The organism is Kineosporia babensis (assembly GCF_021129305.1).
In the GTDB taxonomy this organism is placed as follows: domain Bacteria; phylum Actinomycetota; class Actinomycetes; order Actinomycetales; family Kineosporiaceae; genus Kineosporia; species Kineosporia babensis.
Map to the genome: position 1 here is coordinate 113,559 of NZ_JAJOMB010000014.1, position 54,102 is coordinate 167,660.

At 68.4% G+C, this 54,102-nt stretch carries 59 protein-coding genes, 3 pseudogenes and 1 riboswitch (1 of these 63 cut by a window edge); of the genes and pseudogenes, 36 read left to right on the forward strand and 26 right to left on the reverse strand.

Features of this window, described 5'->3' with window-relative positions; genetic code table 11:
• The 9 genes in view from LR394_RS24180 to LR394_RS24220 are tightly spaced (at most 31 nt apart) and all read left to right on the forward strand, a layout consistent with a single transcriptional unit that may run on beyond the window.
• Positions 1-53, forward strand: partial view of an SDR family NAD(P)-dependent oxidoreductase gene (locus LR394_RS24180; protein ID WP_231446190.1) — the end only. Its footprint begins 805 nt before the window's first position; only the last 53 of its 858 coding nucleotides appear in the window; the start codon falls outside the window, past its left edge; it ends in the stop codon at positions 51-53.
• A complete protein-coding gene (locus LR394_RS24185) occupies positions 50-244 on the forward strand; it encodes a ferredoxin (protein ID WP_231446191.1) in 195 nt (64 codons plus the stop codon). The genes LR394_RS24180 and LR394_RS24185 overlap by 4 nt, the downstream gene beginning before the upstream one ends.
• A complete protein-coding gene (locus tag LR394_RS24190; RefSeq protein ID WP_231446193.1) occupies positions 241-1,155 on the forward strand; it encodes a PDR/VanB family oxidoreductase in 915 nt (304 codons plus the stop codon). Before LR394_RS24185 ends, LR394_RS24190 begins: the two co-directional genes overlap by 4 nt.
• A 13-nt stretch (positions 1,156-1,168) precedes the next feature.
• Entirely contained in the window at positions 1,169-2,341 is a 1,173-nt protein-coding gene (locus LR394_RS24195; protein ID WP_231446194.1) for an aromatic ring-hydroxylating oxygenase subunit alpha, read from the forward strand.
• The gene (locus LR394_RS24200; protein ID WP_231446195.1) at positions 2,338-3,168 is read left to right on the forward strand and encodes a hypothetical protein; all 831 of its coding nucleotides are present in this window, start codon (positions 2,338-2,340) and stop codon (positions 3,166-3,168) included. Before LR394_RS24195 ends, LR394_RS24200 begins: the two co-directional genes overlap by 4 nt.
• Entirely contained in the window at positions 3,165-3,869 is a 705-nt protein-coding gene (locus LR394_RS24205) for a Zn-ribbon domain-containing OB-fold protein (protein WP_231446196.1), read from the forward strand. Before LR394_RS24200 ends, LR394_RS24205 begins: the two co-directional genes overlap by 4 nt.
• Positions 3,866-5,035: a thiolase C-terminal domain-containing protein gene (locus LR394_RS24210; protein WP_231446197.1), complete on the forward strand. Its 1,170-nt coding sequence runs from the start codon at positions 3,866-3,868 to the stop codon at positions 5,033-5,035. The genes LR394_RS24205 and LR394_RS24210 overlap by 4 nt, the downstream gene beginning before the upstream one ends.
• A 31-nt stretch (positions 5,036-5,066) precedes the next feature.
• Positions 5,067-6,581 carry a class I adenylate-forming enzyme family protein gene (locus LR394_RS24215; RefSeq protein WP_231446198.1) on the forward strand — a complete coding sequence of 505 codons (1,515 nt, stop codon included), beginning with the start codon at positions 5,067-5,069 and terminating at the stop codon, positions 6,579-6,581.
• Positions 6,582-6,600: 19 nt separating this feature from the next.
• A complete protein-coding gene (locus tag LR394_RS24220; RefSeq protein WP_231446200.1) occupies positions 6,601-7,752 on the forward strand; it encodes an acyl-CoA dehydrogenase family protein in 1,152 nt (383 codons plus the stop codon).
• Here LR394_RS24220 and LR394_RS24225 read toward each other — a convergent pair.
• The 3 genes from LR394_RS24225 to LR394_RS24235 form a co-directional block, all read right to left on the reverse strand.
• Positions 7,739-8,983, reverse strand: a complete 1,245-nt coding sequence (locus tag LR394_RS24225) for an MFS transporter (protein ID WP_231446201.1) — start codon at positions 8,981-8,983, stop codon at positions 7,739-7,741. The genes LR394_RS24220 and LR394_RS24225 overlap by 14 nt on opposite strands.
• A 63-nt stretch (positions 8,984-9,046) precedes the next feature.
• The gene (locus LR394_RS24230) at positions 9,047-11,227 is read right to left on the reverse strand and encodes a molybdopterin-dependent oxidoreductase (RefSeq protein WP_231446202.1); all 2,181 of its coding nucleotides are present in this window, start codon (positions 11,225-11,227) and stop codon (positions 9,047-9,049) included.
• A gap of 17 nt (positions 11,228-11,244) precedes the next feature.
• Positions 11,245-12,312 (reverse strand): CaiB/BaiF CoA transferase family protein, encoded by a 1,068-nt coding sequence (locus tag LR394_RS24235; protein WP_269329680.1) that lies wholly within the window; start codon positions 12,310-12,312, stop codon positions 11,245-11,247.
• Between the two features lie 42 nt (positions 12,313-12,354).
• Here LR394_RS24235 and LR394_RS24240 point away from each other — a divergent pair, with 42 nt between their 5' ends.
• Genes LR394_RS24240 through LR394_RS24255 form a run of 4 tightly spaced genes read left to right on the forward strand, consistent with a single transcriptional unit; the run spans position 12,355 to position 16,102 of the window.
• Positions 12,355-13,248 (forward strand): LysR family transcriptional regulator, encoded by an 894-nt coding sequence (locus LR394_RS24240; RefSeq protein ID WP_231446203.1) that lies wholly within the window; start codon positions 12,355-12,357, stop codon positions 13,246-13,248.
• 47 nt (positions 13,249-13,295) lie between these two features.
• Positions 13,296-14,429: a thiolase family protein gene (locus tag LR394_RS24245; RefSeq protein WP_231446204.1), complete on the forward strand. Its 1,134-nt coding sequence runs from the start codon at positions 13,296-13,298 to the stop codon at positions 14,427-14,429.
• A gap of 12 nt (positions 14,430-14,441) precedes the next feature.
• Positions 14,442-15,203 (forward strand): 3-hydroxyacyl-CoA dehydrogenase, encoded by a 762-nt coding sequence (locus LR394_RS24250; RefSeq protein WP_231446205.1) that lies wholly within the window; start codon positions 14,442-14,444, stop codon positions 15,201-15,203.
• A gap of 5 nt (positions 15,204-15,208) precedes the next feature.
• Positions 15,209-16,102: an alpha/beta fold hydrolase gene (locus LR394_RS24255; RefSeq protein WP_407937119.1), complete on the forward strand. Its 894-nt coding sequence runs from the start codon at positions 15,209-15,211 to the stop codon at positions 16,100-16,102.
• Here LR394_RS24255 and LR394_RS24260 read toward each other — a convergent pair.
• Both LR394_RS24260 and LR394_RS24265 read right to left on the reverse strand, forming a co-directional pair.
• Positions 16,071-16,844: an SDR family NAD(P)-dependent oxidoreductase gene (locus LR394_RS24260; protein WP_231446207.1), complete on the reverse strand. Its 774-nt coding sequence runs from the start codon at positions 16,842-16,844 to the stop codon at positions 16,071-16,073. The two genes, LR394_RS24255 and LR394_RS24260, sit on opposite strands and share 32 nt — an antisense overlap.
• Entirely contained in the window at positions 16,841-18,013 is a 1,173-nt protein-coding gene (locus tag LR394_RS24265) for an acyl-CoA dehydrogenase family protein (RefSeq protein ID WP_231446209.1), read from the reverse strand. Before LR394_RS24265 ends, LR394_RS24260 begins: the two co-directional genes overlap by 4 nt.
• A 52-nt stretch (positions 18,014-18,065) precedes the next feature.
• Between LR394_RS24265 and LR394_RS24270 the strand changes: the two genes are divergently transcribed.
• The 3 genes from LR394_RS24270 to LR394_RS24280 all read left to right on the forward strand — a co-directional run bounded on the left by LR394_RS24270 (position 18,066) and on the right by LR394_RS24280 (position 21,433).
• A complete protein-coding gene (locus LR394_RS24270; protein WP_231446210.1) occupies positions 18,066-18,686 on the forward strand; it encodes a TetR/AcrR family transcriptional regulator in 621 nt (206 codons plus the stop codon).
• Positions 18,687-18,726: 40 nt separating this feature from the next.
• Positions 18,727-19,731, forward strand: coding sequence for a phosphotransferase family protein (locus LR394_RS24275; protein ID WP_231446211.1), 1,005 nt, complete (start codon positions 18,727-18,729; stop codon positions 19,729-19,731).
• A gap of 244 nt (positions 19,732-19,975) precedes the next feature.
• On the forward strand, positions 19,976-21,433 hold the full coding sequence (locus LR394_RS24280; RefSeq protein ID WP_231446212.1) for an MFS transporter: 1,458 nt from the start codon (positions 19,976-19,978) through the stop codon (positions 21,431-21,433).
• A gap of 73 nt (positions 21,434-21,506) precedes the next feature.
• Here the strand turns inward: LR394_RS24280 and LR394_RS24285 are convergent, their stop codons facing one another.
• Together LR394_RS24285 and LR394_RS24290 are read right to left on the reverse strand one after the other, a co-directional pair.
• Positions 21,507-22,262, reverse strand: coding sequence for an SDR family NAD(P)-dependent oxidoreductase (locus LR394_RS24285; RefSeq protein ID WP_231446215.1), 756 nt, complete (start codon positions 22,260-22,262; stop codon positions 21,507-21,509).
• A 36-nt stretch (positions 22,263-22,298) separates the two neighbouring features.
• Positions 22,299-22,625, reverse strand: a complete 327-nt coding sequence (locus tag LR394_RS24290; protein ID WP_231446217.1) for an SAV_915 family protein — start codon at positions 22,623-22,625, stop codon at positions 22,299-22,301.
• 447 nt (positions 22,626-23,072) lie between these two features.
• Between LR394_RS24290 and LR394_RS24295 the strand changes: the two are divergent.
• Positions 23,073-23,326: pseudogene (locus tag LR394_RS24295) on the forward strand (DDE-type integrase/transposase/recombinase); the annotation flags it as partial.
• A gap of 139 nt (positions 23,327-23,465) precedes the next feature.
• Here LR394_RS24295 and LR394_RS24300 read toward each other — a convergent pair.
• Together LR394_RS24300 and LR394_RS43720 are read right to left on the reverse strand one after the other, a co-directional pair.
• Positions 23,466-23,882, reverse strand: coding sequence for a nuclear transport factor 2 family protein (locus LR394_RS24300; protein ID WP_231446219.1), 417 nt, complete (start codon positions 23,880-23,882; stop codon positions 23,466-23,468).
• 129 nt (positions 23,883-24,011) lie between these two features.
• The gene (locus LR394_RS43720) at positions 24,012-24,443 is read right to left on the reverse strand and encodes an Rrf2 family transcriptional regulator (RefSeq protein ID WP_407937120.1); all 432 of its coding nucleotides are present in this window, start codon (positions 24,441-24,443) and stop codon (positions 24,012-24,014) included.
• A 402-nt stretch (positions 24,444-24,845) separates the two neighbouring features.
• Here LR394_RS43720 and LR394_RS24310 point away from each other — a divergent pair, with 402 nt between their 5' ends.
• The 3 genes and pseudogenes from LR394_RS24310 to LR394_RS24315 all read left to right on the forward strand — a co-directional run bounded on the left by LR394_RS24310 (position 24,846) and on the right by LR394_RS24315 (position 25,470).
• Positions 24,846-25,013 carry a hypothetical protein gene (locus tag LR394_RS24310; RefSeq protein WP_231446225.1) on the forward strand — a complete coding sequence of 56 codons (168 nt, stop codon included), beginning with the start codon at positions 24,846-24,848 and terminating at the stop codon, positions 25,011-25,013.
• 62 nt (positions 25,014-25,075) lie between these two features.
• Positions 25,076-25,171: pseudogene (locus LR394_RS43725) on the forward strand (patatin-like phospholipase family protein); the annotation flags it as partial.
• Between the two features lie 122 nt (positions 25,172-25,293).
• The gene (locus LR394_RS24315; protein ID WP_231446226.1) at positions 25,294-25,470 is read left to right on the forward strand and encodes a hypothetical protein; all 177 of its coding nucleotides are present in this window, start codon (positions 25,294-25,296) and stop codon (positions 25,468-25,470) included.
• An 84-nt stretch (positions 25,471-25,554) separates the two neighbouring features.
• On the opposite strand, the gene LR394_RS24320 is transcribed toward LR394_RS24315, so the two are convergent.
• Positions 25,555-26,793 carry an FAD-dependent monooxygenase gene (locus LR394_RS24320; protein WP_231446228.1) on the reverse strand — a complete coding sequence of 413 codons (1,239 nt, stop codon included), beginning with the start codon at positions 26,791-26,793 and terminating at the stop codon, positions 25,555-25,557.
• A 142-nt stretch (positions 26,794-26,935) separates the two neighbouring features.
• Between LR394_RS24320 and LR394_RS24325 the strand changes: the two genes are divergently transcribed.
• Complete coding sequence (locus LR394_RS24325; RefSeq protein ID WP_231446230.1) at positions 26,936-27,547, forward strand: TetR/AcrR family transcriptional regulator C-terminal domain-containing protein; 612 nt, start codon at positions 26,936-26,938, stop codon at positions 27,545-27,547.
• A gap of 253 nt (positions 27,548-27,800) precedes the next feature.
• Here LR394_RS24325 and LR394_RS24330 read toward each other — a convergent pair whose 3' ends face one another.
• From LR394_RS24330 to LR394_RS24340, 4 genes are all read right to left on the reverse strand, one after another.
• Positions 27,801-28,178, reverse strand: a complete 378-nt coding sequence (locus LR394_RS24330) for a hypothetical protein (RefSeq protein WP_231446232.1) — start codon at positions 28,176-28,178, stop codon at positions 27,801-27,803.
• Positions 28,133-28,516, reverse strand: coding sequence for an HNH endonuclease (locus LR394_RS43730; RefSeq protein ID WP_407937114.1), 384 nt, complete (start codon positions 28,514-28,516; stop codon positions 28,133-28,135). Before LR394_RS43730 ends, LR394_RS24330 begins: the two co-directional genes overlap by 46 nt.
• Complete coding sequence (locus LR394_RS24335; protein WP_231446235.1) at positions 28,513-29,559, reverse strand: AAA family ATPase; 1,047 nt, start codon at positions 29,557-29,559, stop codon at positions 28,513-28,515. The genes LR394_RS43730 and LR394_RS24335 overlap by 4 nt, the downstream gene beginning before the upstream one ends.
• Before the next feature lie 87 nt (positions 29,560-29,646).
• Positions 29,647-29,805, reverse strand: a complete 159-nt coding sequence (locus LR394_RS24340) for an AAA family ATPase (protein WP_231446237.1) — start codon at positions 29,803-29,805, stop codon at positions 29,647-29,649.
• Positions 29,806-30,124: 319 nt separating this feature from the next.
• On the opposite strand from LR394_RS24340, the gene LR394_RS24345 reads away from it, so the two are divergent.
• The 3 genes from LR394_RS24345 (at position 30,125) to LR394_RS24355 (ending at position 32,383) form a co-directional block, all read left to right on the forward strand.
• Positions 30,125-30,652 (forward strand): class I SAM-dependent methyltransferase, encoded by a 528-nt coding sequence (locus LR394_RS24345; RefSeq protein ID WP_231446239.1) that lies wholly within the window; start codon positions 30,125-30,127, stop codon positions 30,650-30,652.
• A gap of 364 nt (positions 30,653-31,016) precedes the next feature.
• Positions 31,017-31,946 (forward strand): helix-turn-helix domain-containing protein, encoded by a 930-nt coding sequence (locus tag LR394_RS24350; protein ID WP_231446241.1) that lies wholly within the window; start codon positions 31,017-31,019, stop codon positions 31,944-31,946.
• Positions 31,947-32,161: 215 nt separating this feature from the next.
• Positions 32,162-32,383 (forward strand): DUF397 domain-containing protein, encoded by a 222-nt coding sequence (locus LR394_RS24355; protein ID WP_269329681.1) that lies wholly within the window; start codon positions 32,162-32,164, stop codon positions 32,381-32,383.
• A gap of 36 nt (positions 32,384-32,419) precedes the next feature.
• Here LR394_RS24355 and LR394_RS24360 read toward each other — a convergent pair whose 3' ends face one another.
• The 3 genes from LR394_RS24360 to LR394_RS24370 all read right to left on the reverse strand — a co-directional run bounded on the left by LR394_RS24360 (position 32,420) and on the right by LR394_RS24370 (position 35,180).
• Positions 32,420-32,992: a hypothetical protein gene (locus tag LR394_RS24360; RefSeq protein WP_231446245.1), complete on the reverse strand. Its 573-nt coding sequence runs from the start codon at positions 32,990-32,992 to the stop codon at positions 32,420-32,422.
• 604 nt (positions 32,993-33,596) lie between these two features.
• A complete protein-coding gene (speB, locus tag LR394_RS24365) occupies positions 33,597-34,595 on the reverse strand; it encodes an agmatinase (protein WP_231446247.1) in 999 nt (332 codons plus the stop codon).
• Positions 34,596-34,718: 123 nt separating this feature from the next.
• Positions 34,719-35,180: a GNAT family N-acetyltransferase gene (locus LR394_RS24370; protein WP_231446248.1), complete on the reverse strand. Its 462-nt coding sequence runs from the start codon at positions 35,178-35,180 to the stop codon at positions 34,719-34,721.
• Positions 35,181-35,284: 104 nt separating this feature from the next.
• Here LR394_RS24370 and LR394_RS24375 point away from each other — a divergent pair, with 104 nt between their 5' ends.
• The 3 genes from LR394_RS24375 to LR394_RS24385 are packed head-to-tail and all read left to right on the forward strand — an operon-like array spanning position 35,285 to position 36,375.
• On the forward strand, positions 35,285-35,650 hold the full coding sequence (locus tag LR394_RS24375) for a glyoxalase superfamily protein (protein WP_231446250.1): 366 nt from the start codon (positions 35,285-35,287) through the stop codon (positions 35,648-35,650).
• Positions 35,643-35,957: an ArsR/SmtB family transcription factor gene (locus LR394_RS24380; protein ID WP_231446254.1), complete on the forward strand. Its 315-nt coding sequence runs from the start codon at positions 35,643-35,645 to the stop codon at positions 35,955-35,957. Before LR394_RS24375 ends, LR394_RS24380 begins: the two co-directional genes overlap by 8 nt.
• Entirely contained in the window at positions 35,950-36,375 is a 426-nt protein-coding gene (locus tag LR394_RS24385; RefSeq protein ID WP_231446255.1) for an SRPBCC family protein, read from the forward strand. Before LR394_RS24380 ends, LR394_RS24385 begins: the two co-directional genes overlap by 8 nt.
• A 3-nt stretch (positions 36,376-36,378) precedes the next feature.
• Here the strand turns inward: LR394_RS24385 and LR394_RS24390 are convergent, their stop codons facing one another.
• Positions 36,379-37,083 (reverse strand): MerR family transcriptional regulator, encoded by a 705-nt coding sequence (locus tag LR394_RS24390; protein WP_231446257.1) that lies wholly within the window; start codon positions 37,081-37,083, stop codon positions 36,379-36,381.
• Between the two features lie 76 nt (positions 37,084-37,159).
• Positions 37,160-37,528 carry a helix-turn-helix domain-containing protein gene (locus tag LR394_RS24395; RefSeq protein ID WP_231446262.1) on the reverse strand — a complete coding sequence of 123 codons (369 nt, stop codon included), beginning with the start codon at positions 37,526-37,528 and terminating at the stop codon, positions 37,160-37,162.
• Positions 37,529-37,750: 222 nt separating this feature from the next.
• Here LR394_RS24395 and LR394_RS24400 point away from each other — a divergent pair, with 222 nt between their 5' ends.
• Complete coding sequence (locus LR394_RS24400; RefSeq protein WP_231446263.1) at positions 37,751-39,802, forward strand: HelD family protein; 2,052 nt, start codon at positions 37,751-37,753, stop codon at positions 39,800-39,802.
• Positions 39,803-39,820: 18 nt separating this feature from the next.
• Positions 39,821-41,293, forward strand: coding sequence for an MFS transporter (locus tag LR394_RS24405; RefSeq protein WP_231446265.1), 1,473 nt, complete (start codon positions 39,821-39,823; stop codon positions 41,291-41,293).
• A 46-nt stretch (positions 41,294-41,339) separates the two neighbouring features.
• Here the strand turns inward: LR394_RS24405 and LR394_RS24410 are convergent, their stop codons facing one another.
• The 3 genes from LR394_RS24410 to LR394_RS24420 all read right to left on the reverse strand — a co-directional run bounded on the left by LR394_RS24410 (position 41,340) and on the right by LR394_RS24420 (position 44,247).
• The gene (locus LR394_RS24410) at positions 41,340-42,239 is read right to left on the reverse strand and encodes a CAP domain-containing protein (RefSeq protein WP_231446267.1); all 900 of its coding nucleotides are present in this window, start codon (positions 42,237-42,239) and stop codon (positions 41,340-41,342) included.
• A 201-nt stretch (positions 42,240-42,440) separates the two neighbouring features.
• Entirely contained in the window at positions 42,441-43,541 is a 1,101-nt protein-coding gene (locus LR394_RS24415) for a class II histone deacetylase (protein ID WP_231446269.1), read from the reverse strand.
• A gap of 25 nt (positions 43,542-43,566) precedes the next feature.
• Positions 43,567-44,247 carry a hemerythrin domain-containing protein gene (locus tag LR394_RS24420; RefSeq protein WP_231446271.1) on the reverse strand — a complete coding sequence of 227 codons (681 nt, stop codon included), beginning with the start codon at positions 44,245-44,247 and terminating at the stop codon, positions 43,567-43,569.
• A 214-nt stretch (positions 44,248-44,461) separates the two neighbouring features.
• Between LR394_RS24420 and LR394_RS24425 the strand changes: the two genes are divergently transcribed.
• From LR394_RS24425 to LR394_RS43735, 3 genes and pseudogenes are all read left to right on the forward strand, one after another.
• The gene (locus LR394_RS24425) at positions 44,462-45,592 is read left to right on the forward strand and encodes an epoxide hydrolase family protein (RefSeq protein WP_231446274.1); all 1,131 of its coding nucleotides are present in this window, start codon (positions 44,462-44,464) and stop codon (positions 45,590-45,592) included.
• Positions 45,593-45,703: 111 nt separating this feature from the next.
• Positions 45,704-45,841, forward strand: coding sequence for a hypothetical protein (locus LR394_RS24430; protein ID WP_231446276.1), 138 nt, complete (start codon positions 45,704-45,706; stop codon positions 45,839-45,841).
• 23 nt (positions 45,842-45,864) lie between these two features.
• Positions 45,865-46,338, forward strand: a pseudogene (locus tag LR394_RS43735) (alpha/beta fold hydrolase); the annotation flags it as partial.
• Here LR394_RS43735 and LR394_RS24435 read toward each other — a convergent pair.
• Positions 46,278-47,069: an enoyl-CoA hydratase-related protein gene (locus tag LR394_RS24435; RefSeq protein WP_231446278.1), complete on the reverse strand. Its 792-nt coding sequence runs from the start codon at positions 47,067-47,069 to the stop codon at positions 46,278-46,280. The pseudogene LR394_RS43735 and the gene LR394_RS24435 sit on opposite strands and share 61 nt — an antisense overlap.
• Before the next feature lie 256 nt (positions 47,070-47,325).
• Between LR394_RS24435 and LR394_RS24440 the strand changes: the two genes are divergently transcribed.
• A complete protein-coding gene (locus tag LR394_RS24440; protein WP_231446279.1) occupies positions 47,326-48,231 on the forward strand; it encodes a hypothetical protein in 906 nt (301 codons plus the stop codon).
• A gap of 183 nt (positions 48,232-48,414) precedes the next feature.
• Here LR394_RS24440 and LR394_RS24445 read toward each other — a convergent pair whose 3' ends face one another.
• Positions 48,415-49,284, reverse strand: a complete 870-nt coding sequence (locus tag LR394_RS24445) for a mycofactocin-coupled SDR family oxidoreductase (RefSeq protein WP_231446281.1) — start codon at positions 49,282-49,284, stop codon at positions 48,415-48,417.
• 79 nt (positions 49,285-49,363) lie between these two features.
• On the opposite strand from LR394_RS24445, the gene LR394_RS24450 reads away from it, so the two are divergent.
• The 3 genes from LR394_RS24450 to LR394_RS24460 all read left to right on the forward strand — a co-directional run bounded on the left by LR394_RS24450 (position 49,364) and on the right by LR394_RS24460 (position 51,695).
• Positions 49,364-49,897, forward strand: a complete 534-nt coding sequence (locus LR394_RS24450; RefSeq protein ID WP_231446282.1) for a TetR/AcrR family transcriptional regulator — start codon at positions 49,364-49,366, stop codon at positions 49,895-49,897.
• Between the two features lie 24 nt (positions 49,898-49,921).
• Positions 49,922-50,668 carry a protein kinase family protein gene (locus LR394_RS24455; RefSeq protein ID WP_231446284.1) on the forward strand — a complete coding sequence of 249 codons (747 nt, stop codon included), beginning with the start codon at positions 49,922-49,924 and terminating at the stop codon, positions 50,666-50,668.
• Positions 50,669-50,702: 34 nt separating this feature from the next.
• Positions 50,703-50,885: riboswitch (cobalamin riboswitch) on the forward strand.
• A 42-nt stretch (positions 50,886-50,927) separates the two neighbouring features.
• Positions 50,928-51,695 (forward strand): (2Fe-2S)-binding protein, encoded by a 768-nt coding sequence (locus LR394_RS24460; protein ID WP_231446286.1) that lies wholly within the window; start codon positions 50,928-50,930, stop codon positions 51,693-51,695.
• 132 nt (positions 51,696-51,827) lie between these two features.
• Here the strand turns inward: LR394_RS24460 and LR394_RS24465 are convergent, their stop codons facing one another.
• Both LR394_RS24465 and LR394_RS24470 read right to left on the reverse strand, forming a co-directional pair.
• Positions 51,828-52,841 carry a glycoside hydrolase family 26 protein gene (locus tag LR394_RS24465; RefSeq protein ID WP_231446288.1) on the reverse strand — a complete coding sequence of 338 codons (1,014 nt, stop codon included), beginning with the start codon at positions 52,839-52,841 and terminating at the stop codon, positions 51,828-51,830.
• Between the two features lie 305 nt (positions 52,842-53,146).
• A complete protein-coding gene (locus LR394_RS24470) occupies positions 53,147-53,935 on the reverse strand; it encodes an LLM class F420-dependent oxidoreductase (protein ID WP_231446290.1) in 789 nt (262 codons plus the stop codon).
• Positions 53,936-54,102: the final 167 nt, after the last annotated feature.

Below are 54,102 nucleotides of genomic sequence, written 5' to 3' on the forward strand. Positions count from 1 at the left end.
GCGGCACGCTGGCCCGGGTGGCCATCTGGTTCCCGGAAGACCTGGGCCAATGACCCATCTGGTGATCGACCGCGAAGCCTGCGCCGGGCACGGGCTGTGTTACGGCTCGGCTCCCGGCATCGTCGAGTCGGACGAGCAGGGCGATCCGGTGATCCTGGCCGATCCGGTGCCCTCGGGGCTGCTCGGTCAGGCCCAGCGGGTGGTGGCGTACTGCCCGGAAAGGGCCTTGGAGCTCAGAGAATGACGGATCTGCTGGAGGTCGAGGTGGTGGCCCGGGACCTGGTGGCCGACGGGGTGGTGCAGGTGACCCTGAGCGCTGCCGATGAGCTGCCCCCGTGGCAACCGGGCGCCCACCTCGATCTGCACCTCGCGCCGGGCCTGGTGCGGCAGTACTCGCTGTGCGGAGATCCGGCCGACCGCAGCGTCTTCCGGGTGGCGGTGCTGCTGGAGGAATCCGGGCGGGGAGGATCCGCGCAGGTGCACCGGCTGCAGCCCGGGCAGGTTCTGAGAACGAGCAGGCCACGTAACCACTTCGAGCTGGTGCCGGCCAAGCGCTACCTGTTCATTGCCGGTGGTATCGGGATCACCCCGATGCTGCCGATGATCGGGCAGGTCGCGGGTTCGGGTGCGCAGTGGCGTCTGGTCTACGGTGGCCGCACCCGGGCCAGCATGGCCTTCCTGAGCCAACTGCAGGAGTTCGGCGAGCAGGTGGAGATCCGGCCGCAGGACGAGACCGGTCTGCTCGATCTGGGTGAGCTCTTCAATGATCCAGACACCCTGGTCTACTGCTGCGGCCCGGAACCACTGCTCAAGGCCGTCGAAGAACGCTGCCCGCCAGGCGTTCTGCATGTCGAGCGGTTCAACCCGAAAGCGCCGCTGAGCCCGGAAGGCAGCTTTGAGGTCGAGTTCGCGAAGTCGGGCGTGAGCGTGGCCGTCGAAGCAGGTGTGAGCATCGTGGAGGCGGCCGAGGAAGCCGGCGTGCAGATCGAGACCTCGTGCCGGGAAGGAACCTGCGGCACCTGCGAATCGGTTCTGCTGGAGGGCGTGCCGGAGCACCGGGACTCGCTGCTGACCCCCGACGAGCAGGCCGCCAACGACGTGATCTTCCCGTGCGTCTCCCGGGCCCGCTCGCCCCGGCTCGTGATCGACCGCTGATCTGGAGGTAGTGATGACCGTGCAGCAACCACTGGCCGGGCGGGGTGACCGGATCCGCCGGGCCCTGGAGCACATCCGCAACGACAGCACCGACGACTACGGCCAGGTCAACGAGTTCCAGGCGAGGGAGTACACCGACCCCGAGGTGGCCCGCCGCGAGCGCGATCTGGTCTTCGGCCGGGTGCCCTCGATCGTCTGTCACGGCAGCGAGGTGCCCTGCCCGAACGACTTCATCACCCTGCAGATGCCCCGCAACCGGGTCATCGTGGTTCGCCAGAAGGACGGCACGGTCAAGACGTTCGTCAACCTCTGCCGCCACCGGGGCGCCTTGCTGGAGGAGCAGGACAAGGGCCGCTGCCGGCTGTTCTCCTGCGGCTACCACCGCTGGTCCTACGACACCGACGGCTCGCTGCGGGCGATCACCCGGGACAACACCTTCGGTGAGGTGGACCGCTCGCAGTACGGCCTGATCGAGCTGCCCACCGAGGAACGGCACGGCTTCGTCTGGGTGGTCGACGATGCTTCGGCCGCCATCGACGTCCAAGCCTGGCTGGGCCCGGAGATGGACTCCGTTCTGGACGGTTACGGTCTCGGTGACCTGATCGCCGTTCGCTCGGAGGGGTTCGACGAGCCGGTGAACTGGAAGATCATGCAAGACGCGTTCCTGGACGGCTACCACATCCAGTACGCGCACCCGAACACCGCCGGAAAACTGATCCACACCAACGTGATGGCCGCCGAGGACTTCGGCCGGCACGTGCGGTTCATCGCTCCGCGCAAGAGCATCGACAAGTACCTGGAAGAAGCTCCGGCCGCCGACGAGGACCTGTCCCGGCACGTCACCGAGACGCACTTCCTGCTGCCGAACAGCACGTTGCTGCGCCAGCCGGACCATTTCCAGCTGCTCACCTTCCGCCCGCACCCCGGCGACCCGGGGCGCAGCCGGATGGAGATGCGGCTGATCGTGCCCACGGTCGAGGCCTCCGGGATGAGCGAGGAGCGCTGGAACCACCTGTGGGAGAAGAACTGGAAGATCCTGATCGCGGTGCTGCACAACGAGGACTTCCCGCTGCTGCGCAGTTCCCAGGCCGGGCTGGCCAGCGCCGATGCCGGCGGCATGCTGCTGGGCCGCAACGAGTTCGTCAACCAGGTGTTCCGGCGTGAACTGCGGAAGCTGATCTCATGATCGACCTGGAATGGGCCGGCTCTTCACTGGAGTCGGACGCGCTGGCCGAGATGCTGCAGGCGGCCGCGCAGGCCGATGCCGAGGCGGGCTTTCCCCAGCTGTCCGCGCACGATCCGTTGCCGCCCGGAACGACCCAGTTGCTGATCTGGTTGCTGCCGGACGAGCGCACCGAACTCGTGGAGCCCAGCCTGGCCGCCTACCTGCGGGTCGAGCCGGTGGGCGAGGGGGTGGCCGAGTTGTCGTACGTGGTCCGGCCGGAATACCGCTCGCGGGGCATCACCACGCTGGCGCTGGAGAAGATCGGCCTGGGTCTGGACGACCCCGGCGGCTGGCAGGGCACCGGAGCGCGGAGCCTGCGGATCTGGGCCAAGGCCAGCCATCCGGCCGCGTTGCGGATGTCGTTGCGATTCCGGCAGCTCGGCATCCGGACCGGGGCGCGGCGGTGGCAGCTGGTCATCCCGCTCAAGGCCGGTCGCGAGATCGACCCCGGTGCTTCGGCGACTATGGACGTTCACTCGTCTGCGGAGCCGGAGGGCCCCTTGGGCAGGTGGCCGGGTGCGCACAAGCTACTGGCTGCTGACGGTGCGCTCTGGTGGCGAGAAGATCCCGGTGAACCCACCGAGTACGGGGACGCGGGCCGCATCCTGGCGATCGAGGGGGCCCATCAGCGCGAGCTTCTGGTCGCGGTTCTGGAACGACTGCGCGACGGCGGCCGCCGGGCCGCCTTGATCACCCTGGACGCCTACGACCCGCTGGTGCCCGAAGCGCTCGCTCTCGGGTTCATGCACGACCAGACGGACGTCCTTTACACGGTGGGTGCCCGATGATCCCCGATGACTTGCTCGCGGTGGTGGAACATCACGGTCAGGCGGTGGCCCGGGGCGAGGACCGTGCGGTGCTCGCGGACTTCCGTCAGGACCGGATCGGGCAGTTGGTGGCCTCGGCCCGTCCGCCTCGGGAGATGAATGCGGCGCAGGTTCTGGGCGTGGAACCAGGTCCGGTCGAGGGGCAGTACACGGCGCACATCCGTTACACCGGGGCGGGCGGGGACGAGGCGATCTTCCGCAGCCGCTGGATTTTCGTGGACGACGCCTGGCGGGTCACGAACGTGCGGAACGTGCCGGACACTCCACCGCGCTGGCCGGACCCGGAGCCCGATCAGCTGGAGGCTGCGCACTGGCAGGGCCTGGAGCGCGGCGAGCTACGGCTGCAACATTGCCCGGCCTGCGGTACTTGGATCTGGGCGCCGCGGCCGATCTGCCCTACCTGTCATCGGGCCCGGCCGCTGTGGGAAGAAGTCGAGCCCCACGGCACGGTGTTCGCGTGGACGCGCACCTGGCAGCCGTTCGATCCGGTGGTCACCGGGCACCTGCCTTATGTGGTGGTGAACGTCGAGCTGGCGGGCGCGGGTGGGCGGCGGCTCATGGGAGTGCTTTTGGACGGGGACCGCGCCGACGTACGCATCGGCACCACGGTGCACGGAGAGTTCGACAACGGGCTGCTGCGCTGGCGCCTGGAGGCAGCATGAGCGGCTTCCAGGGCGCGGCCGCGGTGGTCGGCGCGGCCAACACGCCCTTGCACAAGCGCGGCACCAGCGCGAAGACCTCGCTGGAACTGACCCTCGAAGCCATTCTGGCCGCCGCCGAGGACGCCGGGGTGGACCCGCACGACATCGACGGCTTCAGTTCCTACGCCGCCGACGACAACGAGGGCCTGGCCGTCGGGGCGGCCCTGGGGGTACGGGAGATCCGCTGGTCCACCCTGGTCTGGGGCGGAGGCGGCGGCGGAGTCAGCGCAGCCGTCAACGCCGCCGCGGCCGCTGTGGCCAGCGGACAGGCCGAGATGGTGGCCGTCTACCGCGGCCTGTCCGAGGCCGACGCGGGCCGGCAGAGCTACCGCAAGGGACACCTGGGCCCGCTGTACGGAGCGCACGGCATGCTCGTCCCGGCCCAGGTCTGTGCCCTGCGCACGCAGCGGATGATCGAGGTCGACGGCGTCCCGGCCGAGGCGCTGGAAGCGTTGGTGGCCGCGGCCTACCACCACGCCCAGACCAACCCCGCCGCCGTCGCCTACGGCAAACCGCTCGACCCGGCCGTCTACGCCGACTCCCGGATGATCTCCGAGCCGCTGCGGCTGTACGACTGCTCCCGGGAGAACGACGGCGCCGGAGCAGTGCTGGTGACCACCGCCGAGCGCGCCCGGAGACTGCGCCGCCCGCCGGCCTACGTGCTGTCGGCCGTGCAGGGCAGCGGGCCCGGCTGGTTCGAGTCTGCCGAGAACGAGGACACCTACACCAGTGCGGGCTTTCACCCGGCAATGGTGGAACGGCTCTGGCGGGGAGCCGGGATCGGGCCCGGAGACGTGGACGTGGTGCAGGTCTACGAGAACTTCTCCGGCCCGGCCGTGGCCTCGCTGATCGACCTGGGCCTGGTCCCACCGGGCCCGGACGCCACCAAGGTGCTGCACCGCGACAACCTGCTGGCCCCGCACGGTGCCCTGCCCCTGAACACGGCCGGCGGCAACCTCGCCGAAGGCTTCGTGCACGGCATCGGCCTGGTGGTCGAGGCGGTCCGGCAGATCCAGGGCCGCTCGCCGAACCAGGTGCCCGGTGCCGCGATCTCCCTGCTCCTCGGTGGGCCGATGGCGCCGCTGGTCAGCGCCACGCTCTTCGGTTCCGCCGCCACACTTTCCTGAAGGACAGCGCAACGACGCGTGAGGAGTTCCGATGGGTACCTCGGTCGGCTCGGCCCTGAACTGGTGGGCCCGCACCAAAGGCAGCAGCCCGGCACTGGTCTTCGCCGAGGACTCGGTGGACTACCGGACTCTGCGGGACTGGTCCGGGGCCGTGGCCCGCACCCTGCACGAGCGTGGGGTGGGCGAGGGCGAACGCGTGGGCCTGCTCGGCGGCAACACGGCGGCCTGGGCGGCCACGGCGTTCGGGGTGATGAAGGCGGGCGCGGTGCTGGTCCCGCTCAACCCCCGGCTGGTGGCCGAGGAGCTGGCCAAGCTGCTGGGTGATTCGGGCACGACCCTGGTTCTCGCCGAGCGGCAGTACCTGCCGGTGCTGGAGGAGGTGCGCGGCGCCGGGCTGGTCTTCGACGTCCATGCTCTGGAGGATCTGGCCGCCCTGAGAGGTGGGCCCGCAGACTCGTTCCGGATCGACCGGGCCCCGCACGAACCGGTCGCGCTGCTGTTCACCAGTGGCTCCACCGGTCTGTCGAAGGGCGTGATCTGCACCAACCGCACGTTGCTGGACATCGTGTTCGAGGCCTCCTTGTGCGAGGAGGGCCTGCGCCCGGGCGGCAGCAGCCTGCTTCTGCTGCCGCTGTGCTTCACCCCGGGGCTGGTGTGGGGTCTGAGCATGCAGGTGGTGCTGGGCGGCACGCTGGTGGTCGAGGAGAAGCTGGATCCCTCGCGGGCGGTCCGGCTGATCGAGAAGCACCGGATCGGGACGATGTTCGGGGTCCCGCTGATCTACGAGTCGCTCTCGCGAGCGCCCGAGTTCGCCGATGCCGACCTCTCGAGCGTGCGTACCGCGGTGATCGGTGGTGCCGCGGTGTCGACGCGACTGCTGGCCGCCTGGGGTGCCAAAGGTGTGAAGCTACGGCAGATCTACGGGATGACCGAGGCCGGTGGGGTGGCGACCGCGACCTGGCCGTCGGAGGCCGAGAGTCATCCGGGCTCGTGCGGCAGCGGTTCGGCCTTCACCGAGCTGAAGGTGGTCCGTCCGGACGGCAGCGACTGCGATCCGGGGGAACCGGGTGAGATCCTGCTGCGCGGACCGGGTGTCACCCCCGGCTACTGGGAGGACCCGGTCACCACCGGGCAGGCCTTCCGCGACGGCTGGCTGCACAGCGGCGATCTGGGGGTCTGCGACGCCGAGGGCCGGCTGACCTTTCTGGACCGGATGAAGGATCTGATCATCTCCGGCGGGATCAACATCTCGCCGGTCGAGATCGAGCAGGCGATCAGCACCATCCCGGGGGTGAGCGAGGTGTCGGTGATCGCGGCCCGGGACGAGCGGTTCGGGGAGACCCCGGCCGCGATCGTGGTGGCCGAAGGGCTGAGCGAGAGCGAGATCGTCCAGGCCTGCAACCGCAAGATGGCCGACTACAAGGTGCCCCGGTACGTGATCGTCCGGGCCGACGCCCTGCCGCGGCTGCCCAGCGGCAAGATCTCCAAACGGGCTGTGCGGCAGGAGTATGCCGACATCGCCGACCAGCAGCCCCGCGTCCGCTGAACCCTTGGGAGGAAGTTCGATGCAGACCGATCTCTACGAGGCCGACCACGAGGACTACCGCCGCACCGTGCGGGCCTTCATGGAGCGGGAGGTGGTGCCCAACCTGGAGAAGTGGGACGCCCAGCGGGAGGTCGACCGCGAGACCTGGCGCCGGGCCGGTGCGGCCGGGCTGATCGGTCTGCAGGTGCCCGAGGAGTACGGCGGGCCGGGTGTGAGCGACTACCGCTTCCGGTTCGTGCTGTGCGAGGAGGTGGCGCGGGTCGGTGCGTCGTCGTTGCAGTCGTCGTTCGCCACCAACGACGACATCGTGCTTGGCTATCTGCTGGGCCTGGGCACCCCGGATCAGAAGGCGCGGTGGCTGCCGGGTTTCGCCACCGGTGAGACGATCGGCGCGATCGCCATGAGCGAGCCCGGCGCCGGCAGCGACCTGCGAGGCATCACCACCTCGGCGGTGCGTGAGGGCGATCACTGGGTGATCAACGGCTCGAAGACGTTCATCACCAACGGGATCCTGGCCGACCTGGTGATCGTGGTGGCCCGCACCGACCCGGCCGGCGGCAGCGACGGGTTCAGCCTGTTCGTGGTGGAGCGCGGCACCGCGGGTTTCGAGCGCGGGCGCAAGCTGGACAAGGTCGGCCTGGCCGCGCAGGACACGGCCGAGCTGTTCTTCGAGAACGTCCGGGTGCCTTCGGACTGTCTGCTGGGGCCACTGGGTGAGGGACTGCGCCTGCTGATGCGTAACCTGCCCCGCGAGCGGATGGGGATCGCCGTGGCCGCGCAGTGCTCGGCCGAGGCCGCCTTCGGCTGGACGCTGGAGTACGTGAGGCAGCGCCAGGCTTTCGGCCGGCCGATCGCGCAGTTCCAGACGGTCGGGCACACCCTGGCCGATTTGCGGACCCACCTCGAGGTGACCCGGGCCTACCTGGACCGCTGTGTGCGCGAACTGAACCGGGGCACGCTGAGCGCGGTGGATGCGGCCAAGGCCAAGTGGTGGGCGACCGACGTGCAGTGGAAGATCGTCGACACCGGGGTGCAGTTGCACGGCGGCTACGGCTACATGAGCGAGTACCCGATCGCCAAGGCCTTCGTGGATGCCCGGGTGCAGCGGATCTACGGCGGCACCAACGAGATCATGGCCGAGATCGTCAGCCGCGACCTCACGCGCTCGTGAGGATCGGCCGGGCCCGGACCGTGATCGACAGGACGGCGGCGATCAGGCAGAGCGCGGCGCCGGACCACCAGGCGTAGGTGTAGGTGCCGAAGGTGTCGCGGATGACGCCTGCGCCCAGCGCGGCCGCGGCCGCACCGAGCTGGTGGGAGGCGAAGACCCAGCCGAACACGATCGTCCCCTGCTCCTTGAAGATCTCCCGGCACAGGGCCGCGGTCGGGGGCACCGTGGCCACCCAGTCCAGGCCGTACACCACGATGAACAGCACCATGCTGGGGTGGACGCGATCGGCCAGGAGCCAGGGCAGCATCACCAGCCCGACGCCCCGGAACGCGTAGTAGGCCACCAGCAGCAGCCGCGGGTCGACCTTGTCGGTCAGCCAGCCCGAGGCGATCGTGCCGATGATGTCGAAGACCCCGACCACCGCGAGCAGGCCCGCCGCGGTGGTGGCCGGCATGCCGTGATCGTGGGCGGAAGGGATGAAGTGGATCCCGATCAGGCCGTTGGTGGTGGCCCCGCAGATCGCGAACGCAGCCGCCAGAGCCCAGAACGAACGATGGCGGGCGGCCAGCAGCAGCCCGCCGATCGCCCGGCCGCTGCTCGCACTGCGCGCCGGCGCCACATAGCCAGGGCCCGCGCCGTAGGGCCGCACCCCGCGGTCCTCGGGGTGATCACGCAGGACCAGCCAGACCAGCGGGACGGCCAGCAGCGCGGCCGCGGCCACCACCAGCGAGGCCGGCCGCCAGCCGGTGTTCTCGGCCAGCGCGGTGACCGGCGGCAGGAAGATCAGCTGACCGGTCGCCGAGCCGGCGGTGAGCACACCCATCACCAGGCCGCGCCGGTTCACGAACCAGCGGTTGGCCACGGTCGCGGCGAACACCAGCGCCATCGAGCCGGTACCCAGGCCGATAAGCAGCCCCCAGAAGACCAGCAGCTGCCAGGACGCCGTCATCACCACACTGCCCCCGGCGCCCAGCGCGACCAGCGTGAGGGCGCAGGCCACCACCTGGCGGATCCCGAACCGGTCCATGAGGGCGGCCGCGAACGGCGCGGTCAGGCCGTACAGCACCAGGTTGATGCTCACCGCCAGCGACATCACGCTCGTGGACCAGCCGAACTCCTCGTGCAGCGGCACCATCAACGCACCCGGCGCGGCCCGGAACCCGGCCGCGCACAGCAGGGCGACGAAGGCCACCGCGGCCACGCCCCAGGCGGGGTGGAAACGACGCTGCACGATAGACCTAGCCTTCTTCAGGGGAGCCAGAGCGCGGGTAGCGTAGCTCTTTCGGGGCGGCCTTCACCCTTCTGCTCGCGCAGATACCGGCCTGATCGTCACCGGGATGCCGTTCATCTGAACGGTTCCCGACAGCGGGTCCAGCACGGTGGCGTCGGTCAGGGTGTTGCTGTTGACGCCGGGCTTGCGGGCGGCCACCCGCAGCCGGGCATGCGGGTCGTCGTGACCCCAGCCGTGGCCCAGCGAGCACACCCCGGGCGGAACCTCGTCGGTGATGGTGACCGGCACGCGGATCTGGCCGGCTGCCGAGGTGAGCACCGCATCGGTGCCGTTCTCGATTCCGTGAGCAGAAGCGTCCTCTGGTGAGAGATGGAGGGTTGAGCGGTCCTTGCCCTTGGCCAGCGGTGAGACGTTGTGCAGCCAGGAGTTCTTCGATCGCAGGTCGCGCCGGCCCACCAGCACGAGCCTGCCCGGTTCCGGGGGTTCGAGGGTGGCCAGAATCGTCGGTGGAGTCAGTTCGATGGTGCCGGAGGGAGTGCGAACCACTTCGTTCAGGCGCGGTTGCAGGGCGCCGAGGTCGATGCCGTGCGGCGCGTCGAGAATCTTGGCCAGGGTGAGCCCGTCGGGGCGGTGGCCGAACTGGTCGCCGTACGGGCCGGAGCGAATCCGCAGATCCAGCAACTGCCTTGGGCCGGAGGGCTGCTCACTGTGCGGCTGCGCTTCGCTGAACCTCGCGATCGATTTCGACAGGGCTTGCGCGAGTTCGGTCTCCAGTTCGGCGGAGGTGATGCTCCGGCCTTCGTAGATTGCGCACAGGCGCAGCAGGATCTCCCATTCGCTGAGCGCATTTTCGGGCAGTGCGCGGGCGGGTTCGGAGAAGCGGGCGAAGTTGCGCTGGCCCATCGGCAGCAGGGCCATGTCGAAATGGTCGCGGGTGAGCAGGCCCGGCGGCGGAAGAATCACGTGGGCGTGCCGGGTGGTCTCGTTCAGGTACGGGTCGACGCAGATCAGTGCGTCGAGATGGGCCAGCGCGGTCTGGATCCGGGCCGAGTCCGGGAACGAGCGGGCCGGGTTGCCGGCATAGGTGATCAGCCCACGGACTCGTCCCGGGCCCGGCGTGAGGATCTCCTCGGCCAAGGCGGCGACCGGGAATTCGCCGAGCACTTCGGGATGCCCGGAGACCCGGGTGCGATACCTGCCCACCGTGAAGGGTTCGGCCGGGCCACGGGGCGCTCTGGTGGTGGGCCCGCCGCTGACCGGTCGCGGGAAGAGCATCCCGCCGGGCCGGTCCAGGTTTCCGGCCAGGACGTTGACTGCCTGCAGCGCCCAGCAGGTCAGGGTGCCGTGCTGGTTGAGGGTGGTGCCGAGCCGGCCGTAGACGGCTGCGCGTTCGGTCTGCAGCAGGTCACGGGCCAGGTTCTCGATCAGGGACGCTTCGACCCCGCAGATCCCGCTGCTCACCTCGGGCGTCCAGGCGGCTACGGCGGTGCTCAGTTCGGCCAGGCCGGTGGTTCTTTCCGGGGTGACGTTCAGGGTGGTCAGCACCTGCAGCACGGCCAGGAGCAGGAAGAGATCGGTCCCGGGGCGCACGGCGAGGTGCTGATCGGCGACTGCGGCCGTGGCGGTCGCGACCGGGTCGATCACCACCAGGCGTCCCTTTCGCCGGCGCAGGGCCTTGAGGTGGCCCCGGTAGTCGGGGGCGGCGCCGATGCTGCCGTTGGAGACCAGGGGATTGGCGCCGATCACCACGAGCAGGTCGGTGTTGGCCAGGTCGGGCACCGGGATGCTGCTGGGTTCACCGAACAGCATGGCTGCGGCGACGTTCTGGGGCAGCTGATCCATCGTGGCGGGCGAGTAGTTCTGGATGCTGCCGAGGGAGCGGGCCAGGCGGGTGGCCAGCAGGGAGAAGGCGACGTTGTGGCCGGTCGGGTTGCCGGTGTACGCGGCCACGGTGTTGCGGTCGCTGCTCAGCAGCGGGGTCAGCAGGTCGCGGACCGCCGCGAAAGCCTCGTCCCAGCTGACCTCCTCGAATGCCTCACCGTGTCTGACCAGCGGGGCGGTGAGCCGGTCCGGATCGTCGTCGACTGCGCCGAGTGAGGCGCCCTTGGGGCACAGGAAACCCTGGGAATAGACGTCGTCCGGGTCGCCGCGGACCGACAGCACCTCCTCATCCGGGCCGAGCGTCACCGAAAGGCCGCACATGGCCTCGCAGAGCGGGCATCCCCGGAGCACCGTGCGGGACACGCTGTCTCCTTTCCGGTTCACCGTTGCAGCCAGTCGCTGAGAACGGCTGTGGTGTCGGCGTCCGGGCGTGGCGGAGCGCCCGGCTTCGAGCGGGAGAAACGGGGTGCCGGGCCGGGCTGGCGAACTCCGTCGATCTCGACGAACGTGCCCCGGGCGGTGAGGTGTTCGTCCTCCAGAGCCTCGGACATCGACAGCACGGGTGTGACGCAGGCGTCCGTTCCCTGGAAAAGCTCGGCCCAGTGGTCGCGGTCGTGCCGGGCGAAGGCTTCTTCGAAACGGCGGCGCAGGATCGGCCAGCCGGCGCGGTCGTTCTGGTCGGGTAGATCGCTGAGACCCAGACCTTTGACGAGCTCGGCGTAGAACTGCGGCTCGATCGCCCCGACCGCGACATGCCGGCCGTCGGCGCAGGTGTACGTGTCGTAGAACGGAGCGCCACCGTCCAGCAGATTCGTCCCTCGCTCGTCCTGCCAGTCGCCGCTCGCGCGCATCGCCCAGATCATCTGCATGAGCAGGGTACTGCCGTCGACCATCGCCGCATCCACCACCTGCCCCTGCCCGGAGTCCTGACGCTCCAGCAAGGCCGCCAGCACGCCCACCACCAGGAACATCGAGCCCCCACCGAAGTCGCCGGCCAGGTTCAGCGGGGGCACCGGACGCTCCCCGGCCCGGCCCACGGCATGCAGCGCGCCGGTCAGCGAGATGTAGTTGATGTCGTGACCGGCCTGGTGCGCTCGCGGGCCGTCCTGACCCCAGCCGGTCATCCGCCCGTAGACCAGCCGCGGATTCCGGGCCCGGCATTCGTCCGGTCCCAGGCCCAGGCGCTCGGTGACGCCTGGGCGCAGGCCCTCCAGCAGCACGTCGGCTCGCTCGGCCAGCTCCAGCAACGTCGCGCGGCCGGTGGGCGATCTCAAGTCCAGCGTGATCGCGCGCCGCCCTCGTAACAGCTGCTCGGGCGGGGCGCCGGGCCGGTCTATGCGCACCACGTCGGCGCCCAGGTCGGCCAGGATCAGACCGGCGTGCGGCACCGGGCCGATGGCGGCCAGTTCGAGCACCCTGATTCCGCTGAGCGGTCCTTGCTTGTGCATTTACCGGCTCCTTCGCTGGACTGGCGGTGCGAGGATCGCTGAGTGGAGATCCGTCATCTGCGGTACTTCGTCGCGGTCGCCGATGCCGCCGGTTTCACCAGGGCCGCCGAGCAGCTCGGCATGGCCACGTCCCCGCTCAGCCGCCGTATCCGGGAGCTGGAGAAAGAGCTGGGCGCCGAGCTGTTCGTGCGCGACTACCACCGGGTCTCGCTGACCCCGGCCGGTGAGCGGCTGCTGGTCCCGGCCCGTGACGTGGTCGAACGGTTCGACGCCCTGCCGGCCCTGGTGCCGCCGCAGCAACCGCAGGGGCTGATCGTCGTCGGCACCGCTCCCGAGGTCTCGCCGGACCTGCGCAGCCGGTTCACCACGCTGGTCCGCGAGCAGCAGCCGGGTCTGCGGGTGCGGCACCGGCCGGGCAGCACGGCGCCGCTGCTGCGGGCGGTGGTCAAGGGCGAGGTGGACCTGGCCTTCGTGCACGGGCTCGTCGAGGAGCCCGGGCTGAGCGTGGTGCCGGTGGAGTCGCAGCCGCTGCGGGTGGTGGTCGCGGCCGGGACCGGCTTCGACGAGCGGGAGTCGCTGGAGCTGACCGAACTGGCTCATCTGCCGTACACCTTTCTGCGGGCGACCTCGGCTCCGTACGTTGCGCAGATCGCCGACAGCCTGCTCAGCCGCTACGGGGTCAGCGGCCGGCTGCCGGTGCCGACCGGGCACGCCGATCTGGTGCCGATGGTCTCAGCCGGTGAGGCCTTCACCATCTGCGGTGCGAGGTTCGGCGCGACCAGGAACGCCTTTCTCGGAGAACCGGTGCTCATGTTGCCTTTCGACGACGGCCGGCTGCGGCTGGTGACCAGTGCCGTCTGGCGCACCGGGCACGCTCCGGGTTCTCTGGCCGCCCTGGTCGCCGCCCTGGCAACACTACCTAAAGGTAATAGATAAATGTTAGCTTGGTGGCCGCGGTCAGCCGCACACATACGGGAGGCGCAATGACGCGAGATGCCGTAATCGTCGAGGCCGTCCGGACTCCGGTCGGCAAACGCAACGGCGGGCTGTCCGGGGTGCACCCGGTCGATCTTTCCGCCCACATGCTCACCAGCCTGGCCGAACGCGCCGGGCTGGACCCGGCCCAGGTGGACGACGTGATCTGGGGCTGCGTCTCGCAGGCCGGTGAACAGACCCTGGACATCGCCCGCACCGCAGTCCTGGCCGCGGGCTGGCCGGAGTCGGTACCCGGAGTGAGCATCGACAGGCAGTGCGGATCATCGCAGCAGTCGGTGCATTTCGCCGCCGCCGGGTTGATCGCCGGGCAGTACGACGTGGTGGTGGCCGGCGGTGTCGAGTCGATGAGCCGGGTACCGATGGGCTCCTCCTCGGCCGGGCAGGATCCGCTGGGCCCGCAGTTCCTGGCCCGCTACGGTGCGGCCCCGAACCAGGGGACCGGTGCGGAGATGATGGCCGAGCGCTGGGGCCTGACCCGCGCCCAGCTCGACGAGTTCGCCCTGGCCTCGCACGAGAAGGCCGCCGCCGCGCAGGACTCCGGCCGTTTCCAGGCCCAGATCGCCCCGGTGGGCACGGTCAGCCAGGACGAGGGCATCCGGCGGGGTGGCACCCTCCAGGCCCTGGCCGGGCTGAAGACCCCGTTCCAGCCCGACGGGGTGATCAGCGCGGGCAATGCCTCGCAGATCTCGGACGGCTCGGCGGCGCTGCTGATGACCACCAGCGACAAGGCCCGCGAGCTCGGTCTGAAACCGATCGCCCGGGTGCACACCGCGGTCCTGGCCGGCGCCGATCCGGTGATCATGCTGACCGCGCCGATCCCGGCCACGCACAAGGCCCTGCGCAGGTCCGGGCTGAAGATCGACGAGATCGGTGCTTTCGAGGTCAACGAGGCCTTCGCCCCGGTCCCGCTGGCCTGGCTGGCCGAGACCGGCGCCGACCCCAAGGCGCTGAACGCCAACGGCGGCGCGATCGCGCTGGGGCATCCCCTCGGCGCCTCCGGAGCCCGGCTGATGACCACGCTGGTGCACCACCTGCGCGACAACGGCATCCGCTACGGCCTGCAGACCATGTGCGAAGGCGGCGGCCAGGCCAACGCCACCATCCTCGAACTGCTTTCCTGACGAAGGAGATCCGTGGACATCGCAGGATCGGTTGCCTTGATCACCGGCGGCGCCTCCGGCCTCGGCCTGGCCACCGCCCAGGAACTGCTCGCCGCCGGCGCCGCGGTGGTGCTGCTCGACCTGCCGGGCTCGGACGGTGCCGCCGTGGCCGGCAAACTCGGCGACCAGGCCGTGTTCGTGCCGGGCGATGTCCGCAGCGAGGACGACGTGCGGGCCGCGCTCGAGGCCGCGGCCGGGCTGGGGACCCTGCGCGTGGCCGTGAACTGCGCCGGAACCGGCAACGCGATCAAGACCGTGGGCAAGGACGGGCCGTTCCCGCTGCCGGACTTCACCCGGATCATCGAGATCAACCTGATCGGCACCTTCAACGTGATCCGGCTGGCCGCCGAGCGCATTGCCGCGGCCGAACCGGTGGCGGGGGAGCGCGGGGTGATCGTGAACACCGCCTCGGTGGCGGCTTTCGACGGCCAGATCGGGCAGGCCGCCTACTCCGCCTCCAAGGGCGGCGTGGTCGGGATGACCCTGCCGGTCGCCCGCGACCTGGCCCGCCTGCAGATCCGGGTGGTCACCATCGCGCCAGGCCTCTTCGACACCCCGCTGCTGGGATCACTACCAGAGGACGCTCGACGCTCGCTGGGCGAGCAGGTGCCCCACCCGGCGCGGCTGGGTTCCCCGGCCGAGTACGGCGCTCTGGCCGCCCACATCGTGGCCAACCCGATGCTCAACGGCGAGACCATCCGGCTCGACGGCGCGATCCGGATGGCTCCCCGCTGAGCCCGCTGAACCCGTTGACCAGCGACCTGAAGATCCCCGCCACCGACGTCACGCTCGCCGCCGACCACTGGGGAGACCCGGCCGACCCACCGGTCGTGCTGCTTCACGGGGGTGGCCAGACCCGACACTCCTGGCGGCAGACCGGCCGGGAACTGGCCGCCTCCGGCTGGTACACCCTCAGCGTCGACCTGCGCGGTCACGGAGACAGCGGCTGGTCCCCGGACGGCGTCTACGGCATGGACCGGTTGGCCGGTGACGTCCGGGCGCTCACCGAGTTCCTGGGCCGGCCGCCGGTCCTGATCGGCGCCTCGATGGGCGGCAACGCCTGCCTGGCCGCGCTCGGCCGGCAACCGGACCTGGCTCTGGGACTGGTGCTGGTCGACGTCTCACCGTTCTTCCAGCCCTCCGGAACCGACCGGATCCGCGCCTTCATGGCCTCCCGCCCGGACGGCTTCGCCGACCTGGACGAGGTGGCCGACGCGGTGGCCGCCTACCTGCCGCACCGGCCCCGGCCGAAGAACCTGGACGGGCTGCGCAAGAACCTGCGCGAGCGCAACGGGCGCTTCTTCTGGCACTGGGATCCGGCCCTGATGCAGCCGCCCACCGAGCACGCCGTGCAGCGTGACCCGATGATCGACTCCGCCCGGCTCGGCGCCGCCGCATCCGCGCTGCGCGTCCCGACGCTGCTGGTGCGGGGCGGGTCCTCGGACGTGCTCAGCGTGGGCGATGCCCAGCGCTTCCTGGAACTGGTGCCGCACGCCGAGTTCTGCGACGTGGCGGGCGCGCACCACATGGTCGCCGGGGATGACAACGCCGTGTTCGACCGGCTGATCGGCGGCTTCCTGGAACGCCGGATCCGCAGCCGGCTCAGCGCATGGACAGACCACCGTCGACCGTGAGCGTGCTGCCGGTCGTGTAGCTGGAGGCGTCGCCGGCCAGGAACAGCAGGGCCGCATCGAGTTCGCGCTGGGTGCCCAGCCGTCCGAGCGGGCTGCGGGACCTCAGCACCCCCTCCAGCCGCTCCGGATCGATCTGCGCGGTCATCTCCGAGGCGAAGTAGCCCGGCGCCAGCGCGTTCACCCGGATCCCCAGCCGGCCCGACCACTGCTGGGCCAGGTCCCGGGTCAGGCCGATCAGCCCGGCCTTGCTGGCCGAGTACGCCGCCTGCGGAGCCCACGACGGCATCAGGCCCAGCACACTGGCCACGTTCACGATGCTCGAGCCCGGTCGCATCACCCGGGCACAGGCCTGAGCCGCCCAGTAGGCACCGTGCAGGTTGACGTCGACCACCTGCCGGAACTCCTGCGGCGTCTCCTTCAGCGCGGGGACGGCGGCACCCAGGCCTGCGTTGTTCACCAGAATGTCCAGCCGGCCGCAGGTCTCGATCACGAAAGCGGCCAGCGCCTCGCACTGCTGGGGATCCGTGACATCGGTGACCTTCGAGGAAGCGGCGCCCCCGGCGTCCTCAATTTCGCTCGTGACCTTCGCCAGCAGGTCTTCGCGCCGCGCGGCCAGGACAACTCTCGCCCCGGCCCCGGCCAGAGTGCGCGCGAAGCCATGCCCCAGGCCCGAACTGGCGCCCGTGACCACCGCGACCTTGCCGTCCAGCCGGAACCAGCGGGTGGGGTCCTCGAGCGTCACCGGGTGGCTTCCCGGACCCGGCGGGCAGCCCGCTTCGCGATCGACATGCGATGCGTCTCCGAAGAACCGTCGTAGATCCGAAACGCCCTGATGTCCGCATAGATCCGGCCCAGGACGAGCTCTTCGCTGGTGCCCATGCCGCCGGCCAGCTGCACCGAGCGGTCCACCACCCGGGCCGTGGCCTCACTGATGAAAACCTTGGCCCGCGAGGACTCTTCCGTACCCTTGGCGCCAGTGGCCAGTTGCCACGAGGTCTGCCACAACAGCGCCCGGGATGCGGCCAGGTCGATCTCGTTGTCGGCGATCATCTGCTGTGCCATGCCCAGATCGGCCAGACCGGAGCCGAACAGCTCCCGCCGGGTGGCCCGCTGCAGGGCGATGCCGTGCGCCCGCCGGGCCGCCCCCAGCCAGCGCATGCAGTGCGTCAGCCGGGCCGGTGCCAGCCGGGCCTGCGCATACCGAAAGCCCTCACCCGCCCGGCCGAGCACCGAGTCCGCGCCGACCACCACGTCCTCAAGCACGATCCGGCAGTGCCCGCCGAGCGTGGTGGAATCGATCGTGCGGGCGTGCCCGGCCTGCTTCCACCCAGGCGTATCGGTGTCCACCAGGAACATGGTCGCGCCGTCGCCGTCCCGGGCCATCACGATCGCGAACGCGGCCCCGTCGGCCCCGGTGATCAGATGCTTCTCGCCGTTGATGATCCAGCGCTCGCCGTCGCGCCGGGCCGTGGTGGCCAGCGCCGACGGGTCGGAACCGGCCCCCGGCGGGGGCTCGGTCATCGCGAAACAAGACCTGATCCGGCCCTGCGCAAGTGGTTTCAGGTAACGCTCGCGTTGTTCCGGGCCGGCGGCCAGGTGCAGCAGGTGCAGGTTGCCCTCGTCCGGAGCCGAGCAGTTCAGGGCCAAGGGACCGAGCAGGCTGGTGCCGGCCTCCTCCAGCAGGACCGCGACCTCGTCGAAACGGAATCCGCCTCCGCCCAGTTCGGCCGGTGCCTGCGGGGCCCAGATCCCGGCCTGCCGCGCTGCGGCCTGCAGGTCGCGGCGCAGTTCGTCGGTGACGCCGTGCTCGAACGCAGCCTGCTCGCGGGGGATCACCACCTCGGCCATGAACGCCGCGATACGTGCCCGCCAGTCCTCGACCCGGGGATCGAAGGTCAGGTCGAATGCCATCCGCGACTCCGTCTCCGTCATCGGCTAACGAACATTAGCTACCGTAGGAGGGGTGAGTGCACGGGTCAAGGACGAGAAGACACGGCCGCCGGTCAGCCGGGAGGCGGTGGTGGCCGCGGCGCTGAGGCAGTTCGCCGAGCGCGGCTACCGGGTCACCACGATGGCCGACATCGGCGCGGCCCTGGGGGTGCGCGGGCCCAGCCTGTACAAGCACGTCACCTCCAAACAAGAACTGCTGGCCGACATCGTCTTCACCACCATGCGCACCCTGATCGCGGCGCAACACCGGGCGGTGGAAGCCGGCGGGCCTGCCGCGGTGCGGCTGCGCCGGGCCGTCGAAGCCCACGTCCGCTACCACGCCACCCACCGCGAACAGGCCTTCGTCGGCAACCGCGAGCTGGACAGCCTGACCGAGCCCACCCGTTCGCAGATCCTCGACCTGCGCCGCACCTACGAGCACGGGATCCGGGCGGTGATCGAGGACGGGTGTGCTTCCGGCGAGTTCCCGGCCACCGACGCGCGGCTGGTCTCCTTCGCGATCCTGGACATGGGGATGGGCGTGGCCACCTGGTTCCGGGCCGAGGGCGAGCACGACATCGATTCGCTCGCGTACAGCTACGCCGACATGGCCCTGCGGATGGTCGGCCTTGACACCCGCGGGCGGGAATCCTAGCGTCGGTTAATCACCGTTAGCCGGGCACGGGAGGCGCTTGATGCAGGACGACGCACTGGCCCGGCTCGACCTGGCCGGCCCCGCACTGGCCCAGGCCCTGGGCGAGGAACGGTGGCTCGACGTTACGGCCGAACTCGTCGTCGGCGGCCACTCCAACCTGACCTATCTGCTGCGCAGCCCGGCCGGTGAACTGATCCTGCGCCGTCCGCCCAGCGGCAGCATCCTGGCCACCGCGCACGACATGGCCCGCGAGAGCCGCGTCCAGAAGGCCCTGGGGCCGAGCGCGGTTCCGGTTCCGGAGATCGTGCTCGAGGGCCGGCTCGACGACGTGCCCTACTACGTCATGACCAAGGTGCCAGGCGTCGTCATCCGCAATCAGGTGCCGTTCACCGCCGACGGCCGGGCCCGCCTGGGCGAGGCACTCGCCGACGTCCTGGCCGATCTGCATCTGGTGGATCCGCAGTCCGTCGGTCTCGAGGATTTCGGCCGCCCGGAAGGGTTTACCGCGCGTCAGATCCGGCGCTGGCGCAAGCAGATTGAAGCCACCCCCGTGCCCGCGATTCCGGCGCTGGACCTGCTGGCCTCACGCCTGGAACAGAGCGTACCTCCGGCCGGCCGGGCATCGATCGTTCACGGCGACTACCGCCTCGACAACGTCATCGTCAGCGAAGAGCAGCCCGGGCGGATCAACGGGGTGCTGGACTGGGAGATGTCCACCCTCGGCGATCCGCTGACCGACGTCGGCATGCTGATGTTCTACTGGGATCTGGCCTCCCGCTTCGGCGTCTCGATGGCCTCTTCCGCCACCACGCTGCCCGGCTTCCCCAGCGCGCTGCAGATCGCCGAAAGATGGTCATCGAGAACCGGAATCGGCCTGGACCGGCTGGACTGGTACCTGGCCTTCGCCCACTACAAGTTCGCCGGGATCGTGCTCGGGATCCAGGCCCGCGCCGAGGCCGGGGTGATGGCCGGGCAGGAGTTCGGCGATCTCGGAGCGCTGGCCTCCGGTCTGGCCGACGCCGGGCTCGCCGGGTTCCCGAGGTAGGACCGGGCTGCGCTTGTCAAGGACGCATATGCCCTGTTCAGAAGCGCTTTCGGATTTGACTTCGCGGGGCGGCCGACCGTAAGTTCGTCGCCGTTCCACAGAGCTGCCGGTCTCGCCTTCTGCGATTCACTCGTCTCGCCGGCTGCTCTGGGTCATGACTCGCCGGGGCCTGGGCGCGACCTCCACCAACGACTTTGATGTCTGTCCGCAGACGTCATGATCCAGGGAGGAGGGGCGCTGCCCCTTGTCTGAAGTATCCGTCAATCCCCGCCGATGGCTGATTCTGGCCGTGGTCGGCCTGGCCCAGCTGATGGTCGTGCTGGACGCCACGATCGTCAACATCGCCCTGCCCTCTGCTCAGATCGACCTGGGATTCGCCGACGACGTGCGGCAGTGGGTGATCAGCGCCTACGCCATCGCTTTCGGCGCTCTCCTGCTGCTCGGCGGGCGCCTGGGAGACGAGTTCGGCCGGCGCCGGCTCTTCGTCGTCGGCCTGATCGGCTTCGCCGTCGCCTCCGCGCTGGGCGGTCTCGCGCAGAGCTTCGAACTGCTCATCGCCGCACGGGTTCTGCAGGGCGTGTTCGGCGCCCTGCTGGCCCCCGCCGCGCTGTCGATCGTGGCCACCACCTTCACCGATCCGGCCGAGCGAGGTAAGGCCTTCGGGGTCTTCAGCGCCGTCTCCGGCGTCGGCGCCGGCATCGGGCTGCTGCTGGGCGGCGTCCTGACCGATCTGCTCTCCTGGCGCTGGTGCCTGCTGGTCAACCTCGCCTTCGCCCTGCCCGCCGCCCTCGGCGCCCGGATGATCGCCCGCGACGAAGCACGTTCCAAGTCCGCAAAACTCGACATCCCCGGCGCCCTGTCGGTGTCCCTGGGCCTCTTCCTGATCGTGTTCGGCGTCTCCAACGCCGAGCAGGACGGCTGGTCCTCACCCGTCACGCTGTCCACCCTGATCGGCGGCCTGGCGCTGCTGGTGCTCTTCGTCCTGATCGAGCGCAAGGGCTCGCAACCGCTGCTGCCGCTACGCGTGATCACCGACCGGGCCCGGGCCGGCGCCTACTTCGCCGTGGCCATGCTCGGCGTCACCATCTTCGGCGCATCCCTGTTCCTGACCTTCTACCTGCAGCAGAACCTCGGCTACACGCCGATGCGCAGCGGCCTGGCCTTCATGCCCATGAACCTGACCATCCTCGTGGTCTCCGGCCTGACCGCCACCAAACTGCTGCCCCGCTTCGGCCCCCGCCCACTGATCACCGCCGGTCTGCTGCTGGCCGGCCTCGCCTCGGTGATCTTCGCCCAGATGAACGCCGACTCCGGCTACGCCGCCGTGGTCCTGCCCGGCCTGATCGTCGCCGGAGTCGGCGCCGGCCTCCTGTTCCCCACCAGCTTCGCCGTCGGTACCCAGGGCGTGGACCGGCATGACGCGGGCGTCGCCTCAGCCACCGTCAACACCGCCCAGCAACTCGGTGGCTCCATCGGCATCGCCCTGCTCTCTACCATTTTCGCGGACGCCGTCCACGCCAGCCTGGTCGCCGACCCCATTCAGAACCCCGTGCTCGCCGCCATCGACGGCTACGAGCGGATGTTCTGGTGGGCCGCCGGCATCAGCCTGGTCTCAGCCGTGGTTGCTGCCCTCCTGGTCCGCTCCCCGAAACCGGATGTCCAGCAGGAGAAGCAGAACGACGTGATCCAGGTACACGTCTAGCCGGCCGTTCACGCCTCAACGGCGAGGCGTGAGTAGGGCGGGGTCGCCCAGCGCTCCTCGCGGCTTCAGATCGTCACTGGGCGAGGTAGCCGCCGTCGACCGCAAGCACGGCGCCGGTCACGAACGAGGACTCGTCGGAAGCCAGGAACGCCATGGCCGCGGCCACTTCGGAAGGTTCGCCGAGGCGGCCGAGAGGGTGCTTGCGGACGATGTCCGCCAGGTATTCGGGACCGCCCGGCTCGGTCTCCAGAGCCACTACCCGATCCGTGCGGATCGTGCCCGGGGCCACGCCGTTCACCCGGATTCCGGCCGGGGCCAGTTCGACGGCCAGGTGTTTGACCAGCCCGGTGGCCACGAACTTGGCGGCGCCGTAAGCAGATTGACCCGACTGCCCGGCCATCCCGGAGATCGAGGAGACACAGACGATCGCGCCTGAGCCGGCCGGGACCATCTGCTCGGCCGCGTACCGGCAACTGAGGAACATGCCGCGCCCGTCGATCGCCATGACCTGTTCCCAGTCCGCCGTCGAGGTCTCCAGCAGCGGGGCCATCGGAATGATCCCGGCGTTGGCGATCAGCACGTCGAGGCTGCCGAACCGGTCCACCGCGGCCGCCACCATGGCCTGCACGTCTGCTTCCTGGGCTACGTCGGCAACCACGGTCTTGGCGTCGGGGTGCTCCCGGCCCAGGACGGCGAGAGCGTCACCGTCCAGGTCGGCCGCGACCACCTGGGCACCCCGCCGGGCGAACTCCACCACCGCCGCCCGCCCGATACCTCGGGCCGCCCCGGTGACCAGAACCGTCTTCGCTTTGAACTGCTCGTCGGTCATGCCGCCCCCGTTCCACGTAAGCCAGTCGGAACGAGCTTACGGGCGTTCGACCTTGCTGCGGATCAGGTCGGGCGCCGCAGCGGAACTGCCGTCGGCCACCGGCCGGGCCGTGAGCTGCGGGTCCACGACCACCTCGGCCAGGCCCAGCGGGGTGAGCATGGCCCGCAGGGCCGACAGTGACAGGCGAACGGCGAGCTGCTCCGGGCCGAGTACCGAGGCCAACTGCTCGGGGGTGGTGAAAGCGACGGCTGTGCGACGCCCGACGGCGGTCTGCATCAGCCGCACCACCGAGACTCCGGTCGGGCTCAGCCGGACCGGAACGAGAAGCGGGCCTACCGGGTCAGGGTCTGTGGTTGCGGGCATGGCAAGCAGCTTAAGAACGAAATCGGACGTTGTGGAGACCTTTGACCGGTTCTTGATGGCTCCTGGCAGTGAAGCAGGCAGACGTTGAGCCGATACGAACCTTCCCTCCGGCCCAGGCAGTGCGCGTGGCGAAGGCCCTCGCCTGGACGAACCCGTCACCACGCACCGCCAGCGCTCGCTGCTGCAGTACTGACCAGCGCCAAGTTCGTCCCACGGTCCAGTTGGACGAAGCCGGTTGCACACCGGAGCCTTGGTCCGAGTGAGGCAGTCCCCGGCGGTCTCACTCCGGGGTACTTGTCAGTTGAGTACGTACCAACTCGGGACTGCCCCCAGCTTGGCTGACTCCTGACTGCCAAGGACCGCGGTCCTTGCTGAGAGGATGTCAACGTGCCCAAACCGTTCCTCGAGGAGTTCCGCCGCGACGTGATCGCGCTCGCCCGTCCGGGCGATGCCACGATCGAGCAGGTCGTGGGCTACTCCATCGACTCCCGGATGAAGGCGTCCCTGGCCGTCAGAGCGCTCAAAATTGCCGTGGCCCTGCGGAATCCACGCGGAACGATTGTCCACTTGGACCGCGGGAGCCAGTTCCGCTCCAAAAGTTCGTCCGCGCCCTGAAGAAGGCCAAGCTACGGGGTTCGATGGGCCGGGTCGGCGCGTGTGGCGACAACGCCCTGGCCGAGAGCGAGGTCGGCTCTCTACAAGACTGAACTCCATCCACCCGCAGGGACCTGGAAAGGCCTGGACCACGTGGAATTGGCCACCCTGGAATGCCGGTGAATTCGCTCAGCCGTCGTCCAGGCCGAGCTGCCCCGGCCGGTGGGCCAGGGCAGCTGCTCGTCTTCAGCTGACGTTGAAAGCCTTGGCGACGGTGAGGGTGTCTTCGTAGAGGTGCATGCGGACGACCTGACCGTCCTCCACCCCGAGGTGCAGGGCGACAGGCGTGGTGAACTCCTTGCCGGTGTCCACCACCGTGTGCGTGAACACCGCCAGCAGAACGACGTCACCACCATCGACGATGAAGCGCTCCAGGACGACGTTGCTGCGGCCGGGAACGAAGTGTGGCCACATCGTGGTGAAGTACGGCGCGACTTCCTCCCGCCGGGTACGCCGTCCGGTCCAGGACAAGGCGTCCGTACCGGAGACCAGCCAGTCGATGCTCTCGGCGAACAGTTCCTGGATGCCGTCAGCGTCCTGCTTGGCGAGGTGTGCCAGGAACGTCTCGGCCACGGTCCGGGAGGTCTGAGCGTCAGTTGCCATGATTCTTTGTCCTTCATTGATGGTGGTGCGCCCCGGTCCGAGGCGCGAACCTCTGCTGTAACAAATGTTGTTACATTAAGGCCCGGAGAAACGGCCCCTCGACGGTGAAGGGCTCGGGAAGGGAGGAGGTCAGGTGGCTTTCAGGATGTCGCGCAGGACATCCTCCAGTGTGATGCCGGCAAGCTCGCGGTGCATGGCGGCCTCCACGTTCTGGTAGGCGCCCGCGATGACCGGCCCGATGCCATGGCCCACAACGCAGTCGGGATCAGGCTGTGCGGGATGCAGGGCGAAGACTGGCTCCGAGCCCAGTGCTCGGTACACGTCGAGAAGCGTGAGCTCCACCAGGTTCTTCCGCAGCACCCAGCCGGCCCCTGTCCCTCGCCGCGCACTGACCAGATCGGCCCCGCGCAACTCGCCCAGCAGACGACGGATCACCACTGGATTCGTGTTGACGCTCGTGGCGATCTGCTCCGACGTCGCCACCTCGTGACCGCGCCGCTGGTACAACCCGATCCAGACCAGGGCGTGAGCCGCGATGGTCAGCCTGCTGTTGGCACTCATGCCGGGCCCGCCTCCTCCTCTTCTGTCGTAACAATATTGGTTACATCTGCACGTGGCAAGCCGGTCGCGGCGCCTCTCCTGCAGCCGGGGCGGAGAAGCTGGAGCGGCCCCGCTCGGGCGGGCATCGGAGATCAGGATCGGCAGCAGGCGCGAGTGCAGAGTCGCCTGCACCGGTGGGGTTCCATGCCCTGCTGTCTGCCAGATGATCCACGCGATCGCGCTCTCGGCGCGATCGTCCAGGTCTGCCACGGGGCCGATGGCTCGCGCCAGCCATTGGGCCAGCGCTCGCGTCATGGGCGTTCATTTCCGGTAACCATCATTGTCGAAAGGAGCTGGTCATGAAGCGTGCGCTGGTGCTCGGTGGGGGGCGGGATCACGGGGATCGGCTGGGAGGTGGGGGTCTTGGCCGGCCTGCTCGATGAAGGGGTGGATCTTCGCAATGCCGATGCGGTGATCGGCACGTCTGCCGGATCGTTTGTCGAGGCGATCGGGGCGCGCTTCGGTCTCGTCTCCCGAAGCTTCCCGGCTCAGGTCGATCCCGAGGTCAGGCGAGCCGCCGTTCGGGGGTGAGGCTGTGGACCGAGGCCTGGCCGCCGGCGCTGAGAGTTGCCGTGACCGACGCCGAGACCGGTGTGCTGACCCTGCTGGACGCGCACACGGGCGTCTCGCTCGAAGACGCCACCATGGCCAGCGGTGCTGTGCCCGGCATCTGGCCCCCGGTCCATTTCCGCGGCCGTGAGTGGATCGACGCCGGCATGATGTCGCCCGCGAATGCGCACCTGGCCATCGGTTACGACCGGATCGTCGTCCTGGCCCCATGCCGTCCAGCGGGGAAGGCACACCCAGCGCCGTGGATGCCGTCGCCCGCCTCAACGAATCCGCCCAGGCGAGGCTGGAGATCCCGGACGACGTCAGCCGTGAAGCCTTCGGCCCCAACCCCTATGACCCTGATCGAGCAGCGCCGGCCGCGCAGCAGGGCCGCCGCCAGGGGCGGTCCTTCGCCGAGCAGGTGTCCGCCATCTGGTGAAAGATGCTGCACCACAGGCCTGCCGGCTAGCTTCTCCGTAACGGCCAACGACCGAGACGGTCGCCGGGCCCCCGACAGCATGGTTCATCGGGCCAGCTCTGGGTAGGTGGCAGGCTGCCAGCTACCACCGCGGTCCTCGGTGGCGAACCGGGCCACGAGCTCGGGGATGTGCAGTCGTGTTGCTGCTGCGGTGGCTGTCTGAAAGGCGGTGATGGCCGCGCGCGTGTTCGGCAGACCGACCCGCAGGAGCCGGGGCTTGACCGTGCTCTGGATCTCGTTGACGAAGGGACGCAGGGTGGCCTCGTAGCGTGCGAAGGCGGCCCGGTGGTCGTCCGGGCTCTGGGACAGCTCCCCGGCCAGGGTGTAGGCGCCCACCAGGCTGCCGGTCACACCCATTCCGCTGTACGGAGAAGCGCAGTGCGCAGCATCGCCGACGAGCACGACTCGTCCCTTTGACCAGAGGTTCGACCTGACCTGCACCACCTCTTGGGAGTAGAAGAAGGACGCGTCCTGCATACCCCGGATGAATCGCTGCGTCTGCCAGCCCGCATCCTGAAATCGTTCGGCCCAGAATGCCTTCTGCTCATCGACGGGCTGCCGGTGAATCGCTGAGGCCTGGGCTGAGGTCTCCCGCAGGACGAAGTACACCTGGGTCTCGGTGGTGTTGTGGCTTCGGCGCATGATCTGACGGCCACGGGTGGCCATGTAGGTGTCGCGGATGTTCCCGTCACCGGCGACGCGCGGGATGAACCAGTAGGCCATGTGCATGCCGGTACGCCAGTAGGGCTCCGGTGATCCGGCCGGCAGCAGGGCCTGGCGGATCCGGGAACCCTGTCCGTCCGCGCCCACGAGCAGGTCGTACTCCTGCTCGGATCCGTCCGAGAGATGGGCGAGCACGGTGTCGGCGTCCTGGTCGAATCTGTCCACGCTCAGCCCGTAGCGGCACTCGACGCTCTGCTTGGTCGCGTCGTTGAGGATGCGGACCAGGTCTCCCCGCATGATCTCGTACTCCGAGGTCAGGCTCTGCCGTCCCTGCCCGGAGGTGTTCGCCATGATCGTTGCCCGGGTCTTGCCGTGGGCGTCCACGAACGCCACACCGGGTTCGTCGACCAGGTGATCGCGGATGGACTCCAGGATTCCCATCCGCTGGGCCATGTCAATGCCCTGACCTCGCAGGTCCACCTGTGCCCCGGTAGCCCGAAGAGCCGGGAACCGTTCGATCACGGTTGCCTGGTGACCGCCCCTGGCCAGCCAGAAAGCCAGTGCCGGGCCGGCGATCCCGCCACCGGCGATCAGAACCCGCAATGAGCGTCCCGCACGCATCTGGATCATCTCCCTATCGATGAAAGGTTGCTCAATGGGAGATTTCCCTATCGATGAAAGGCTGTCAATCCGGTGTGGCCCGTTCGTGGGGTCCGGTGCCCGGCGTGGGGGATCCGTCCCCTATCCTTGATAGGCTGCCTCGGTGAAGCGCCTGGGGAGAGACGCGGTGATCACCGAAGCTCTCGACCTGCTCGACGACGTCGGCCTCGATGCGGTCAGCACCCGGGCCCTGGCCCGGCGCCTGGGGATCGAGCAGCCCTCTCTGTACTGGCACTTCAAGAACAAGGGCGACCTGTTGGGGGCCATGGCCGAGGCCGCGATGCAGCCCCACGCGGTTCAGCCGTTGCCCGAGGTGCCACAGGACTGGCGCGAGTGGTTCCTGGAGAACACCCGCAGTTTCCGGCGGACCTTGCTGCTTCGCCGTGATGGTGCCCGACTGCACGCCGGTCTGCGGCCGGAGGGGGACCTGCCCCGGCTGTTGCGGAAGATGCAGTTCCTGAAGGATTCAGGTGTCCCCGACGCTGAGGCGCAGATGGCGATGCTCGCGGCCAGTCGCTTCACCGTCGGCAGCGTGCTGGAGGAACAGGCTGATCCAGGCTCACTCGACGGGACGTCTTTGCCGTCGATCGGCCACGAAGAGGCCTTCGAGTCGGGGCTGCGGCTCATCCTCGGAGGGCTGGAGGCAGGCCTGGAGCGCGTTAGCCCGTCCGAGCAGCCCGCCTCAGACAGGGAATCGGCGGGTGCCGGGCGCTGATCCGGCGTACACCTTGATGGTCCGGGCATCAGCGCGCCGGTGATGGTGATGACGCTCAACGGCCCAGGCAGTGTGCGCGGCAAAGGCAAAGGCCCCGCCCGGGCGAACCCGTCACCACGCACTGCCAGCGCTCGCTGCTGCAGTACTGACCAGCGCCGAGTTCGTCCCACGGTCCAGTTGGACGAAGCCGGTTGCACGCCGGAGCCTTGCTCTGAGTGAGGCCGTCCCCGGCGGTCTCAGTCCGGGGTACTTGTCAGTTGATCACGTACCAACTCAGGAAGTCATGCTGGTCGAGTGCCTCAGACAACCGGGCGGGTAGAATTCGGCGCATAGCTGGGAACTGATTCATGCGTGCAGCCATGTAGACGACGTCTGCGAACGGCTGGTCGAGCAAGGCTCGTTGCTCGAAGAGCGCCCGGCCCTGGTCCCCGGCTGCTCGTGCCTCGAGCCACTCCCGCATCAGCGCCGAGGCCGCTCGGAGGGCTGCCAGCCGACCGCGCGGCAAGGTACCCCGGTTCAGCCCGAGCACGTCGATGCTGACTTCGCCGCGAGTCGTCAACGATTGGTAGAAGCCGGTGCCCGGGCTCAGGCGCAGGTGCTCCCAGGGGTCGTCGCTGGTCGGGTCGAGCAACTGCGGGTGCCCATCGAGAAAGGGAAACGGTCACGTTTGAAGTTGCTGTTGCAATGAGTGCACGCCAGCAGATGGTTACTCCAGTCGAACGTGCGGGCCGGTAGGTGAGCTATCGGCTGATAGTGGTCGATGGCGCTGCCTTCGCTGTCACCGCAGAACATGCAGCGGTGACGTCCCGCCGCCATGCTCTGAAGCATCGACCTGACCGATGAGCGTTCAGCTTTCGCGTTCTTCCAGGCTCGGCGAGCATCTGCCGCCTCGCCGGTGAGGGCTCCGGTGAGCTCGTGGAGTCGGGCCTGAACCGGATCGGGCAACGGGAGCCTGACCATAGGGATCATTCCGCGAGCCTGGTCGCGACCTCTTCCACGCGGGAAAGCAGCGAACTTGTGGTGCGGCGGAGGAGATCGTCGTACTCGCCGACCTCGACCTCGCTGGCTTGCCCGTCAACGATGCGCTGCTCGAGCTGAACGAGACGTCGGCGGGCTTCCTCGGCGCGGCGTGAGTAGGGCGTATCTACGTCGAACAGGTCAGAGATGGCCGCGTCGTCCCCGCTGCCGTAGATCACCAGGCTGTAGAGGTCGTCGCTGACGGTTGTCGGCGGAGTCTGATCGTTCGGTCCGCCCAGCCGGATGAGTCCACGAGGATCCGCCGACTGACAGATGTAGGGGCTGTGCGAAGAAACGATGAACTGGATCGCCGGGAAGTGCGTCTTGAGCCAGTCACCCACGATCTTCTGCCACGAGATATGGAGATGCGCGTCCAGTTCGTCGATCAGCACCACACCCGGAGCGTCCACATAGGGCGCTCCTTCCTCGTCGTGGCTCACCTGCAGCGTGCCCTGCGCCTCGTGGATCTGATGGAGGATATCGAGCACGAGTGATGCCACCGTTCGATAGCCGTCGCTCATCTCCCGCAGGGCGAGCCGCTGTCCTTCTCGGGCTACCCAGAGACCATCTGCATCCACGCGTTCGATGATGTAGCCGTCCGGCAGCAGGCCGTGGCCCATGATCTTCAGGACCGCGTCCAGGAGTGCTTCAGCGCCTGGCCTTCCCTCCAGGCTGCGAAGGTGCTGATCGATGAGCCACGAGACGCTTTCGCTCACCGATGCGTCCTCGTGGAAGAGGGTGACCAGGCGGGCTACGGGAGCGGGGGCAGTCATGAGTCGCTGGCTTTCCACTCCTCCACCGGCAAGCCGGCGGAACGGCCCGTAGCCGGCGACGAACCACCCTCTGGGATTGTCTGTCCAAGGGCCGTTCTGGACGAAGTGCAACGAACTTTCGCTAGGCGCGAGTTTCATGCTCAACGCGGGACGGCGGGCATTCGGGTGCTCCGGGGTGGAGGGGCGTTCCCATTGCAGCCCGATCCAGAATTTCTGTGGCATCTCGAAACGGTTGAAGGCGAAGAGATCTGACGCGCGGTCTACGAAGACCTTGATCTCGACACTGCCGACTTCTGCGTCGTGGCTGAGCTAGTCATCGAAACTGGCGACCAGGCTGCGGGCGACGAACGGCCCGGCGAGGGCCAGGGCGATGGCACGCAGGAGCGTCGTCTTCCCTGCCCCGTTGCGCCCGGCTATCACGCTCAGGCCGCTGTGCGAATCATCGGGCCGGGTCAAGGACAGAGACACCGAACGTGGCCGTGGAAACTTTTGATCCCGGAGATCTTCACGTCGGACACGTACATGCCGCTTGCTACCCCGATCTCAAAGTCTCCGAAAGCCGGGACGATAGTACAGCGGCGGAAAGCCTTTGCCATTCATCCTGTTTCCTTTCGAATGGAACGAGATATGCCGGTGGGGCATGGAGCCATGCCGGATCGGCCTTGGATTCGCGGCGGTTCGGCGGTGCATGCTGACCGGGCTTCTCGGAAGGAAGCTCGCCGGTGCACGTCCCTGGTCAGGAGGCCTGCGCTGGCGATGCCGGAATCAGGAACAGGAGAACGGGACCATGGTGGGCAGGCAAGGCAGTGACACGAGGCTGATCGAGCGGTTGCTCGGCGCTCTGGATGTTCTTGCGTCCGGGGCGCACGTCGTTGAGCTGGCCTGCGGAACCGGGGATCTGAGCCTGGAGTTGGCGCGGCGACGTGGCGACCTGCGGGTCACGGCGACCGACATTGATCCGATGGTGATGGACGCCGGGCGCGCCGTGGTGAGGTTGGAAGGGCTGGCGGTCGGGTTCCGGCGGATGGACCCCAACCGGCTCGCCTTCGGGGACCAGAGCGTGGACGCGATCATCTGCAGTCTGGGTCTGCTGACTCCGTCGGAGGTCGCGATCCAGGAGGCGGCCAGGGTTCTGCGGCCCGGGGGCTTGCTGGTCCTGGCTGTGACAGAAGGCGAGTCCGCAACGCTTGAGAAGTTCCTGGAAGCGGCAGATTTTGCGGACGTCCGGGGTGATCGCTTCGAGTGGGAGCCTTCCGGGTACCGAGGTGTGCAGATGACTGCTAGGATCGGAATATCCGATATAGAGACGGCATAGACGATCCGGGCTATCGTTGGAGATGGACAGGCTCGGATGGGGCGGCGAAGGAAAACCCCTATGAACGCGCGCTGCAATCCGGGGTAATTCGCGATGCAGGCGCACCGGACTTGGGTAGCCGGGCGCTGTGGTTACTCAGGGGAATATGGATTACCTGGTTCAGTTGCTTGAAGTTCCGTTGATACAGCGCGCTGGAAGGTAACCTCTGGGTTTCATCCATCTTCAAAGAGTGTATCCAGCCTGCCGCGGGGCGCTTACCTGCTTCTCGGGGGACCAGTGAGGTCGGGGGGTCTGCACGTCGGCACGGCTGAACTCGGACAGTCGTGCCCTCGATCAGGTAAGGCAAGTGGGGTGCGGAGGGCACATGTCAAAGTTCGATGATCTGTTGAGCATACCGACGAGTCAGAAGAAACGGGCGCTGCGCTCGATCCTGCGTGACATGCGAGATCGCGCGGGGCTGACTCAGAAGGAAGCTGCTGATCGGGTCGCGTGGGGGATCAGTAAGCTCACGCGCATCGAGAACGGCATTGTCTCGGTAACTCCCGGCGATGTGCGGCACCTGCTCCTGGATTACGGGGCCAGCGAGGACGACCGCGCGGCCTTGATCGAACTGGCTCGCCAGGCCCGACAGCGAGACACCTTCAGTGGGTATCGGGGGGATACCCGCCGGGCGGCGATGCATGACCTTCTGGACTACGAGAAGGTCGCGCGGTCCATCCGGACGTACGAACCCTTTCTCATTCCGGGCCTGTTGCAGACCAAGGCCTATGCGATGGCGTTGCTGCGGGGCTGGGGCGTGAGTGACGACGAGGCCCAGCACGTCTGGGACGTTCGCGCGGCCCGGCAGCGGATGCTGAGAGAGACCAAAGAGCCGATCCGGATCGACATCGTGATCCGGGAGGCGGCCCTGGTCACCCGGGTCGGCACCGACCAGATCATGCTCGATCAACTGGCCGCTCTTCAGGAACGGGCCGACCCCGCGGACTCGCATCATGACGTGCGGATCCACATTCTGCGGGCGGATGCCGGTCATCCCCGCGGGGCCGACCGTTCACTGATGATCCTGGAACTGAGGAACAAGTGGCTGGGGGATGTCGTCTTTCTGGAGGATGCCGGCGGGGCGACGATCAACAGTAATGACAGCGAAGAAGAGTTCCGACGCTACACCACGATCTTTGCCGAGATCCGGAAGAGATCGACGGAAGGCCTTTCCGGCACCGATGAAACCGGTCGGTTCGTCGAGCAGATCGACGAGATCCGGGGGCGTTTCCGGCCCGAGCGCGTCGCATCGTGATCAATTCCTGGAGTCGGGTCAATTTCGCGACAGGTCGGTTACCGGACGATGAAATACCTCCGGCGGGAGTGGCGTGCCGGGCGCAAGTTGTTGAAGGGTGCGCCTGGGAATTCTGTTCTCCGGAATTGGCGTGACGCCATAAATACCGCGACCTATCCTGGCGAAGGCGGGATGACTTCCATCCACGCTTTCATGATTGGCATCTGGGGGTTGCGATGCTCGAGTCGGGTGACGAGTCGAACTGGCGGATCAGTAGCTTCAGCGGCATGAACAATTGTGTTGCCGTGGCCGCCACCGGGTCGGGGGTATCGGTCCGGAACTCCAAAGCCGCCAGCGCAGCGAACGTTTCGTTCACGGCTGACGAATGGCGAGCCTTCGTCCATGGTGTGAAGGCCGGCGAGTTCGATCTGGACGACGGCGGGGCGTTCGCCGGCTGAGGATCGGTACCGCACGGGGGTGCGGCCTGCGGGTGGCTACATCGAAAGCAGCGCAGCCACAGAAACCAGCCAGTGCCAGCCCTCGTCGGTGATCGTTCGAAGCGGCACGGGCGATCTCGGCCCGGCCGCTTCGAACGCGATCATCAGCCCGGCCAGTCGAGCGCTCGCACCGTTGCTGTCCAGCACCCGGTCGGTCAAGAGCCAGAATCCCCGGAGGTCGCGGGGATCCGATCGCAGGGGCCCGAGGCGGCGCGAGCGAAGCGCACCGATCTCCTGGCCTTGATCTTCGTGCCGAACTCGGTCGAGGGGTTTCGGGCCGGCGGGTGGAGGGTTGATGGACTGAAGCCTTGCGCTCCGCCGGCCGGGTCGGCGCTTGCGGGGTGAAGCCGGCAGCGTGCGGTTGGCGGTTTCGGGGTTCTTCGAGACGATCTGGACACGGAACGGATCCTGCACAGCAGCATCAGAATCCACCTGGTTCATTTTCGCGACCAGGTATGCATATGCCCGCAGGGTGGCTCGATACACGGGCCGGCGAAGCAACTGCATCAGAATTGCGCTCCAGTCCCGCACGGACCGAGCGCCCCCCTTACGGGGGTCGACGAATGTCATAGCGGGGAGGCTAGCAGGAATGAGCCGTAGGGCCGATCGTGACCGGGCCATTCGTTGATCGCCGGTCGGCCTTCGCTCGGATTTCCTTACGCAAAGTCATGACTCACCGTCCACTCAAGCCCCCTGAGCTGCCCCGATGCCGTATCTCGGGTGCACTCGGACTGCAGCTGAAAAAGATTTCCCCCATCGGGGATCGCTGGAGCGAACGGCGTGGGCGCTCGCCTTCAACTGCTGTGAAAGGAGTGACCCTGGCATTTTAATGTGAATTAGTTTCTGTTTTCGTTGGTTTGAATTTCAGGTCGCCGGCGGTCTTATAGCGACCGGTATGGGTGATTTGAAAGCAGTGGTCGGCTTCAATGAGTCAGATTCCGAGAAGAAACGTAAGGCCCGAGGCTGTAGTTGGCGGTTTCACGGCGTCTGGTTGAGTACGGGTCGAGGAGACGGAGCCGCCGGCAGGGCACGGACCGGCGCGGTTGGTAGATCGGAGCACACTGCCTCTGCCGGTTCGCCGGGTGAACGCCGGTAGCTCGGGCCCGGCTTGCTGGGTCAGGGCGTGATCGCCCTGACCCGCGACCAGCTATATCTAACCCGCCGAGCTGCTGCGTCAACTGGTCGGGGTGGCCAGGAGCCCGAGGATGTCGTAGGCCACGTGGGCAGCGGCGATGCCGGTGATCTCGGCGTGGTCGTAGGCGGGGGAGACCTCGACGATGTCGGCGCCGACCAGGTTGATGCCGGCCAGTCCGCGCAGCGTGTTGAGCAGTTCGCGGCTGCTCAGACCACCGGCCTCGGGTGTGCCCGTGCCCGGGGCGTGCGCGGGGTCGAGGACGTCGATGTCGATGGAAAGGTAGACCGGGGCGTTCTCGACCCGCCGCCGGATGCGTTCCACCGCACGCCGGACCCCGTCGGCCTCGTAGTCGTCGGCGCGGACGATGTGGAAGCCGAGCATCTGGTCGTCGTCGAGGTCCTCCTTGCTGAAGAGCGGGCCGCGGGTGCCGACGTGGATGCTGCGCTCGAGGTCGATCAGGCCTTCCTCGGAGGCCCGGCGGAACGGGGTGCCGTGGGTGACCGGCTCGCCGAAGAAGGTGTTCCAGGTGTCGAGGTGGGCGTCGAAGTGGATCACCGCGAGCGGACCGTGCAGCTTGCGCAGCGCGCGAAGGGCGGGCAGGGCCAGCGTGTGGTCGCCGCCGAGGGCCAGGAGGGTGGAGCCGTCCTGCCCCAGGCCGATCAGTGAGCGCTCGGTCTCGGCCAGGGCTTCGGAGATGTTGAACGGATTGAGGCCGACGTCGCCGGCGTCGGCGACCTGCTGCGCTCCGAACGGGCGGACGTCGAGGGCCGGGTGGTAGGGCCGCAGGAGTTTGGAGGCGGCACGGATGTGGCCGGGGCCGAAGCGGGCGCCGGGCCGGTAGCTGACGCCGGTGTCGAAGGGCAGGCCGACGATGGTGACGTCGGCGCGGGAGACCTCGTCGAGACGGGGGAGTCGGGCGAAGGTGGCCGGGCCGGCAAAGCGAGGGACACGAACGGCGTCGACTGGTCCTACGGGGGCGTTTTCCGGAATCACGCTGCTCCGATCTCGGTGGACCTGATGGGCGGCGAGAACTGCCATCGGGTCGACAGTGGCCCTCGCGAAACAGTTCCGAGCGGGGCCATGCTGCCACAAACGCCCCTTTTGTCCATCAATTGTCCGGTGGCTTGACCTCTAGGCGCAAAGATCTCCGGTGGTCGCGCTCTAGCTCAGATCCCTGCCCAGACTTGGCCACGTCGATGTCACGAACCCCGCGCGTTCGTAGATCCCGCGCCCGTCGGCCGTCGCGAACAGGCGGGCCCGTACCGGACCCGGCCGACTGCGTCCCCAGTTCAGTACCGCTTCGAAAGCGGCTCCCGCATGTCCCCTCCCGCGGAAGCCCGGCAGTGTGGAGATGTTGCTGATGTGGAGGTCGTAGCCGAAGGGCCGGGCCGGACTGGGCTTGGACTCGCTGAGTGAGCCGAGCGCGCTGGAGACCACCTGGCCCCCGTCCTCGACCACGTAGAGGCAGTGGTCGGGGTGCTCGATCCGGGCGGCGAGCCAGCGCTGGGCGGTCGGGCGCCAGTCAGGGTCGATCTCAGTGACGCCCATGGCCGTGAACATTGCGGTTCGCAGTTCGACCAGGACCGGGAGATCGGCAAGGACGGCTTCGCGGACTTGGGTCATGGCACGGATCTTACGATTGACGAACTTTGCGGATAGATGAGGAAAGGGCTGTTGGGCAGGGCGCCATCTTGACTGGTAGGAAATCTCCTACCTATGGTGTCGGCATGGCCATCGACCACATCGAACTGCTGTCCGTGCCGGTCACCGACCAGGACCGGGCCCGTGACTTCTATGTGAACGTCCTCGGTTTCGAGGTGCTGCGGGACAACCACATGGGCCCGGCCCAGCGCTGGGTCCAGGTCGCACCCAAGGGGGCGCAGACCTCGATCACCCTGGTGACCTGGTTCGACTCGATGCCCGCCGGGTCGCTGACCGGCCTGGTCCTGCACGTCGACGACCTGGACGCACAGCTGGCCGAACTGGCCGGCCAAGGAGTCGAACCGGCGGAGGGCATCCAGAGCGCGCCGTGGGGCAGGTTCGCCGTGGTCGCCGACCCGGACGGCAACCGGCTGGTGCTGCAAGGTGCCTGATCTCTTCATGGCGATCGCCCATCCGGCGCGCCGCGAGGTACTCAGGCTGCTGCGCGAGGACGGTCCTCGTCCGGTGGTTCAGCTGGCCGAGCACTTCGACATGTCCCGCCCGAGCCTGTCCGAGCACCTCAAACTGCTCAAGGACGCCGGGCTGGTCAGCGAGCGCAAGGTCGGCCGGCAGCGGCTGTACTCGCTGGAACCCGATCGCCTGCAAGAGTTCTCCGACTGGCTCGCCCCGTACGAACGGTTCTGGCAGACCCGCCTGACCGGCCTGGCCGAACTCCTGGAGGCCGAGGACGATGACTGAGCGCACGAGCATCGACGTCGAGCAGTTCCTGCCGCACGCCCCGGCCCGGGTGTGGCGGGCACTGACCGATCCGCAACGGCTGGCCCGCTGGCTGATGCCCAACGACTTCCGGGCCGAGGTCGGGCACCGGTTCACCTTCACCACCCACCCCCGGGACGGCTTCGACGGCACGGTGCACTGCGAGGTCCTCCAGATCGACCCGGAACGGCTGATGCGCTGGTCGTGGAAGGGCGGCAACCTGGACAGCACCCTCACCTGGACTCTGGCCGCGGAGGGACACGGGACCCGGCTGTTCCTGCTTCACGAAGGCTTCGATCCCGACGATCCGCTGCAGCAGAAGGCCCTGAAGATCATGGGCGGGGGCTGGCGTTCGCACATCCTGCGAGCGCTCGAGGCCGAACTGCAGGCCAGCGCCTGACGTTCACGAGCGGCGTCGTCGCAAAACCCTTTCCATAACGTCGATCTGCGCGGCGTTGTACAGGTCGTGCCAGGTCGCCTGGAAGATCTCCCGGGCGTAGGCGCGGCCCAGCGGGGCATCGTTCAGCACGTCCGACAGCCAGGGATTGCTCTCCAGGACGCCCAGAATCTTGGGTGTGAGCTCATCGACCAGCCGGGCCCGGGTCCGCTCGTCCGCCGAGGGCGGCAGGTCGTCGAACTCGCGATCGGAGGCATCGCGCGGGTACTGCGTCACCAGGTTCTGGATCGAGCGCATCACGTTCGGGCTGTAGATCCGCGAGTAGACCAGGATCAGGGCCCGGTCGCTGTCGGACAGGTCGGCGGCGAAGCGTTGCAGGCCGTCGGTCTCGGACTGCCCCTGCAGCAGGGTGCCCAGCTCGCCCTGGAGAAGTTCGAGGCGGGCGATCCGCTCGCCCAGCTCCTGATCCAGGACCCGCAGCGAGTCACCGGGTTTCTCGGTCTCCTCCAGCGCGGCGATCTGGTTCAGCGGCATGCCCAGTTCGGCGAGTCGCCGGATTCGGGTCAGCCGGAGCAGATGCTCGGTGCCGTAGAGCTTGTAGCCGTTGGGAGCTCTTTCCGGTTCGGCCAGCAGCCCGATCGCGTGATAGTGCCGGACCGCCCGGACCGTGGTGCCCGCGATCTCGGCGAGCTGGCGGGTGCTCCAGGACATCGCCGCTTCACCTCTCCTCTGCGCCGGATTCAGGACCGGACGAGAAGAGAGTTCAGACCATGCCGTGGGGGCAGGGTCAAGCTCCGGCTTTGAGCAGTACGGTGAGGCTGGACCGGGCTCGCTGCAACTGCTCGATCTGCTGGGCCAGATCCTGCTTCAGGACGTGCAGCACATCAGCCGGGCAGCGGCTGATGTCGGCCAGCGCGGAGATCTGTGCCAGCGGCATGCCCAGGGCCGCCAGCCGGCGGATCTCCAGCATCCGCACCAGATGATGGGTGCGGTAATGCTTGTAGCCGTTGCGGGAACGCTCCGGCTCGGCCAGCAGCCCGATCGCGTGATAATGCCGCACAGTCTTGATGGTGGTGCCGGTGATCTCGGCCAGCTCCCGGGTGCTCCAGTCGGCGCTCTGGGCGATCGTCCGGCCGCCGGACCTCACGCGTGACATGAGCTCAGCCTACGCAGACACCCCGGGTCATGAGGGACCGTTCTTGAAGACCGTCCTCACGCTGCAGCTGGCCCGGGCTGCTTGACATTCTCCCTTCCGTGGTCACTCCCAAATTTCCTGCTGCAGGTCGACATTCGCCCAGTTTTGTGGGCATCGAGCTTCGCTCCTACTCTTCCGACGCCCGTGCGGGTCCACGGGTGTTTCGGAAGGCGGAGGAGCCCGATGGTTCAGGAAAGTCAGCACGCGGCAGCGGTACTGGAGGAGCAGGCGTTCCTTGACCAGGCGCTGGCCCGGCACAGTCAGCTCCTGGCGCACCTGGAGAGCGAAGCCTCGGCGTTGCCCACCAGCGTCGAGGCCCAGGCCCGCGGCGCCCTGCTGCGCCGGCGTCACCGCGAGCTGGACCAGGCCCGCAAGGGCCTGGTCTTCGGCCGGATCGACGCCCTGGACGGAACCGTGCGCCGCATCGGCCGGGTCGGCGTCTCCAACCAGGACGAGCACGCCGACCCGCTGGTGCTGGACTGGCGGGCGGCCGCCGCCCGCCCGTTCTACACGGCGACCCCGCTGCAGCCGGAGGGCCAGTCCCGTCGACGGCACGTCCTGGTCGAGGCGGCCACGGTGACCGGGGTCAACGACGAACCGCTCAGCGGGGGCACTGACAACGGCCTGGTCGGTGAGGGAGCCCTGCTGTCGGCGCTGGGACAGCGGCGCACCGGGCAGATGAGCGCGGCGATCGCCACGCTGCAGCGCGAGCAGGACGACATCATCCGGGCCGAGGCCGACGGTCCGCTGATCGTCCAGGGCGGTCCAGGCACCGGCAAGACGGTCGTCGCCCTGCACCGGGTGGCCTACCTGCTGTTCACCCACGAGCAGATCGCCGACCAGGCCGTGCTCGTGCTCGGCCCCTCCCACCGGTTCCTCGACTACATCGCTCAGGTTCTGCCTGCCCTCGGCGAGACCGCGGTGGTCTCGGCCACCTGCGACACCCTGCTCCCCGGGGTGAGGGTCACCCGGTCCGAGAGTCGCGAGCAGGCCGAGATCAAGGGCCGGGAGCAGTGGCAGCCGGCCATCGAGGCGTACGTCGCTTCGCTGCTACCCGCGCCTGAGGATCTGAAGGTCCGGTGGGAGGGCGAGCAGCACGAGGTGTCCGCCGCCCGAGTGCACCAGTTGCTCACCGCGGTTCGGCAGCGGCCCTACCACCAGGCTCGGCAGGTGTTCTCCGGGCAGTTCCGGGAGGTCCTCACCGACATCATCGTCCAGGCCCGGGAAACACTCCTGGACGAGGTCGACGAGGGCTACGAAGACATCCTGGCCCGCTTCACCGATGGGGCAGGCACCGAAAGCGCCCTGACTGAGGACGAAGTCGACGAGATCCGGGAGAGCGTTGCCGCCAGCGCCGAGGTCACCGCAGTGATTCAGGCCTGGTGGCCCACTCTCGAGCCCGGCCTGGTTCTGCGAAACCTGCTGAACAGCAAGGAGTTCCTGAAGGGACACCTGACGGGGGACGAGACGGCCCTGGTTGGGTGCGGTCCCTCGGGTTGGGCGTCGAGCGACATCCCTTTGCTCGACGCGGTGGCCCACGAACTCGGTGATGCGGCGGCGCCGGAACCGGGCGGCGAGTTCATCGCGGATCGGGCCCGCCGACAGCGGAACTGGGTGTACGGGCACGTGGTGATCGACGAGGCCCAGGAGCTGTCGGGGATGCAGTGGCAGATGGTGCTGCGCCGGTGCCCGTCCCGGTCGATCACCGCGGTCGGGGACATCGACCAGACGGAGGCCGCGCACCGGCGCACCAGCTGGGCCCAGGCCGTCGGGGGAGTCTTCGGCGAGCGCTGGAACGCTGCCGAGCTCACCATCTGCTACCGCACGCCGATCGAGGTGATGGACCTGACCGGGCCGGTCCTGCAGAAGGCGGGCAGCCTGAACAGTCCGCCCCGTGCGGTGCGCAGCAGCGGGTTCGCCCCCTGGGAGTCCAGCGTCCGGCCGGAAGAGCTGGCCGCAGCCGCGCAGGAGGCGGTCCAGGCCATGCAGCAGCGCTGGAACGGCGGCACGGTGGGTGTTGTCGCGCCGCACGCCCGGATCGCCGAACTCGCGGCGGCCCTGCCCGGTCTGCCGGTGCTGACCTCGTCCGAGGCCAAGGGCCTGGAATGGGATGCGGCCCTGGTGGTCGATCCGCACGCGATAGCGGCCGAGCCCCGCGGCTGGAACCGGCTTTACGTCGCGCTCACCCGCTGCACTCAGGAACTGGCCCAGATCCACCTGCCGGCCGACGTCTGAAACCGAAAGAGGAAGTACATGCACTCGCGGCGCTGGCTGCTGCTGACCACCGTGTCCATGGGGCTGCTGCTGATCACCCTGGACAACTCGATCCTTTACACCGCGCTGCCGACCCTGACCGCCGACCTTGGGGCCAGCGCCACCGAAAGCCTGTGGATCATCAACGCGTATCCGTTGGTCATGGCCGGCCTCCTGCTCGGGGCGGGCACCCTGGGCGACCGGGTCGGGCACCGCCGGATGTTCGTCGTGGGGCTCTGTCTCTTCGGGGCAGCTTCCCTCGGCGCTGCTTTCGCGCCCGGTCCGGAGGTGCTCATCGCCGCCCGGGGCATCCTTGCGGTCGGGGCGGCCGCGATGATGCCGGCGACCCTGGCGCTGATCCGGGTCGGTTTCACCGATGCCCAGGAACGGAACATCGCCATTGCGGTCTGGGGCTCCGTCTCGGTCGTGGGCATGGCCCTCGGGCCGATCATCAGCGGCGCCCTGCTGTCGTCGTTCTGGTGGGGTTCGGTGTTCCTGATCAACGTTCCGGTGATCGCGGTGGCGCTGATCGCGGTTCCCCTCGTCGCGCCGCCCAACGACCCCGATCCCAGCCGGGAATGGGATCTCCCCTCGTCCGTCCTGGCTCTGCTGACCCTGGTCGGCCTGGTGCTCCTGATCAAGGAACGAAGCGGCGAAATTGTCATTGCAGCAGCAATTCTGGCCGTTCTGGGCGGGGTCCTGTTTGTGCGCCGGCAGCGGACGATCGCGCATCCCCTGCTCGAGTTCGGCATCTTCCGCCACGCGGCCTTCGCCGCCGGTGCGCTCGCGGCCACGCTGTCGATGTTCGTGGTCGCCGGCGTGCAGCTGATCACGACCCAGCGGTTCCAGCTGGTGGCCGGGTATACACCCTTGCAGGCAGGTCTGCTGATCGCTGCTCTGGCGTTGGGTTCTCTGCCCACAGCATTGCTCAGCGGTGCCTACCTGCATGTGATCGGTCTGCGTCTGCTGATCGCCGGAGGCCTGGCGGTTGCCGGTGTTTCCACCGCGGTGCTCGCGCTGTCGCTCGGCTCCTTCGCCCTCGTGCTGGGCTCCCTGGTGGGCATCGGAGTCGGCCTGGGAGCGGTGATGGCGGTGGCCTCGACCGCGATCGTCGGCAACGTCCCACCGCGACGGGCCGGGATGGCCTCGTCGGTGGAGGAGGTCTCGTACGAGTTCGGCAGCCTGATCGCGGTGGCGGTACTGGGCACGATGATCGGTTCGCTCTACACCAGCCGGGTCGTTCTGCCGGAGGGCGCCGACGCAGCGAGCGCCGGATCGGTTGCGACGGCGCTGGAGATCGCCGGGAACGACCTCGCCGTGCTGGAGGCGGCCTTCACCGCGTACGACGAGTCCTACCGGATCGTGGCCCTGGTGATCGCTGCCTCGGCGCTGGTGGCGGCCGGGACCATGGCCCGCATGCTGCAGCGCCACGGCTGGCGATCCGCATCCACGCTGCCCGACACCGGGCACTGAACGACCGTGGCGGTCCCGGATCAGATCCGGGACCACCACGAAGGGCCTACTTGCGGGGCGAGCCGAAGTTCTGCACCCAGTACTGGCCGTAGGCGGCGCCGCTACCGGCCGCGTAACCCACGCCCAGTTCGGTCAGGCCGCAGTTCAGGATGTTGGCCTTGTGCCCGGCCGAGTTCATCCACCCCTTCATGACCGCCTCCGGACTGGACTGCCCGGCGGCGATGTTCTCCGCGGCCCCCGCCCAGGTGTAACCGGCGGCGGTCATCCGCTCGAACGGGCTGGTGCCGTCCTGGCTGTCGTGGCTGAAGTAGTTGTTCTTCAGCATGTCCTCGGCGTGGCCCTGCGCGGACTTGGTCAGCGCGGCGTTGGCGGTCAGGGCGACGTTGCAGCCGGCCTTCTTGCGCTCGGCGTTGGTCAGCTCGAGCACCTTGGCCTGGTACTGCGCGAGCGTGCCGCCGGCGCCGGCCGGCGGGGTGGTCGTGGTCGGCTTGGTCGGTTCGGTGGTCGGTTTCGTGGGCTCGGTGCTGGGAGTGTCCGGCGGAGCATCGGTCGAACCGGTGGGCTGCGAGGTGGGCTCGTCGTCCGGGTCGCTCGGGTCGTCGGGCTCGCCCGGGTCGGTGGTGGGTGCCGTGGTGGTCGGCTGCCCGTGACCAGGGCGGTGGTGGTGGCGGTGCTTGCGCCGGTGCTCCCGGAGTTCCTTCTTACTCGGGGTGGTGGCGGCCGCGGTCGGGGTGTCCTGCGACTCGGCCTCGTCCTCCTCGGCCTCGGTGGTCTGCGAAGGGCCGGGCGGCAGAGCAGAGTTGTTGGAGATCTGGGCGGCGTTGGCGTTGGTGCCGTTGCCGGCCCACGGGCCGCAGGCGTAAGCGGCGCCGGTGCCTCCGACGGTGACGGCAGTTGCGGCGGCAATGAGCACCGGCCGGAACTTCTTGTGACGGGTCAGGGCCATGGGGAAGTTTTCTAGCACGCCCGCGAATTAAGGCGTTCTCATGAATATCGCGGTGGGAACCGCGTTCTGGCGGCCTGGCGACGTCCCTGCGAAGGTCGGGCACAAGGCACGGTTAGGCCGAGGTGTGAGGGGCGTTAAACAGATTTCCCGGAAAAAGATCTATCCGACAGTTGGGGCAGATGGGTTCTCCCGGTGAGCCGGTCAGAGATCGGCGGCGGCTGCGGCCCGGTCGACGGCGGCGCGCTGATGGGGCTGCAGGTCCTGGCCGCCGAAGCCTTGGACGAGACCGAGGTACGGGTCCGGCACCGTGGTCCGGGAGGCGAGTTCCTCCAGGATCGCCAGGCCGCAGAACGGCACGTACCCGGCGGCGTAACCACCTTCGTGGATCATGGCGATCCGCCCTGAGCAGAGCGTTTCCGCCGTCTGCATCAGAGTTTTCGTCAGGCTCCGGAAGCCGCCGGAGCTGAGTAACTGCCGGGCCAGCGGGTCCATGGCGTTGGCGTCCAGGCCCGAGGCAACGACGATGAGGTCGGGCCCGAACCGGTGCAGCGCCGGAACGACCACCCGCTCCATCGCGTAGGCGTACCCACCGTCGCCGGTTCCGGCCGGAAGGGGCACGTTGATCGCCGAGCCGAGCCCGGCACCCTGGCCCCGCTCGTCGATGGAGCCGCTGCCCGGTGGAAAGACGTTGTCCTGGTGCAGGGAGATCGTCAGCACCGACGGGTCCTCGGCGAAGATGGCCTGCGTGCCGTTGCCGTGGTGGGCGTCCCAGTCGAGCACGGCCACCCGCCCGATCCCGGGCCGGGCCCTGACCTCGGTGACGGCGATGGCGACGTTGTTCAGATAGGCCATCCCCATCCCGGTGTTCGCCAGAGCATGGTGACCGGACGGCCTGACCAGGGCGTATCCGTTCCGGGCGCGACCCTCGGCCACCGCCGAGACGACGGCGACAGCGCCGCCGGCGGCGCGCAGCAAGATCTCGAACCCGCCCCGGCCCAACGGCGAGATCCCGTCGCCGGCATCGCCACCGGACCCGTCCGACGCCTGCCGCAGCCGATGCAGGTAGGCCTCGTCGTGAACGGCCAGAACCTGCCGCTCCGAGGCCAGGTCCGAGGGCAGCCGGTCAAGATGGTCGGCCAGGCCGGAAACCACCACGAGTTCGTGGATGCGGCGCTTGGTGTCGGGAGAGTCCAGGTGCTGGAAAGGCTGCAACCCGGCTCGCGGGTCCGAGGGCAGCAGGGGAGCGGCCGTTCCGCTGTCGTGCCAGGCGAACGCCTCGTGGTACAGGTACGCGGTCGTCATGGGAACCTTTCGCTGGAAGCGGAACTCAGGGCCGGGCGGATCCGTACACGCGCTCGGCGTAGCCGTCGTAGGCGGCCACGGCAGCGGGCCGCACCTCGGCCCAGAAATCGTCAGGAACGCCTGCGCGGATGAGTTCCTGCATGTCCGGGTCGGCCTGATCCAGCATCATCCCGATCGCCAGCGCACCGCTGGCCGGGGTGAGCTTGCCGGCGCTGGCAGCCACCGTCTCCTTCCATTCGGCCTGGCTCAGGTAGGTGTCGATCAGCCGCAGCACCCGGCCCTCTTCCAGCTCCAGGTGCTCACGCAGCGCCGGGTTCAGGCGATCGGCGCTCGCGGCGAGGGCATCCCGGTCAGCTGGATCACCGGTCTGCGCCCACACCTGAGCCTGCTTCTCCAGGTCCTGCAGCCCGATGTCGATCTGGGCGTGCTGGGACTCCATGGTCGCGACCAGCGACTGGATCTCGTCCGGGCAGCGCTCGTGCAGCTTGGGCCAGACATGGGCGTCCTCGCTGGCATGATGCCCGTGCAGCAGGCTCGCCAGCAGCCCCACGTGTTCGGCGATCACCGGCACCCGCGCCTGGTCCTCGTCCGCGACGCTGCGGACGAGTTCGGGCAATGCGCCGAAGTGCAGGCGGAACATGTCGTGGGCCCCGACCATGTCGCGGCTGTCGGCCGGTTCTACGCTCCGGGGCTGGGCGGTGTCCATCGTGATTCCTCCAGATCTGGGGTGGCTCGGCCAGGCTAGGCCGACGAGCGCGCGGCGGCGACTTTTCCAATCGGTCTGAAACACGTTCTGCCCCAGAGATTGAGATCGTCAGGTAATGGGAAGCGCAGGTTCCGGAAAACGTCAGGAACTGCGGACGGCCGTTGACGTGTGATAGTTCGAGTCCCGGTCGAGTCACAACCTGGAGGACACCGCGATGATCGAAACCTTCCCGGTCCATGTTCCCGACGCCGATCTGCACGACCTGGCCGAACGCCTGGACCGGGTAAGGCTTCCCGAGCCCGAAACCGTTCCGGACACCTCGCAGGGCGTCCCCCTGGAACGGCTCAACACCCTGCTGCGAGCCTGGCGCGAGCACGACTGGCGGGCCCTGGAACAGCGGTGGAATGCGATCGGCCACTACCGGGCGCGTCTCGACGGCCTCGACATCGCGTTCTGGCACGTCCGTTCCGCCGAGCCCGGGGCCAGGCCACTGCTGCTGACCCACGGCTGGCCGGGATCGGTCCTGGAGTTCGAGAACATGATCGGCCCGCTGACCGATCCGGTGGCGCACGGCGGTTCAGCGGCAGACGCCTTCCACGTGGTCATCCCGGCGCTGCCCGGCTACGGATTCAGCGAGCGCCCGGCCGGGACAGGCTGGGGTCTGGCCCGCACCGCCCGGGCCTGGGCCGAGTTGATGGCGGCCCTGGGCTACGAGAAGTTCGCCGCGCACGGTGGCGACTGGGGCTCGTTCGTCAGCATCGAACTGGCCACCCAACTCCCGGAACGCCTGCTGGGGCTGCATCTGACCATGCCGGTCGCCTCCCCGTTGCCGGAAGATCGCGAAAGTGCTGACGAGGCCGAGCAGCTGATGCTGGCCAAGCGCGATCAGTTCCTCTTCCTCAACGGCACACACTCGCTGGTGCTCGGCGCCCGGCCGCAGACGCTGGGTTATGCGCTGCTCGATTCTCCCGCCGGCCTGGCCGCCTGGCTGGGCGAGCGCCTGGACGAGTTCTCCGGTGAGGGTGGGGTGCCGCTGGCCCAGCAGTTGGACAACATCGCGCTGTACTGGTTCACCCGCACCGGCGCTTCCAGTTCGCGCTGGTACTGGGAGACCCGGCGGGACACCCCACGAGGGCCCGAGCAGGAGAACGCCCTGCCGGTCACCGTCCCGACCGCCTGCTCCTTCTTCCCGGGCGAGCCCTTCCCGATCGCCCGGCGCTGGGCCGAGCGTCGATTCAGCAACCTGACCAGCTGGAACGAGATGAAGGAAGGCGGGCACTTCCCGGGCTGGGAGCAGCCCGGAGTGCTGGTCGCGGAGATCAGGGAGGCATTCCTCGTCAGCTGATCGTCAGGTGTTCGGTGGCACCGGGAGAGGTTCCGGCAGGGCCTGGGCGCTGACCGGCTGAGCACGCCGACCAGGTCGGCCGAGGACTTCGGGAAGCTGCTGGGCGAGCGGGTGAGCGACCTGCTGGACAAGTCCGCCTGGGCCCGGATCGACCGGGAAGAGAAGCGCCTCGGGGGCGAGAAGTCGCGCCCGAGGCAGAAACTGGTCACCGTGCAGGAACTGCTCGAAGCCTCCCGGGCCGCGTCGTGACCTTGGATCTTCGGGTGGGCGGAGTGTCGATCGCCTACCAGCGGTACGGGCTCGCCGAAGCTCCCACGATCTGTCTGGTGCACGGCGGAGCGGCGCATTCCGGGTGGTGGCGGGAGGTCGCCGGGCTGCTCGGCGGCCGATCTCAGGTCGTGACCAACGACCTGAGCGGTCACGGCGACAGCGCCCACCGGCAGCGCTACTCGGGAAAGCTCTGGGCTGAAGAAGTGGCTGCGGTGCTTTCGGCGACCACCGACCGCCCGGCCCTGCTGGTCGGGCACAGCATGGGCGGTCTGGTGGCTGTCGCAGCGGCCGCCCGCTCGCCCCACCTGATTTCCGGTCTGGTGCTGGTGGACAGCCGGTTGCCGCTACGCGGGCTCCCACCACGTTCCGCTGGACCAGCCCGCCGGCTGCGCGAAGGCCTTGCGACGGCTGGCTTTCAGCTTCGCGCCGCAGGACTGACGCTCGGAAAGCTGGGTGGACGCTTCGCGACGAAGGCGGCGATGCCCTCGCGTCCGTCCGGGGATTCGGCACACGTGCGGATGCTCAGCGTCTCCTGTCGCAGGGCGGTCTCGGGCGAGGGCAGAGCGGCTTCGCGAAGCAGCCGCTTCGTGGCGGCCTGGGCCGGCCGCGAACCGGCCAGAAGCTGTTTCACGACCGTGGTGGTGGCCTGTTCGAGGTCGTCATCCGGATGAATCTGGGCTACCAGCCCGCTCTCTTGTGCCTGTCGTGCGGTCAGCACCGGGTTGAGCAGCGCTAGGTGAAGCACCCGATGCAGGCCGAGGGTCGTGGTCAGGAGGGAGGCCCCACCATCGGGTGAGAAACCGATACCGGTGTAGGCGAGAACGAAACGGGCGGACTCGGCGCTGAGCACAATGTCGGCAGCCGCCGCGAGCCCCACCCCGGCACCGGCGGCCGTGCCCCGCACCTGCGAGACGACGATCGCGTCCATACGCTGCAGTTCGCTGATGCTGCGGTGCAGTTGGTCGGCGAGGGAGTCCAGCAGCCGGCCAGGTTCTTCCGCCGAGGCGAACGACTTGATGTCACCGCCGACGCTGAACGCTTTGCCGTCGGAACAGACCAGGACCACGGCGGCGTCGTCGCTCTGGGCCCGTTGCACGGCGGCGAAGAGTTCGTCGACGAACGGCTGATCGATCGGGTTCGTGCCGGAGCTGCTGGTGAGAGTGATCCGGGCGAGTCCGGAGTCGTACAGGTAGTCGATCCGGCCCATGGTCGGTCCTTCCGGTGTTTCGATCGGTCAGGCGGAACCACGCTAGTGAGCAGCGGTCAGAGATTCAGGGTGGGCGGGGTGAGGCTTTTCACGCTGGCCCGGGTCACCGGCGTCGTGAGAGGGCGCGGCTGCCACCTGGAGGACTTCGTTCGTCTCATTTTTCCCTCATCTTTCCTGATTAGTCTCCGGCGGTACGCAACGGATTGGGCCTCTGGTAAGCCTTTGTCCATCTGTGGTTCATCAACGGGGAGGGAATGTGACTCTGACCTGGCCGGCATCAGGGGGTATCGCCGCGCAGCGCCAGCGACTGCAGGACGACGCGGCGCAGGACGGCCTGCCCGAGTCGCTCGCCCGAGGCCTGTTCTGGCTGCCGCTGACCAGCCTGCTCCTGCTGGTCGGCAGCGCGGTGTTCTTCCGGCCCGAGTACGACAAGCTGCTGCACGAGGACTGGCCGGTGGAGTGGGCGCAGTTTGCCGGTTGCTTGTTCGTCTGCTTCCTGGCGCTGATGTCGGTCCGGCCCGCGCTGCGCCGAGGGCAGCCCGTTCTGGCGGTCGCGCTGCTGCTCGGCGGGCTGGCCTGGTTCTTCCTCGCCGGGGAGGAGATCTCCTGGGCCCAGCGGGTGTTCGGCTGGGCCACCCCGGAAGGTTTCGAGGGCAACCGGCAGGCCGAGACCAACCTGCACAACTTCAACTCGGGTTTCGACCCAGAGGCGCTGTTTCGGGGTATCCAGGTGGTGATCGGCCTGGTGATGGTCGGCCTGTCGCTGTACGGGCGGTTGGGAAACGTGCGGCCGGACTCCTTCTGGCGGATCGTCGCACCTGCGCTGTGCACGATCCCGCTCTTCCTCACCATCGCCGGGTACCGCTTCCTGGCCCTGTTCGTCCCGGAGAGCTTTGGCTTCTTCGGCCGGCTGCAGGAGTGGGCCGAGTTCTGTCAGTACGCAGGGCTCACCGTGGCCCTGTCGGGGATCTACTTCGCCGTGCGCCCAGCCAGCGAGCCAACCGGTGAAACGGCCCGGCACGCCTCCCGAAACAGCGGGCAACGCGACTGGCGGCAGCTACTGGTCCCCGCGGTGATCGTGCTGGCGATCACGGTGGTCTTCGCGGTGCTGACCCCGTTCAGCGGCATCGTTCCCGGTAACGCGCCTGGTCAGGGCAACTAAGAGCTGAGCCTGCCCACCTGCAGGCGCGCTGGGCAGGCAACGGGTGCTTCAGGTGGTTCGCCTGGGCGAGCACGCTGAGCTCGGCGGCCTTCAGCGCGTGCTCCTGGGACATGGCGTGAGGATGCCGGCAGCCGCGTTGGTCTCCGGGAAGGGGGGCGCCCGGTCGTCCCCTTCCCGGTGTGGTCAGGCGGGGGCGCCGGAATCCCGGGTGGGCAGGGTGGCCCCGGCGTCTACGGCCAGCTGGGAGCCAGTGATGTAGCGAGCGGAGTCGGAGGCGAGGAACAGGACGGCCTCGGAGATGTCGTTGGGGTCGAGGGTGTTGACCGGGAGCAGGTGCATGGACCCGAACGCGGCCTGGGCGTCGTCGGCGCCGGGGTTCTCCAGGTCGGGGCGGAACAGCCGGTACATCTCCTGGTTCTGCAGCATGGGCGTGTCGATGTTGCCCGGGTGCACGGCGTTGATCCGGATCGACTGCGGGGCGAGCATGATGGCCAGGTCGTGGACCAGGCGGGCGACGGCTCGCTTGGCGTAGCTGTAGCCGGCCGCTCCGGCCCCGGCCTTGGGACTGGCCATCGAGTTCCCGGGCAGCAGGGCGGCCATCGAGCCGGTGCAGACGATCGAGCCACCCGCAGAGAGGTGCTCGTAGGCGGCGTGAATCGTGTTGACGACGCCGCCCAGATTGATCTCGACGGTCTCGAAGTAGGCGGTGAACGGCGTCTGCGGGCCGATCGGGCTGATCCCGGCGTTGGCCACCACCACGTCCAGGTGCCCGAGTTCGGCCACCGCAGAGGCGACTGCTGTGCTCAGGACCTCCCGGTCGCGCACGTCGGCGACGATCGTGACGACCCGGCGGTCGAACGCCCCGATCTGCCGGGCGGTCTCGGCCAGGTCGTCCGGGTCCGGCATCGCGTAGTTGACGCCCGGCACCGGCGCGCAGATGTCGAGGGCGATGATGTCGGCGCCCTCCTGAGCCAGTCGTACGGCGTGGCTGCGGCCCTGTCCCCGGGCAGCACCCGTGACGAGGGCGACCTTGCCCTTCATGCGGTCGGTCATCGTTGGCCTCCCTGGCTCCTGTACCGACCAATATGGTCGGTACGCCAACCATACCGATCGCCTTCGCTAGCATGTCCAGATGGCACGGCCCTCTGCTGGACACATCGAGCGCACCATCCTCGACACCGCCGCTGGCTACTTCGCCCGGCTGGGCTACTCAGGGACGTCGGTACAGACCGTCGCCACGGCCGTGGGCCTTTCGAAGGCGGGCCTGCTGCATCACTTCCCTTCCAAAGAGGCCCTGGGCGAGGCGGTCCGTGAGCGTTCGCACGCGCTGATGCGGGAGGCGGTGGAGCAGGTCGCTGATCTGCCGCTGGGGCCGGACCGCGACCGGCTGGCGCTGGAGATCCTGGTCGATCAGGCCGGCCGCAGTCCGGGGTTGGTGGCGTACCTGATCAGTGCGATGGCGACCGGGAGTGAGCAGGTCAGGCCGGCGCCGGTGTTGGAGGCGTTCGGGGTGTCGGGCGAGCCCGCCTCGGACCGGTTCGTGCGGGTGATCGGTGCGCTGGGGGCCCTGGCCATGCTGACCCTGCTGGCCCACGAGGACGGCTGGAGCACCACCTGGCGCAACCGGATCGTCGCGGTCGCTGTCGACACGCTCGGGCATGGATGAGCCGCGGTTGCCTACCCTGAGCGCATGGAGCACTGGGGGATCGGCCGGGCCTTCGCCGTCTTCGATGCCCAGGACTCGGGCTGCCGGTCGTGGGGCGTCGAGCACGCCGGGCAGCGCTGGTTCGTCAAGACCGCCGTGCAGCCCTCGGCCCGGGCCGGGCTGGCCCGGGCGGCGGCGCTGCACGCGGTGGTCCGCCACGACGCGGTTGTTCCTCTGTCGATGGTCCTGGACGGGACGGACGGCCCGACCCTGGTCTACCCGTGGCGTGAAGGCGAGGTACTGAATCGCGCGACGACGGCGGGGTCGGATCGCAGCGCGCTGCTGCGTCTGCAGCGCGAGCCCGTCCAGCGGGCGGTTCGGGTGGTCGACCAGGTGCTGCAGGCGCACCGGGCGGTGGCCGCGGCAGGCTGGGTGATCGGTGACCTGTACGACGGTTGCCTGCTCTACGACGCGGACAGCGGGCGGGTGAGCCTGATCGATCTCGACGAGTACCGGCCCGGTCCCTTCGTTCTCAGCTCGCAGCGGCTGCCGGGATCGAAGCGCTACATGGCGCCGGAGGAGATGGTGCGCGGAGCGGTGATCGATTACCGGACCAGTGTTTTCGCGCTGGGGCGAGTGGTTCAGCACTTGCTGGACGGACCGCGGGAGTGGCGGGGGAGCGCACAGCAGTGGGCGGTGGTCGAGCGGGCCACGCAGCCGAGCCCGCAGCGGCGCTATCCCGGGGTGGCGGAACTGGTGGCCGCGTGGGAGCAGGCTTGCGCAAGAGCCTGACACAGAGGGTCGAGGGCTCGACTTCTGCGCGTGCTAGCGTTCGGGCCGAGTCGATCGCATCCCGATGGATGCCAGGGAACTCCGGTGTGATTCCGGGACTGGCGCGCAGCGGTGAGGGTGACGGCGGCACGATCGCGCCACTGGGAGCCAGCTCCTGGGAAGGCTGTGCCGTTGGTTGATCCCGAGTCCGAAGACCTGTCGGCTTCTGTTGTCCGTCAGTGACTCTCGCGACCAGGGTCCGCAGACTTGAGAGGGCCTCGTGGACCCGTTGCCATCCTCCGTGCTGGCGCAACTGAACCGGCTGCCCTACACGGCCCAGGCGGGTGACTTCACCGAGGTCTCGGCCATGACCGGGCCGGACTGGTGGGAGCCGCCCGCCCGGGCCTACAGCCACTGGCTGGCCACCCCGCACCTGGCCCCGGGCGCGGCCTGCAGCCTCCAGCACTACAGCGGCCGCCTGCTGTCCGTGGTGGTGATGGTCTGGGCTCTCACCGGACGGCAGATGTCGCTGCGGCCCGAGCACTGGCAGGCCCAGGTCGACCAGCACGGTGCCACCCTGGTGGTTCGGCACCAGGAACGGATCCTGCTCGGTCACGTGAGTGCGGCGCAGTTGGGCGCGGCCGTGGCCCAGCACCTGGACCCGATGGTGGAGGCGGTGCGGCGTCCGTCCCGCCTGACCCTGGCTGCAGCCATGGGCGGCCCGGCTTCTTCACTGGCCGCGGCTTTCGGGCGCGTGTACCGCGGCGTGGCTGCGGTGGACCGGGCGGCCGTGGCTCGGGCCGCGCACGAAGCACAAGCCGCCCTGACCGAGCGGGCCGGGCGCGAACTGACTGTCCTGCAAGCGGATGACGAGGAACCCGATCTGTTGCGGCAGCACCGCACCACCTGTTGCCTGATCCGGCTGGGGCACGGTCACGGCACCTGCGAGACCTGCCCACGACTGGAGTTCACCGAACAGGTGCGCCAGCAAAGGGAACGTCACCGGGAGCGTCCCGGTGTCCCGGTGACCTGGGCCGCGCGTTCGTGAGCCCGGTAGAGGTTGCTACGCCGGGATGCTCGGCTAGAACGAGCGCAGCGCCTTCATCCTGGACAATGCCTGGACGTCGGTGGCTGGGGATCGGCCCAGCCACCGACAGGGTCCGCCGTGATCGCAGGAACGCTACGGAGCGATCAGTTCCTGAAATCTTTGCTGGGCCTGCGGCATCGCGGAGAGTTCGTGGGTTCCGGCCTTGGCCACGTCAAAGTCGAAGTACGCGTGGTAAGCCACGTCGTTCTCCGGGGTCTCGATGAATTTCAGCATCTGCTCGATGAAATAGGGGTTGTCGCCGCCACCGTGACCGTCGGGTCGCTCCCACAGGCCCCACTCCGGTACGGACAACGGCAGTCCGGCGGCCTTCGCGAAACCTACCCAGCTGGTCAGCCCGAGTGGTCCGTCGAGCTGGTTGGCCCAGGCGGCCTGACGACGTTCCTCCCGGCAACTCTCGTCGCAATTCTTGGGGAAGGGGTAGGTCTTCTCGGCCCAGGAGGTGTCGTAGACGTCAACCCCGACGTAGTCGACGTAGTCCCGTCCTGGGAAGTACACGCGCGGATCGAAGCCGGATGCGGTGGATCCGATGTTCACCGTCCAGTCGAACTCGAGGTTCTCGGCCCCCGGCGCTGCCCGCATGGCTGTCACGATCCGTTGCCAGTAGCTGATGAAATCCTCGCGGGAGGTGGGGTGCCAGCGCGACTCAGGGACGTTGAACTCCCAGCCGAGCCGGATGATGGCGTTGCCCTGACCGGCCGCGACCAGGTTGTTGGCCAAGATGGTGTAGTGCTCGTCGTAATCTCCTTGGGCCCCGGCCGCGATCGTCGCGGTCTTGTCCTCCGTCGGGAGCATGGCCGTGGCGTAGACCATGCGGTATCCGCGGTTCTTCCAGGCCTCGAGCATGTAGTCAGGGCGGGCTATTTCCTGCCAGGTGGCGCGCGCGGAGTAGTCGATCACGTACTCGACGTCACGCTTGGATGACTGCGAAAACTCGGCCACGGCGGTGGGTGAGGTGCCCCTGAAGACTCCGAACGCGGGGCCTGGGGCGGCCTCGCTGGCCTGGTCAGAAGGGTCGGACTGTGGCCCGAAGGCGAAGAAGGCCCCGGCCAGAAGACCCAGAACGACGGCGATGCAGGCGAGGAACATGAGCCACGGTCGGATCGACCTGCTGCCGGTCGCTTCCGCGGGGTCGGTGTTCTCTTTCTCTGGGGAGTCGTTGTTCTCAGGTGCTTTGGACTGCAGCGACTGGTCGGACAAGCTGAACTCGACTTTCTGGTTGCTGATCTGGGTGACGAGGTGGCTGTCGGGACACCCGGCAGGATGGCCACGACTTGTCTATTGCCAAACGACGCCCAGAACGTTCACCAGCCGCCCTGGCCCAGCGCCTTGAACGCTCCGCGATGCGGTGAGGGCCTATCGGTACTTAGCCAGCACCTGCAGTGGCGCGGTACTTATCTGCCGTTCTGGTCATCGCGCCAGGCGATCCAGCGCCGCAGCTCATTGAGGTCGAAGTGGGGGCCGGACGTGAAGATGGTGAACAGAGTGATGCCGTGGTCGCGATAGCGTGGTCCCACCTCCCATGGATCGCCCTTGACGAAAGTCGAGCGCTCAATAGCGTCCGGCTCGCGTCCGAGCTCCCGGCAGTACTGGTCCAGAACCTGGGACTTGTGGCCAAGGTCGTCGCCTTCAGCGAATGTGTGCCAGATGTCAGCGTGCTGGGCAACCAGCCGCAACGTCTTCGGGCCTCCGCCGGCCACCAGGATGGGGACCTTGCGGGTGGGGACCGGATTCAGGACAGCCAAGCGCTGCTCAATCCGCTGCAGGGCCGTCGCGAGGTCCTGCACACGTTCCCTTGGTGTGCCGAACTCGTAGCCGTACTGGGTGTACTCCCATTCACGGAAACCAGCGCCCAGTCCCAGGATCAGCCGGCCGCCACTGATGTGATCGACCGTGCGGGCCATGTCGGCCAGCAGATCCGGATTGCGATAGCTGTTGCAACTGACCAGGGCGCCGATCTCTGCGCGTGATGTCGACTCCGCCCAGGCGCCGAGCATGGTCCAGCACTCGAAATGCCTACCTTCGCGCACCTTGCCCAAAGGGAAGAAGTGGTCCCAGTTGAAGACCACGTCCGCGCCAAGTTCATCCGCGGCCAAGGCGGCCTGCCGGATCGCCGCGTAGTCAGCGTGCTCTGGCGCTACCTGGACAGCCACCCGCAGGCGCCGACTGGAGTTAATGACCATGCCCGGCGAGTGTAGACATTCGGTCATCTAGGATAAATGGCGCTGCACCGCTGACCTGATGGACGGCGAGAAAGCCACCGCGCTGCCGACGCTGACAACTACCCCAGCGCAGGACCGCCCGGCAGCGCCGCGGGCGTGCCCATGACGTTGCGGTCGACGCAGGATGG

Coding starts and splice junctions, on each gene's coding strand:
- LR394_RS24360 (WP_231446245.1), bottom strand. CDS start 32,992: ATGACATTCGTCGACCCCCGTAAGGGGGGCGCTCGGTCCGTGCGGGAC.
- LR394_RS24200 (WP_231446195.1), top strand. CDS start 2,338: ATGATCGACCTGGAATGGGCCGGCTCTTCACTGGAGTCGGACGCGCTG.
- LR394_RS24190 (WP_231446193.1), top strand. CDS start 241: ATGACGGATCTGCTGGAGGTCGAGGTGGTGGCCCGGGACCTGGTGGCC.
- LR394_RS24370 (WP_231446248.1), bottom strand. CDS start 35,180: ATGACCCAAGTCCGCGAAGCCGTCCTTGCCGATCTCCCGGTCCTGGTC.
- LR394_RS24335 (WP_231446235.1), bottom strand. CDS start 29,559: ATGCCACAGAAATTCTGGATCGGGCTGCAATGGGAACGCCCCTCCACC.
- LR394_RS24390 (WP_231446257.1), bottom strand. CDS start 37,083: ATGTCCTGGAGCACCCGCCAGCTCGCCGAGATCGCGGGCACCACGGTC.
- LR394_RS24185 (WP_231446191.1), top strand. CDS start 50: ATGACCCATCTGGTGATCGACCGCGAAGCCTGCGCCGGGCACGGGCTG.
- LR394_RS24320 (WP_231446228.1), bottom strand. CDS start 26,793: ATGCGTGCGGGACGCTCATTGCGGGTTCTGATCGCCGGTGGCGGGATC.
- LR394_RS24275 (WP_231446211.1), top strand. CDS start 18,727: ATGCAGGACGACGCACTGGCCCGGCTCGACCTGGCCGGCCCCGCACTG.
- LR394_RS24220 (WP_231446200.1), top strand. CDS start 6,601: ATGCAGACCGATCTCTACGAGGCCGACCACGAGGACTACCGCCGCACC.
- LR394_RS24245 (WP_231446204.1), top strand. CDS start 13,296: ATGACGCGAGATGCCGTAATCGTCGAGGCCGTCCGGACTCCGGTCGGC.
- speB (WP_231446247.1), bottom strand. CDS start 34,595: ATGGCAGTTCTCGCCGCCCATCAGGTCCACCGAGATCGGAGCAGCGTG.
- LR394_RS24235 (WP_269329680.1), bottom strand. CDS start 12,312: ATGCACAAGCAAGGACCGCTCAGCGGAATCAGGGTGCTCGAACTGGCC.
- LR394_RS24355 (WP_269329681.1), top strand. CDS start 32,162: ATGCTCGAGTCGGGTGACGAGTCGAACTGGCGGATCAGTAGCTTCAGC.
- LR394_RS24465 (WP_231446288.1), bottom strand. CDS start 52,841: ATGTTCCTCGCCTGCATCGCCGTCGTTCTGGGTCTTCTGGCCGGGGCC.
- LR394_RS24350 (WP_231446241.1), top strand. CDS start 31,017: ATGTCAAAGTTCGATGATCTGTTGAGCATACCGACGAGTCAGAAGAAA.
- LR394_RS24395 (WP_231446262.1), bottom strand. CDS start 37,528: ATGTCACGCGTGAGGTCCGGCGGCCGGACGATCGCCCAGAGCGCCGAC.
- LR394_RS43720 (WP_407937120.1), bottom strand. CDS start 24,443: ATGAGTGCCAACAGCAGGCTGACCATCGCGGCTCACGCCCTGGTCTGG.
- LR394_RS24300 (WP_231446219.1), bottom strand. CDS start 23,882: ATGGCAACTGACGCTCAGACCTCCCGGACCGTGGCCGAGACGTTCCTG.
- LR394_RS24210 (WP_231446197.1), top strand. CDS start 3,866: ATGAGCGGCTTCCAGGGCGCGGCCGCGGTGGTCGGCGCGGCCAACACG.
- LR394_RS24345 (WP_231446239.1), top strand. CDS start 30,125: ATGGTGGGCAGGCAAGGCAGTGACACGAGGCTGATCGAGCGGTTGCTC.
- LR394_RS43730 (WP_407937114.1), bottom strand. CDS start 28,516: ATGATCCCTATGGTCAGGCTCCCGTTGCCCGATCCGGTTCAGGCCCGA.
- LR394_RS24470 (WP_231446290.1), bottom strand. CDS start 53,935: ATGGTCATTAACTCCAGTCGGCGCCTGCGGGTGGCTGTCCAGGTAGCG.
- LR394_RS24405 (WP_231446265.1), top strand. CDS start 39,821: ATGCACTCGCGGCGCTGGCTGCTGCTGACCACCGTGTCCATGGGGCTG.
- LR394_RS24425 (WP_231446274.1), top strand. CDS start 44,462: ATGATCGAAACCTTCCCGGTCCATGTTCCCGACGCCGATCTGCACGAC.
- LR394_RS24450 (WP_231446282.1), top strand. CDS start 49,364: ATGGCACGGCCCTCTGCTGGACACATCGAGCGCACCATCCTCGACACC.
- LR394_RS24420 (WP_231446271.1), bottom strand. CDS start 44,247: ATGGACACCGCCCAGCCCCGGAGCGTAGAACCGGCCGACAGCCGCGAC.
- LR394_RS24435 (WP_231446278.1), bottom strand. CDS start 47,069: ATGGGCCGGATCGACTACCTGTACGACTCCGGACTCGCCCGGATCACT.
- LR394_RS24410 (WP_231446267.1), bottom strand. CDS start 42,239: ATGGCCCTGACCCGTCACAAGAAGTTCCGGCCGGTGCTCATTGCCGCC.
- LR394_RS24205 (WP_231446196.1), top strand. CDS start 3,165: ATGATCCCCGATGACTTGCTCGCGGTGGTGGAACATCACGGTCAGGCG.
- LR394_RS24265 (WP_231446209.1), bottom strand. CDS start 18,013: ATGGCATTCGACCTGACCTTCGATCCCCGGGTCGAGGACTGGCGGGCA.
- LR394_RS24375 (WP_231446250.1), top strand. CDS start 35,285: ATGGCCATCGACCACATCGAACTGCTGTCCGTGCCGGTCACCGACCAG.
- LR394_RS24415 (WP_231446269.1), bottom strand. CDS start 43,541: ATGACGACCGCGTACCTGTACCACGAGGCGTTCGCCTGGCACGACAGC.
- LR394_RS24445 (WP_231446281.1), bottom strand. CDS start 49,284: ATGACCGACCGCATGAAGGGCAAGGTCGCCCTCGTCACGGGTGCTGCC.
- LR394_RS24400 (WP_231446263.1), top strand. CDS start 37,751: ATGGTTCAGGAAAGTCAGCACGCGGCAGCGGTACTGGAGGAGCAGGCG.
- LR394_RS24385 (WP_231446255.1), top strand. CDS start 35,950: ATGACTGAGCGCACGAGCATCGACGTCGAGCAGTTCCTGCCGCACGCC.
- LR394_RS24195 (WP_231446194.1), top strand. CDS start 1,169: ATGACCGTGCAGCAACCACTGGCCGGGCGGGGTGACCGGATCCGCCGG.
- LR394_RS24215 (WP_231446198.1), top strand. CDS start 5,067: ATGGGTACCTCGGTCGGCTCGGCCCTGAACTGGTGGGCCCGCACCAAA.
- LR394_RS24455 (WP_231446284.1), top strand. CDS start 49,922: ATGGAGCACTGGGGGATCGGCCGGGCCTTCGCCGTCTTCGATGCCCAG.
- LR394_RS24290 (WP_231446217.1), bottom strand. CDS start 22,625: ATGCCCGCAACCACAGACCCTGACCCGGTAGGCCCGCTTCTCGTTCCG.
- LR394_RS24285 (WP_231446215.1), bottom strand. CDS start 22,262: ATGACCGACGAGCAGTTCAAAGCGAAGACGGTTCTGGTCACCGGGGCG.